A 57,671-nucleotide genomic window follows, 5' to 3' on the forward strand; every position below is an offset into this window, starting at 1 on the left:
TCGAAAAGTTGTTCCAATTTAGAACTTTATTGCTCCTCTTCTAAATTGTCTACGGCAGAAATCTGATCCAGGATATTGGTTTGGTTTGGTGAGATATAGTTTTTTATTTCGCTGGGAGTTTCTTTCTTAAAAAGAATATCTAAGGCATTGTATAGTTTTAATAAAACATCCTTGTCTTCTTTAGCAATTTCTAAAGCCGTATTAAAATTAAAAACATAATTATTCGAATTGCGTACTTCTACTTTTATCGTTTTTGATGTGATTTTAAATTTGACTATATCCATGTTGCTGTAAATTACTTAGTTTTCAAAGCTATTCTAAACGTCTGCTATCTTTCATTTTAATATAAAGAAAATATTGCTCTGTTTGCCAGTACAAAATTAGGATTTAATAGAACTAATTCCAATACAAAAGACAATCAATTGGTTCAAATAAGATTGGATGTCTTGTAGTTGGGTACAAGGTGTAAAATTACTCCATTTATTTTATTTTCGTATTTTAATAAGTGTTTAAGTTTTATAAGGAATCATTAAAATAAAAAAAAATAAATGTGATTAAACCTTTTATCCCTAAATACAGTCTAATTTTTAACATTTAATTATATTAGTTATGAAGTATATCCTGAAAATGATTCTATTTACATTGGTACTAACATCATGTTCCAATGATGCAAACACAGAAAAATCTGATCCCCCGTATGTTGATGATGATCTTGCCGGACCTATCTCACGGCCAGCTTCAGGATATGGAGCAGACGGAACTTTTTCTGTTGCAAAAATTTCTTTTGCAAGTCCAGCCTATGAAGGTAAAAATGTTCAAATCTTTTATCCACAAGGAATTACTTCGCCCAAACCTGTTATTTTTTATTCTCATCCCTATGGAGGAGAAGAAAGTGCTTACAATATTGGACTTTACGAATTTATTGCCAAAAAAGGATATGTAGTAGTATTTGCACCTTATCCAACCACCGGAGTAACGATTGATGAGAGATACAATACTTTATGGCAGAGTTTTAAAAAAGCAGTAACAGATTACCCAGAGATCATTGATACAAAAAAAGTAGGGTTCATGGGGCATTCTTTTGGTGGAGGTGCATCATTTTCACTGGCACACAGAGCATTTATTGATGAAGGCTGGGGTGAAAACGGCAGATTTATTTTTGCAATGGCGCAATGGTATGCATACCAGTTATCAGACAGTCAGTTGCTCGATTTTCCTGCCAATACAAAGTTGATTACAGAAGTTTATGATGATGATACAACAAATGATCACCGTCTTGCTATAGATATTTTTAAAAATATAAACATTGCCAATTCAGAAAAAGATTTTATTTTAATAAAGAAAAGTGTGCTACCTTCTTTTACTTATACTGCAGAGCATAATTTGCCAAATACACAGTCATCTTATGATGCTTACGATTATTACGGTGTTTACCGACTTTTGGACGCTATGATTGATTATAGTTTTAACGGAAATGCGAATGCTAAAAATGTAGCTTTGGGTAATGGGTCAGCAGTACAAGTTACAATGCCAGGATATAACGGGCAGGCATTGTCACCTTTGGTTGTCACTGATAATCCTGTTGCATTATATCCACAATCAAGATACTTATTTCAATGTAGTTCGACTAATAATCCAAGGGTTGCTCATTGCAATTAAGTGTAAAATGAAAATAGCACCGTTTTATAATAAACGGTGCTAAAATAATTTATCTACTTCTGGTCAAAACCAAAATACACAACAGCATTCTCACTGCATATTTTACGGACTAAACCACCAATTAACGCTATGTCGTTTGGTAATTCTGCTTTTTCGACTTCCTCACCCAAAACATTGCATAAAATGCGTCTGAAATATTCATGTCTCGGAAAAGAAAGAAAACTTCTTGAGTCTGTAAGCATACCCACAAAATGGCTTAATAACCCAAAATTAGAAAGAACGTCCAATTGTTTTTGCATTCCATCTTTTTGGTCTAAGAACCACCAGGCTGCTCCGTACTGCATTTTACCGGGAGTTGAGCCATCATTAAAGTTTGCTGCCATTGAAGCAATCATTTCACTGTCGCGAGGATTTAGGTTATAAACAATTGTTTTAGCTAATGCATTTTCTTTAGTTAAACGACCAAAAAAACGACTCATATTTTGAGCCATAATCTGATCGCCAATAGAGTCAAATCCATGATCCGGACCTAATAATTGCATCATTTTGGTGTTGTTGTTTCGAATAGCCCCTACGTGAAATTGTTGTACCCATGATTTCTTTGCGTTCATGACAGCAATTTTATGCAGAACAGCAGATTTATATTGGTAAATTTCCCTTGGTAGTAAGGTTTCATTATTTAGACCTTTTTGAAATATTTGATTAACATCAGACTCAGTATAGTCTGCCGCATAATAGTTTTCATGTCCGTGATCTGATATTCTACAGCCGGCTTCATGAAAAAAGGAATGTCGTTCTTCAAGAGCTTTTAATAAATCAGCAAATGTATTTACAGTATAATGCACAGTTGCTTCTAATTTTTTGATCCAGTCAGTAAATGCCTGGCCTTTTTCAATTTCAGTTGCTTTATCAGGACGGAAAGTAGGTAATACCGCAATTTTAAATCTTTCGTCTTTTAATTGTTTATGATACTGTAAATTATCTGTAGGATCGTCTGTAGTGCCTACCATTTTTACATTCATTTTATGCAATAAATTACGGACGCTAAATTCAGGTTTCTTCAATAATTCATTACAGGTATCATATATTCTTTGCGCAGATGCGCCATTGAGTAATTCATTTATCCCAAAATAGCCCTGCAATTCCAAATGTGTCCAGTGATATAAAGGATTTCTTAATGTATTTGGCAATGTCTGAGCGTATTTTTCAAATTTTTCAAAATCAGAAGCGTCTCCGGTAATATATTTTTCATCGATACCATTGGCACGCATCGCACGCCATTTGTAATGATCTCCCTCTATCCAAAGTTGGGTAATGTTTTCGAACTGACGGTCTTCGACAATATCTTTTGGAGACAAATGTGAATGATAATCATAAATGGGCTGCATTTTAGCAAAGTCATGATAGAGCTTCTTTGCTGTATCATTGTGTAATAGAAAGTCCTCGGTTATAAAGCTTTGTTGCATGCTATGACTGTTGAAAAACTCCACCTTGCACCAATTTGTTTGCAAAAATGTGAAGGTGGAATATCATTATTATAAACTTCTTTTAATCCCTAATTCTAGTCCGCGTAATTCAGCCAGACCTCTTAAGCGGCCTATTCCTGAATATCCGGGATTTGTTTTTTTCTTTAAATCGTCTAACATTTGGTGTCCGTGATCAGGGCGCATTGGAATAATCCTTCCGGTTTGTTTTTCCATTTTTACAATAGATTTCACCACTTCATACATGTCAACATTTCCTTCTAAATGGTTGGCCTCGTAAAAATTACCTTCTTCGTCGCGTTGTGTGCTTCTCAGGTGGATAAAATTCATTTTCTCTCCATTACGATCAATCATTCCTGATAAATCATTTTGGGCAATTACGCCATAAGATCCTGTACACATGCAAAATCCATTAGAAGGCGAATCAATAGCATTTAGTAATTGTACTAAATCAGCTTCTGTACTCACAACTCTTGGTAATCCTAAAATTGGATAAGGAGGATCGTCAGGATGAATAGCCATTTTTACCCCTACACTTTCGGCTACAGGTACAATTTCACGTAGGAAATAATATAGGTTTTCTTTTAATTTAGCAGCATCGATGCCATCGTAACTCTGAAGTACTTTTAGGAAATCTTCAACACTATACGACTCCTCGGCACCAGGCAAACCGGCGATGATATTTTGCTGTAATTTTACTTTATCTGCATCAGATAACTTTTCAAAAGTTGCTTTCGCTTTTACTTGCTGTGCTTCAGTATAAGTGTTTTCTGCACCCGGACGTTTTAAAATAAACAATTCAAAAGCAGCAAATTCATTGATGTCAAAACGTAATGCTTTTGAACCATCCGGCATTTCGTATGACAAATCGGTTCTTGACCAGTCTAATACAGGCATGAAATTATAGCAAACGATATGAACGCCACATGATGCAAGATTTTTGATGCTTTGCTTGTAGTTTTCTATGTATTTTAAATAATCTCCCGATTGTTTTTTGATGTCTTCATGCACAGGAATACTTTCTACAACTGAAAAAGTCATTCCTGCAGCTTCAACTTCATTTTTTCGTTTCATAATTTCTTCGACTTCCCACACCTGTCCATTTTTAATGTGGTGTAAAGCAGTTACAATTCCGGTTGCACCGGCTTGTCTGGCATCAGCTAATTGTACAGGGTCATTTGGACCGTACCATCTCCATGTTTGTTCCATAATTTTATATTTTTTGTTTTAATTTAAAAATTTTTAGATTTAAGATGTAAAGAATTTCGTAAAATCGTCAATATCATCTATTTTATCAACACAAATCTGAAATCACAAATCTGAAATCACAAATCTGAAATCAAAAATCAGCAATCACTTTATTTATTAGTTATTTTACCTTTAGGACTATCAAATTTTCGATTATTTAAATACTTGAAGCTCCAAAACCTCCATCAACTTTAATTATTGTTCCCGTTACAAATTTAGACATATCGCTGCATAAGAAAAGCAATACACCATCCAGGTCTTCAGGAATCCCAAAACGTCCCATTGGAGTATGGTCAATTATTTTAATACCTCTTGGAGTTAGTTCACCTTCCGGAGTCAGTAATAAAGCTCTGTTTTGTTCTCCAATAAAAAATCCCGGAGCAATAGCATTTACCCGAATTCCTTCTCCATATTTAGAAGCTAATTCAACAGACATCCATTTTGTAAAGTTATCAATAGCAGCTTTTGAAGCTGAATAACCAACTACTCTTGTTAAAGGACGCTCTGCAGATGCAGATGAAATATTGATGATTACACCACTTTTTTGTTTTGCAAAAAGTTCTGAAAATACTTGGGTAGGCAAAATTGTTCCAATGATATTAAGGTCAAGTACTTTTTGTAAATGATCTTTCTTTAAATCATAAATCGCCTGATTTGGTCCAATTGTAGCTCCTGGCATATTTCCTCCGGCAGCATTGATTAAAATATCCAAACGGCCATATTTCTCAATAATACGATCTCGTATCGCTTCAAGTTCTTCCTGATTTAAAACATTTCCTTTTACAGCAAATGCTTTTCCTCCATTTTTTTCTATTTCTGCAACAGTAACTTGTGCTTCTTCAATTGATAATCCCAAAATTCCTGTAGTTACCCCCTGGTTAGCTAAAACCTGAGCCATGTTGCTTCCCAATACACCTGCACCGCCTGTAATTAGCGCTATTTTTCCTTCTAGGTTAAATATCGAATTCATTTTAATTATTTTATTTTGATTACTTACTTTTTATTTTTTTGTATACTGTGAACGTTTTTAGTTTTATTTTTTTTGACATATCTTTATTTTTACGTGTGCGTACACGGATTTAATTCTAAAAATGAATTGAAATATTTTTAATTCATTTTGAATAGGCATAAAAACAAATGTTTCCAAAAATGCTTTTATTTCGTAATCATACTGTTATAATTTTCGTGTACGCACACGTGATTTGCAAATGTATATAAAAACTTAAATAAAAAATGCAACTTTTCAATAAAAAAAATTATTTTTGGAACTTTCTTAAATTATTTAACTTAAAGCGTAAGAATATCATAACAATAAAAAAAATAGCAGAACTTGCAAATGTTTCTCCGGGAACAGTTGACAGAATCATTCACAATCGTGGACAGGTATCACAGGAGAATATTGATAAGGTAAATGCCATTATTAAAAAACATGGTTTTAAACGAAATATTTTTGCAAGTAATTTAGCCTCGAATAAAAAATCCAGAATTGCTGTTTTTTTACCAAAGCCTGAGAAATTGGAATATTGGGAGAGTCAGTTAACGGGAGTTAAAAAGGCGGGTGAAGAATTTGGAAAATTTGGTATTGAACTATATTACTTTCTGTACGACTTTGATAGTGAGTCATTTCAGGCAATGTTTTCGAAGGTGTTAGATTTTGAATGTGAAGGATTGCTTTTTTCGCCTATTTTCCATGAAGAATCACTCTTGTTTTTAGAACACTATAAAAATAAAAATACACCGGTTGTAATGATTGATTCGGATATTAATAACGATATATCTCATTTTTATATTGGTCAGGATGCTTTTAAAAGTGGATATTTAGCGGGCCGGCTCATTAGTTTTGCTGTAAAAAATGAACGGAATGTGCTTATTGTTAAAATAGCAAAAGAAATTGATAGTACTTCGGTTTATTTACAGCGTATAAAAGGATTTTATACTTTTTTTGAAGAGCATTCAGAACTGACCAATTTTAATTTTTCTGAAATTACGGTTAAAGATCCTGATGTCAATCAGCTTACTTTGGAAATGTTTAAAAACATCAGCAGTATATTCATACCCAATTCACGTGCCTACATTGTAGCACAGTTTTTAGAACAGCAAAACATAAAAGGGATTAGAATAATAGGTTATGATCTTTTAAAAGAAAATATAACCTATTTGAATTCCGGTATAATTGATTTTTTAATTAATCAAAAACCGGAAGAGCAGGGGTATACAGGAATAAGTTATCTCTACAAAAAAATCATTCTGCATGAAAAAAAATTAAATCCTACTCATTTTATCCCACTGGATATAATTGTAAAAGAAAATTATGCTACAAGTTTAAATAAATAAGTACAACATGGAAAGCAAGGTTATGCTGTTATTTTAATTAGGCTTTATTAAGTCAGAGCATTATGTTCATCTTCAGTTGTTAATATATTGATCATATTTAACTCATTTGTTTCGTAACTGTGGAGGAATATTAGAAAAGATGACTTGGAATATACAATCCGTTTGCGCAGGTCTGTATAACGTTAGTTAAGAATAGCATTCTGTGCCCGTAAAGTAAAGCAAACTAAATATGTAAAATTGCCTCGCTCTAAAAGAGTTATTTATGAAAAGCGACGCTGGCTCTCCGAAGTTTTTCTCACCAAACACTTTACAAATGTGTCCGACTTTGCATAATATTTTTAATGTCCATGTAAATTCCAAACTCCTTAAATGTCTTTCGACTTTAAATAACTCTTTTTATGGAGTTTAGTTTTATTGAATAGGGAAGAAACAACCAATTATTCTTTTGGTCGTTTGTAATCTTTTTTTGTTATTTTTGATAACATTCAAACGAAACAAATTACGCCAGTCTGCCTTAATCGCAGCGGATATATCAATGTTTGTTTTGGCATATACAAGTTGTGTGTCATATTACAAAAACGTCATGAAGAACGTTCTTCTTAAAATAAAAATTAACTTTAAAAACAAATAAAAATGGGATTTTTAGACTCACTAAAAGATTCACTTAAGTATCCAAGATTTTCGGAAAAATATGAAATGGGGTTTCCTGATATTAGTAGGGGTGACAAGCCTGTTATAATTCAATTCAGAGAAAATGAAGTCGAATTTAAAATACTGACAGGGTTTACATCAGTGAAAAAGATTATTAAGCCAGATGACATCATAGAAGTTGGACTAAATCAAGAGTCTTACAGGTCTGCAGGAAAAGCAGCTACTGGAGCAATTATTGGAGGAATTTTGACAGGTGGAATTGGCTTATTAGCTGGTGCTGCTATCGGTGGAAAAAGAAGAAAAGAAAATCATTTGACATTAATAGTAAATAATAACGGAAATGAATGTGATATTTCTATAAAACAAAGTAAAAATATTCCAAATTTATATTCAGAATTAAAAAGATTGTTAAACAAACAAACTACAAAACCAATTTTAAAAGAGTTAGAAAGTTCAGACAATGAAACTAAATCAAATTTAGCAAATGACTTAGAAAAGTTACATAACTTACTTGAAAAAGGAATTTTAACTCAAGAAGAGTTTAATGAACAGAAAAGAAGGATGCTCGAATAAAGATAATGATCGTTCCCGCTCCCAACGTTAGTTTTCATCGAGTGCCTACTTAAATTGTTTCCCAAAAGCAGGCATTACAATGCGGTTAAAAATAATATTGTTCTCTGAAGAAGTGTTTCGGATGAAAATCTGGGCTGTAGATAGAACATGTAGTGCGTTGCATATTCTAATAAGGTAACAGCAAAAGGGCTGGTAAGTTTTTCGCAAGTAATTTTAGCTAGTTCACTTATTAGTATGATGGTTCGTCAGCCTGCCTGAAATGAAGCGGCAAAAGTTAATTATTTTGTTAAGAGGTTGTTTGAAGTTTGTTTTTGGTATTTAGTATTCAATGATTTAGGAGTGAAGTGAAGTAAATTTTATAGAATAGGAGTGTTATTGGATAAAAATTTTAGAAGTTGGAGCCGAAAATTAGTATAAAAAAGCAAATAAAATGTAAAAGGCGGGAATAATTCAAAATAGCAGCTAATAATGTCTCACTTTATAAATACTTCCTTATCGAATAATGCAAAAATCCGGAATAGTTTTGGGAGTAACTTTTAACAACTTTTCCCTATTTAGAAATAAGTTTGAGCTAATTAAAGTCGTAGTTTTTAATACAAAAAGCAATAAAAAACCCTTAAACATTTCTGTTTAAGGGTTTTGCCTTTTGTAGCGAGGACGGGAGTTGAACCCGTGACCTCAGGGTTATGAATCCTGCGCTCTAACCAACTGAGCTACCTCGCCAGAATCGCATGCGAACCGAGTTCCTCATTGCGGGTGCAAATATAAAAATTATATTAAAAATGACAAGCATAAAATGAAGAAAAAAAAATATTTTTAAAAATGCATTGTTTTCGGACATATATTCTTATATTTCGAAAAAATTTAAAGCAACACATGGATTCAAAAATACGTTACGAAATAGAGTTTCCTATCAATTCTTCGCCACAACTATTATATCAATATATATCAACACCGTCAGGTTTGTCTGAATGGTTTGCCGACAATGTAAATTCAAGAGGTGAGTTTTTTACTTTTATCTGGAATGATTCACAGGAAAAAGCACGACTTGCTTCTAAAAAAACCGGCGAAAAAGTAAAATTTAAATGGGTCGATGAGGCAAGTAAAGACACAGAATATTTCTTTGAACTGCATATATTGGTTGATGAATTAACCAAAGATGTGTCATTAATGGTAATTGATTTTGCTGAAAAAGAAGAAGTAGGGGAAGCTAAGCAATTGTGGGAGAATCAAATTTCAGATCTGAAACATCTTATAGGTTCTGTTTAGTAAAAGTCTATTTTATGCCTTATATTTGCCCTGAACAAAATTCAGGGTTTTTTTATGATCAATTTTAACGGAAATGTATTAGAGCAGAAAAATGTGTTAACTCAAAATCGTGCTTTTTTGTATGGTGATGGTGTTTTTGAAACACTAAAAATAGTTAACGGTAAAATCCTGTTTCTTGAAGATCATTATTTTAGGTTAATGGCTTCTATGCGGGTTGTTCGTATGGAAATTCCAATGAATTTCACAATGGAATATTTTGAGGAGCAGATTTTAAATCTGGTAAAACAAAAAGAGATTTCATCATCTGCAAGAGCCAGAATAACTGTTTTTAGAAACGATGGAGGGTTGTATTTGCCAAAAACAAATGAAGTCTCTTATTTAATTCATGCCACACCTTTAGAAAATGCTTTGTATGCATTAAATACCGTTTCATATGAAGTAGATTTGTATAAAGATTTCTATGTAACAAAACAGTTGTTATCGTCTGTAAAAACAACTAATAAGCTGATAAATGTTACCGGAAGTATTTTTGCTCACGAAAATGGCTTAGAAAACTGTATTTTACTTAATGATACGAAGAATGTGGTTGAGGTATTACAAGGGAATTTATTTATGGTTACGGGGAAAAAACTAATTACTCCACCAGTTTCAGAAGGTTGTTTAAATGGTGTTATGCGTAAGCAAATTTTAGCTTTGGCAAAGAGGATGGAAGGGATAGAAGTGTCTGAAGAAATAATTTCACCTTTTGATCTTCAAAAAGCAGATGAATTATTTCTGACAAATGTAATCACAGGAATACAGTCGATAACAAAATACCGAAAAAAGGAATTTACAGCTAATTTGGCTCATTTGTTAGTCCAAAAGCTAAACGAATCCATATCTCAAAATTAATTCAGATATGGATTCTCTGGTGCATTTGACCAAATAAGATAATCACCTCCAAGCTCTATAATTTGCTCTTTCCAAAAATGAGTGGTAGATTTTCCAATAATTTTGTTTTTATAACTGTTATCGGTTATAATCCAGGAGTTTCCCTGCATTTCATTCTCAAGTTGATTTTCATCCCAACCTGTGTATCCTAAGAAAAAACGAATGTTGTTTTTGTGAATAGATCCGTTATTTATTAGGTCTTTAGTCGATTCAAAATCACCTCCCCAATAGATACCATTCGAAATCTCAACACTGTTTGGGATTAATTCAGGAATATTGTGAATGAAATAGAGGTTGTCCTGTTCTACAGGTCCGCCATTGTATATTTTGAAATTGGCATCAATTTCAGGAATTAAGTCATTAATAGTGTATTTTAACGGTTTATTAATGATAAAACCTATTGATCCTTCCTTGTTATGGTCTGCTAATAAAATTACCGATCTATTAAAAGATAAATCCCCAATTATAGAAGGCTCGGCAATAAGCAGGTGTCCTTTTTTTAATTTTTCTGAAATCATACGGCTACAATTTTTATTAAATTTAATCAAAAAATTTTTAAAAACCCAAATAAAATCGATAAACCGTACAAAAAAACCCTCTATAAGGAGGGTTTTAATTATATTATAAGTTTAGAGAACTTTCTTACTTAGTTCACTGCACCTTCTAATTCAGCTCCGGCTTTAAATTTCACTACATTTTTAGCAGCAATCTGAATAGTTTTTCCTGTTTGAGGGTTTCTACCATCTCTAGCAGCTCTGGCAGATACCGACCAAGATCCGAAACCTACCAATGAAACTCTTCCTCCTTTTTTCAAAGTAGTACCTACGTTTCCTAAAAATGATTCTAAAGCTAATTTTGCAGCAGCTTTTGTAATTCCTGCATCAGCAGCGATAGCATCGATTAATTCTGATTTGTTCATAATAATTAGTTATTAATTGTTGGTTAAAAAAAATTGTTAATACACAAATTTAGTAGGAAATCCGTTCCTTGCAAGTGTTTTCTACAAATTTAGCAATAATTGTTAATAACTTATTTTTTTTGTTCATAAAACGACTGGTTTTATCACTAAAAATAGTTATAAACCCTTGTTTTACTGAGCTTAATAGACCTTGGCTGAATCAGAAAAAGCAATCCCGTTAAGTAATTCTGCCACTTGCATTCTCTTTTTTCCGGGTAATTGTAAACTCAAAAGATGTAAAAATCCCCCTTGTACTGCAATTTTAATTTCTTTTTTACTGGAAATAAGTTTTCCTGTTTCATGTGAATGCGATTCTAAAAACAGTTTTGCCTCATATATTTTGATACTTAATTCTTCGTTTTTATCTTTCAAAAAACACCAGGAAGCAGGATATGGGCTTAAACCGCGAATAAGATTATTGATTTCTGTTCCGGATTTTGTCCAGTCGATTTTACAGTTTTCCTTGTTTAGTTTATATGCCGTTTTTATATTGTCGTTATCTTCCTGGATAGTTGTGGTTACATTTCCATTTTTAATGACTTTTAAGGTGTTGATCACAGTTTCGCTTCCTAAAAACATTAATCGGTCATGTAATTGTCCTGCGTTTTCTTCAGGTTCAATAGCAATTTCCGAATTTAAAATCATCGCTCCGGTATCAATTTTATCATCTATGAAAAAAGTAGTAACGCCGGTTGTGTTTTCTCCGTTGATAATAGCCCAGTTAATGGGGGCTGCTCCGCGATAATTTGGCAATAACGAAGCATGCAGGTTAAAGGTTCCTAAATCCGGCATTTCCCAAACAACTTTTGGCAGCATTCTAAAAGCGACTACGATTTGTAAATTAGCGTTCAAAGACTTTAATTCGGCTAAGAAATCTTCATCTTTTAAATTTGTTGGCTGTAGTAAAGTAAGGCTGTTGGCAAGTGCGTATTCTTTTACTGCCGAATATTTTAGTTTTTGTCCACGTCCTGCCGGTTTATCTGCAGCGGTAATCACGCCAACAACATTGTAATTGTTTTTAATAATGGTATCCAAAATGCCGACAGCAAATTCAGGAGTTCCCATAAATATAATTCTCAATTTTTTCATTATGATTTTAAAGTGTATTTGTTGTTCGCTAATATGGTAATATGATTGTTTTCTAATAACTCCTGAAGTACCAAAATAATATCGTTGGCATCCAGTTTTATCTGGCTTTGAATTTCTCGCGAAGTTAAAGCAGCAGATTTTAATAAATACAAAATTTTATCAGCAATCGAATCTGCTTCGGTGATTTTTCCTTTTTGAATAATGCAATAAGAACAAACGCCACAATTCTCTGTCGTTTCTTCTCCAAAATAATCTAAAACTAATCGATTTTTGCAGGTCTTATTCTCTTTTATATAATGCAGAACAGATGAAAGCTGTTCTTTTTTTAATTGATTTTGTTTTTCGAGATATTTTGAAACTCTGTTTATGGTAAGATCATCTTCGCGAACTTCATTAAATAATATAGTCGCGTCGTTATTTTTTGATTTGTATTCGATGATTTCTTTTTCTTTTAGTTTTTCTAAAACTGCAGAAACTTGTTCTTCAGAATGATTTGATTTTTTGGCAATCAACGAAATATTAAAAGATGTTTTCATTTCGTAAATTCCGGGATACGTTCTCAAAATTGCCAAAATGATTTCTTCATCATTTGGATTCAGACTCATATATCGAATGACTTCTTTTGATTCAATTAAAAACTGCATGGTAATTTTTTCTGAAAATTCTTGTGACATTGTTATGATTCCCTGCTGATTCAAAAACTGCAAAGAGTTATACGTTTTTAAAGTAGGGAAGTCGTATTTATTACAAAAATGATTAAGTTTGAACGAAAAAGAATCATCTAAGCCTTCGCCATAAGCAATCTGAAAATAATTGCAAAGTTTCACATACATCGTTTTTAGAAACTTCTTATCAGGCAAAACACTCAAGAATTGCTGTTCTGTTTGGTTTGAATCTGAATTGTTATAAAGTAAAACCGAAAACGCTTTCTCGCCATTTCGTCCCGCTCTTCCGGATTCCTGATAATAATTTTCTAAGTTTTCGGGTAATTGTGTATGAATGACTGTTTTTACATTGTCTTTGTCAATCCCCATTCCAAATGCATTGGTCGCCACAATTACCTGTGCTTGTTCGGACATCCACAATCCCATGTTTTTGTCTTTTTCTTTTGCCGAAAGGCCACCGTGATAATATGTTGCCTTAAATCCTAATGATTGTAATTGGGTTGATATATTTAAGCACGATTTTCTGTTTCGTACATATATAATAGAAGGTTGTGGGTTTTTCTTTAAAATTTGCTCAACACGATAAAGTTTGTCTTCGATTTCAAAAACCATATAGGCAATATTCTTTCTTTCAAATGACTGCTGAAAAAAATTAGGGTCTTTTAATCCTGTCTGTGTCTTAATGTCTTCTACAACTCTTGGTGTTGCAGTCGCAGTCAAAGCCAAAAACGGAATTTTAGGAAAATATTTTTTAAGTTCAGAAATTTTTAAATAAGCCGGACGGAAATCGTGACCCCATTGCGAAACACAATGCGCTTCGTCAATAGCAATTAAATTGATAGGCAGATTTTTAATACGTTCCAAAATCCAGTCAGATTGTAAACGCTCAGGCGATAGATAAAGAAACTTATAATTTCCGTATTGGCAATTATCCAGTAGATCTATAATTTCTTCGGTATGAATTCCTCCTGTTAAGGCAATAGCTTTAATTTCTCTTTTTTGCAGATTTGCCACCTGGTCTTTCATCAAAGCAATCAAAGGCGAAACAACCAGACAAATTCCGTCCTGCATCATGGCCGGAACCTGAAAACAAATCGATTTTCCACCTCCGGTAGGCAACAGTGCAAAAGTGTCATGACCTGCTAAGACCGAATCAATAATTTCTTTTTGCAGTGGTCGGAAACGGGTATGTTTCCAGTATTTTAAAAGAATATCCTGTGCTTCCTGCATGGCCAATGTATTAAAGTTAAAAATTTAGAACTCAGATTCTAGTTTTGCAACTTTAAATCCGTAGGCTAAATTTTGTCTAATATATAAAGAATTCTGTTTTCAACCGTGTCTTTAGGAACCTCAATTAAATCGTATCCGTATTTTTTATAGGTTTCAATAAGATGTTTCTGAATTTCTAATGCCTGTTCAAAATTTTCATAACGCTCCGTGTCGCTCTGATATATTTCTTCCCAGGGAGGTAAAATAAAAGTTTTAGAATATTTATAATCCTCACAGGCTTTCGTGAAAAACTCCGGATACTCGTCGCCAATATAATCCATATAAGCCACAACATCAGGGATTCCCCGGTCAATGAAAACCACGTTATCAGGTTCCTGAAAAGCACTCTTGAATTGCTGAATACGGCCTTCAAGCAGCATTTCGCTAAACAGTAAAGGCTGTTCCAAAAACAATTGCTCGATGCCTCTTTTCTGGGCTTCGAGTGTAACTTCTCTTGAAATTTCAGGGTAGCAGCAATAGCCACGAGCGACTAATTCGTTTATAAGCGTAGATTTTCCTGTTCCAGGACCGCCAAGGAGAACAATAATTTCTTTTTGCACTTTCGTAAAAATAAAGAGCAAATTTACCTAAAGTTATTCGTATTTGAAAAGAATATTTATCAGCAGCGAATGATTTCGCAAATTCAGCCAGCAAAGTTCCTGCTTTCAGCTATATCTTTTTATGGCGAACCCCGCAATTAATAGTGTTTGTTTGAATTTCACCATTTACAGAATAATCTTTTTTGAGTCCGTAAAAAAAATGATTCCAAAGAAGATCTGATTTTTTGACTTTGACTAATTTTAAAATATCGGATTTATTCAATTGCATTTTTAGAATAAAAATAATTCATGCAAATTAGTGAAATTCATCATAAATAAAATACGAGGATTTAATATCTTTTTTCAATATAAAATATCTAAAATCAAAAACGTATATTTGCGTTTATTTTTAATTACGAATGGAGAACGATAAAGAAAAAAACACCGCCGAATTTTACGAAAGATTAAAGGTTGAGCTGGACAATTCAAACACCTGGCCAGCAGAATATTTGTATAAATTTATAGTGCCTTCAGTAGCCGATAATGTAGAGCGCGTTGAAAAAGCTTTTGACAGGATGGGTGCGGTTATCAAAACAACAAAATCTAAAACAGGTAAATTTACCAGTGTTTCTATAGATGTAACAATGGATAGTGCTGACGAAGTAATTGGCAAATACAAAGAAGTTTCTACAATAGAAGGTATAGTTTCATTATAAATTATGGTCGAAAAATATAAAAAAGAAGTCGCGAATGACGTTGTTTTCAACTTAGAATACAATTCTGAAAGACAGCGTTTACTTATTCCGGAATATGGTCGTCATTTGCAGAAACTGATCGATCAGGCTACTCATATTGAAGATGATGAAACTCGCAACAAAGCTGCGAAATATATCATTCAGGTTATGGGAAGTCTGAATCCTCATTTGCGCGATGTGCCGGATTTTCAGCATAAATTATGGGATCAGCTTTTTATCATGTCTGATTTTAAATTAAATGTAGAATCTCCATATCCAATTCCATCACGTGATGTGCTGCAGTTAAAACCGGATGTTTTACAGTATCCGCAAAATTTTCCAAAATACAGATTTTATGGTAACAATATCAAGTACATGATTGATGTTGCGAACAAATGGGAAGATGGCGAAATGAAAAATGCATTGGTTCTGGTAATTGCCAACCATATGAAAAAGTCGTATTTAAGCTGGAACAAAGACACAGTAAAAGACGATGTGATTTTCGAACATTTATTTGAATTGTCAGGAGGAAAAATCAATTTATTGCAGAGTACGGAAGAGCTTTTAAATACTACAGATTTATTGCGCACCAACAAACGTATGTCAAATAAAATTACGCCACCAGGACAACCAAAAATCCAAAGCAACAAAAACAATAAAGGACCAGGGAAACCGAAACCTTTTCAAAAAAATAACAATCAGAAATAAATAAAGTTGCTAAGTAACAGGGGGTTTTAATCTCTAAAGAAAACTTAGAATCTTAGGAACTCAGCAACTCAGAACCTAAAAAAAGAATATGGGAGTATTTAAAATCGAAGGAGGAATTCCTTTAAAAGGAGAAATCACTCCGCAAGGAGCAAAAAATGAGGCATTACAAATTTTATGTGCCGTACTTCTTACGGGAGATAAAGTAACAATTAATAATATTCCCGATATTATTGACATTAATAAATTAATCACTTTGTTGGGTAATTTAGGAGTTAAAATTCAGCGCAATGCACCGGGTTCAATTACGTTTCAGGCGGATGAGGTTAATGTTGGATACTTAGAAACCGAAGCTTTCAAAAAAGAAGGAGGAGCACTTCGTGGTTCTATTATGATTGTTGGGCCTCTTTTGGCTCGTTTCGGAAAAGGATATATTCCAAAACCGGGTGGAGATAAAATTGGCCGCCGCAGATTAGATACACACTTTGAAGGGTTTATTAACCTTGGAGCAAAATTCAGATATAACAGAGAGGATCATTTTTATGGAGTAGAGACTCCTGAAGAAGGCCTTCAGGGAACAGATATGCTTTTAGACGAGGCATCTGTAACCGGAACTGCAAACATTGTAATGGCTGCTGTTTTGGCAAAAGGAAGAACTACAGTTTACAATGCTGCTTGTGAACCTTACTTACAGCAATTGTGTAAAATGCTGAACTCAATGGGAGCTAAAATCACTGGGGTTGGCTCTAATTTATTGACAATCGAAGGTGTTGAAAGTCTCAGAGGATGTGAGCACAGAATTTTGCCGGATATGATCGAAATCGGTTCCTGGATTGGTCTTGCGGCTATGACAAAAAGCGAAATAACAATCAAAAATGTAAGCTGGGATAATTTAGGTTTAATACCGAATACATTTAGAAAACTGGGTATTACAATAGAAAAACGCAACGACGATATTTATATTCCTGCCCACAAAGACGGATATGAAGTAAAAACAGATATTGATGGTTCAATCTTAACTATTGCTGATGCACCCTGGCCAGGATTTACACCTGACTTATTGAGTATTGTTTTGGTTGTAGCAACACAGGCAAAGGGCGATGTTTTGATTCACCAGAAAATGTTCGAAAGTCGTTTATTTTTTGTAGACAAATTAATCGATATGGGGGCAAAAATTATGTTATGTGATCCGCATAGAGCTGTGGTTATGGGGCATAATTTTGAATCTCAGTTAAAAGCAACTACAATGTCGTCTCCTGATATTCGTGCGGGGATTTCGTTATTAATTGCTGCATTATCTGCAAAAGGAACAAGTACAATTCAAAATATAGAACAAATCGACCGTGGATACGAACGTATCGATGAACGTTTGAGAGCAATTGGTGCTAAAATCGTAAGAGAATAAAAAATCTCCAATGACAAATGAACAAAAAGCTATAAAAGCTACTTATTTTAGTATAGCTGGAAACACCTGCTTAGCCGTTATAAAAGGCTTAGCGGGTTTTTTTGGCAATTCTTATGCCCTGATTGCAGATGCGATCGAATCAACTACTGATATATTTTCGTCCTTTTTGGTCTTGTTCGGAATCAAATATTCGAACAAACCGGCTGATGAAAATCATCCTTACGGTCACGGTCGTGCAGAACCTTTAATTACTTTTTTGGTAGTTGGGTTTTTAATTACTTCGGCAACGATCATCGGGTATGAAAGTATATCCAATATTCAGAATCCGCATAATCTTCCAAAATCCTGGACTTTGTATGTTTTAGGTGCAATTATTGTCTGGAAAGAATATTCTTTTAGATTAGTAATAAAACGCAGTAAACAAACCAATAGTTCTTCTTTAGCTGCAGATGCCTGGCATCATCGCAGTGACGCCATTACTTCAGTAGCAGCTTTTGTTGGAATTTCCATTGCACTGTTTATGGGAAAAGGATATGAATCTGCAGATGATTGGGCAGCACTTTTCGCTTCTTTTTTTATCTTATACAACAGTTATAAAATTTTCAGGCCTGCCCTTGGTGAAATCATGGATGAAAATCTTAATGATGATCTTGTAGAAGAAATTCGCATAAAAGCATTAACAGTTCAGGGTATTTTAGGAACCGAGAAATGTTTTATCCGCAAAGCCGGAATGCGTTACCACGTAGATCTTCATGCTATTGTATCAGCTAAAATTTCTGTAAAAGAGGGACATGATTTGGCACATAAATTAAAAGATACCTTAAGAGGAGAGATTCCGGAACTTGGTCATGTTTTGATTCATGTAGAGCCAGATGATTATAATTAGAGAGGTTTCGTAAGGCTAAGCTTTAAGTTGTAAAATCTCTTATAAATTCTTGTTGCTGTAAATAAAGTAAAATTCCTTGCCGAGCGGAATTAAAGGTTACGTGGTCAAATTCTAAAATAATTTAATCTGTTTAAATTGTCAGGGGAAATTTATCTGGCAAATTAAGCGATTTTTTCTGTTAATATCGTAAATATGAATTTAGGCTTGATGCGTTAGGGATGGGAGCGGCATCCTTTTTATTTTTTCTTTAAAAATAAAAAGATACAGCGGACAGCCCGGCCGGAGGTAACGCCAATAAAGAATCTGCTAAAAAATTAATCTAAAACATTCAGAATCTTCAAACCAAAAATAACTCCGTTCTGCTGGATTCCGCTTTGGTACGAATGAACATAATCAACCCGGAACAATTTAAATTTACCAAAACCTAAATTATCTAAACCAACTGTGAACTCAGAATAAGGATTTCTGTCCGGAAGTGCCAATGAATGAAAGCCAATATTCATAGTTGATTTTAAAAGATTGATCAGTGGGATTTTATTAGTCAAAAATCCCATGTCATTGTGCTCGAAATGCATTTCAAGATAGCGGTCATTTGTACTGTTTGAGTAGTAGGGCATTAAGTTGAAAACATTAAGGTAACGATCTGTTGTGCCAATATGAGTCTGGTTTCCGTTAAAATGCCTGTAATCGATAAAAGAAATATTTTTAGCATTAAAGAATTTTCCGGCTCTGAAATTCATCCCCAGAATCCCTTTGTTTCCCAGTGATAAATCATACTGAATGGAAGCACCGATTCTTTCGAATTCATATTTTTTTTCGCTTGCTGCAAAGGCTTTCTCCAGTGCAAGAAAAATGGTTGGATATTTATCGTTTTTAAAGTTATATCTTCCGTCTGGTCTTGAGATATATTTATTTCCAAAGTTAATCCTGGCTGTAAGGTTAGTTTTGAATAAATGGTGCTGATCAAAAGAAGATGTGAAATTTTCCGACGCGAGAGGGTTGTTTGATGAATAAACATCATTTTTACTGAAAAAAGAATAATCTGTTGTGTTAAAAAGTGATTTTCTTTGTTCATAGGCTATTTTACCATTGAGATTGATTCCGTTTGCAATATCCTGAGTATAGTTAAGCTGAGCAAATTCCAAATTATACAATTTCATATAATTGTCTTTAAAAAATAAAGAGCTTACAGAATTGACAATTTTCTTTATGGGGTCAGTGCCATTAAATTGTGCCGTTTTTGTTCCTCCCGAAGCCGAAATTGCAGCATAATTTACCGTGTTAAACCGATGTGTGAATTCGCCAATAATGCGAAGACGTTCATCAGAAAATCCATAATTGAAAATTGTATTTATTGAAGTGCTTTTGCCGTTTTCTTCATTCCATTTTTTAAATGAAAAACCAGAATCTAAATTAAAGCCCTGTACTGTATTGAAACTTAAAGAAGTCAGGTTTAGTAAACCTTCATATTTAAAAGAATACTTTTTGAACGTGTTTTTGTAATCATAGCCCTTCAGGATATCCCAAACTTTAAATTTGTTGTTTTTGGCATCAACTGAATCTGTATATTTTTGGGATTTTCTAATGGTCTGAAGGCTGTCTTTTTTGATATAATCAGTACTTTCTTCAAGTGTTAAAGGAATCGGACGAATTTCATTCCAGAACGAATTGTCTTTTTTATTAGAATTCAGGTCAAAAGCAACTATTTCGTTTCCAAATGTCTTCTTGGTAAAAGAAGACGGAAATTCATAATTAGAGTAAACATAATTAAACTGACCTGAAAATTTTATTCCAAAAGCACCTGCATTAAAAGAAAGTGTCTGTGCGTTTTTTGACCATATTTTATTTTGTGAATTATAACTGAAAGCCTGTTTTAAATTCATTACTTCAGTAAATTCATTTTTCGCCCGGTAGCCTTTTATATCAAAATCAACTGCATAAATTGCAAAACTATCATCGACAATGTAAATGTAACCTTCAAAAACAGGTTCTTTATCCCGCTTTGGAATTACTTTTATTTTATAAATCTGCTGTTTGTTATCGTCATAAAAGCTTCCCTCCAGTTTATAGGTATAATAGCTCAAAGCATTTCCGGCAATAGGAGAGATAAGGTTAACATCAAATTCTAATGTGTTGTCATAAAAATCGTAGGTCGATAATGCAGCAGTATTATAACTGAAGCCGTTGTTGTTTCCGGAGATTTTTGAAGCAACAATTGTTTCTTTTAATTTGTCAGGCTTTTGAAAAGTAATTTTAGAAATGGTTTCTGATAAATATAGAATTCCGGTACCGGTTGAATCCAGATTAGAAGACAAATCAGCGCCAAGGTCTATTTTTTGACCTAGTATTTTTTTAGGCAAATCTTTAACTTTTAAAATTCCTTTTGAATAAAAGTCAGCAGTAAAACGGGCTGTTTTTTCAGAATTTTCTTTTCTGTTTGCAATGGCGTGTTTAATAATAGTAGTTGCAGGATTGTTTTTTGGATCGATTATAACTTCATTTAACGCAAAACTTTCTTCCGACATTTTAACATCAAGTACGGCAGCTTTTGAATCTGAAGAAATAGCTATTTTTTGAGTTTTATAACCCATGTACTGAAAAACGATTTTGTTTTTGCCCGGTTCTTTTACATTCAACTGATACTGTCCAAGTTCATTGGAGGTTGTACCGGAATATGTATTTTCTTCAAAAACAGATACAAAAGCCAGAGGACTTCCTTTTTCATCTGTTATAGTTCCTTTGATTTGGGCAAAAGTTGAAATTGAAAAAAATAAAAAGGCGAGTAAAATATAGTTTTTCATGTAAGTGGGTTCTCTTACAAAATTAAAACAAGTTGAATCTGTACTTATTAATAATTTGTTAAATAATGTGTTATAAAAATGACTGGATAGCCAATTCGTAGCTTTTTAATCCAAATCCTAAAATAACACCTTTTGCATTTCCCGATAAATACGACTGGTGTCTGAAGCTTTCACGTGCATAGGTATTTGAAATATGAACTTCAATAACAGGAGTTGTTACTGCTTTTATAGCATCGCCCAGACCAATTGAAGTGTGAGTGTAAGCGCCTGCATTTAAAATAATTCCGTCGTATGTAAACCCATATTCCTGAATTTTGTCAATTAATTCACCTTCAATATTACTTTGGTAATAGTAAAGTTCAATATTTGAAAATTTTTGTTGAAGGGTTTCAAAATAATCTTCAAAAGTCTGACTTCCGTAAACTTCAGGTTCTCTTTTTCCTAATAGATTCAAATTGGGACCGTTGATTATAGCGATTTTCATAATGGAATTTTTATTTTGATTAAAGTATATAGGATTTCATTTTTGCATTTGACAGAAATCATTTTACGAACAGTGTAAAAATAAAAAAACCGTCCTAATTATTAGAACGGTTTTTATAAAAGTATGTGATATTCTTTTAGAACATAAATCCTGCAGACAATTGTATGGTTGAATTTTTAACATCAGCATTTTTTGACGCTTCTGTTAGCCCTAAGCCGTAACGCCCCTGAACAAAAAGATTTTTTGTGATTTTAAAACCTAACCCCGCATTAACACCAAATTCAAAGGTCTCTGCATCTCCCAACTCTACATTGTCTTTTTCACTTAATAAAAAGGAAGCTTGTGGCCCCACTTCAAGGCTGAAGGAATCGGTTAAATAAAACTTAGCCATTACAGGAATGGACAAATAACCTAATTCGTTTTTAATATCCTCACTCACACCGTCAAATTTATACGATGCTCCAGTTGTAGAATACAAAAGTTCAGGTTGTAGAGCGAGTTTATCCAGTAATTTAATTTCTGCAACAAGTCCTGCATGGTAGCTTGTGATGCCTTCTTTGTTAACTCCAGGTGCATCCGTGTCATCTCCGGTTTGATTTGCAAAGTTAACCCCTGCTTTAACCCCTATTTTTAATAATTGTGCCTGAATGGATGCTGAGGTGGCGATGAACAAAACCACCGCTAAAAAAACTTTTTTCATAATGTTAAAATTTAAGATTTGATTGTACAAAGTAATGCAAATAAAAACTCAAAAGGATTATAATTATTGTTTGTTTGCGTTTCAAAATTTCCATTTTTCACTCACTCAATTGATAAAAAAATTATTCATCCATCTTAAAAAGAAAGAATTTTACTAATAATAAAAATAATTTTTGTCTAACTGTTTTTAGTGATATTTAAAAATGTAATCGTTTGATTTTAAGTTTTTTGTTTGTTTTAATAGGATTTTTTGAACTAAATTAATGAATTATTTAATGTTAATATTTGGTTTGTTGGTCTTTATTAACATAGCTTTGCACCCACTAAATAATCATTAATTTATAAAAAAAAATGAAAAAAATTATTTTATCTGCCATCGCAGTTATGGCTTTTGGATTTGCTAATGCTCAAGGAACTAAATTTGGTGTTAAGGCTGGGGTTAACTTAACAAACTTTACAGGTGATGCTGATACTGATGCAAAAACTAGTTTTTATGTTGGTGGTTTAGCAGACTTTTCAATCTCTGAGAAATTCCACATTCAGCCTGAACTTTTGTATTCTGTTGAAGGAGCTGATGATGATTTGTCAATTAGTTATTTAAGAGTTCCTGTTATGGCTAAATATTATGTGGTTCAAGGATTATCATTACAAGCAGGGCCTCAATTAGCCGTTAAAGTTGGAGCAGATGATGAGGTTGACGAAGTTACTAAGTCTATTGATTTTGCTTTAGGATTTGGTGCTGGTTATGAATTAACTAATGGTCTTTTCTTTGATGCGAGATATAACTTAGGTTTAGCTAACATTTCTGATGCTGACGGATTTGATCTTGGTAACACAGGATTGCAAGTTGGTTTAGGATACAGATTCTAATATCTTCTTTTGATATATTTATGAAAACCTTCCCTAACCGGAAGGTTTTTTTATGCTCAAAAATGTGTTTACTTTGTAAATATGAAATGGAATACCTATATTAAAGATTATAAGTCGTATTTGCGAATAGAAAGAGGTTTGTCAAAAAATACAATCGAAAATTATGGTTTCGATATTGAACGGTTATGTCTTTTTTTAGAATCCAATCAAATAGAAGTGTCTCCAATAAAAATCTCAGATGAAACGGTTCAACAATTTATTTATTCAGTTTCAAGAGAGGTTAATCCGAGATCTCAGGCCCGAATTATTTCAGGCTTAAAAAGTTTTTTTAATTACCTGGTTTTTGAAGATTACAGAACAGATAATCCGCTGGAATTAATAGAAGCTCCCAAAACAGGGCGTAAATTACCGGATACGTTGTCCGTTCAGGAAATAGATAATCTGATTGCGGCTATAGATTTAAGTTCAAACGAAGGGGAAAGAAACAGAGCCATGTTGGAAACGTTGTATGGTTGTGGACTTCGTGTTTCGGAATTGGTGACCTTAAAAATTTCAGACCTCTTTTTTGAAGAAGGATTTATAAAAATTACCGGAAAAGGAAATAAGGAACGTTTTGTTCCTATTGGTAATTTAACCCAAAAATATATTAACATTTATCAAAAAGAAGTTCGGGTAAATTTGAAAATAAAAAAAGGAAATGAAGATACTTTGTTTTTGAATCGTAGAGGAAATCAGCTTACACGTGCGATGATTTTTACCATCATTAAAGACTTAGCTGTAAAAATCGGCCTAAACAAAAATATCAGTCCGCATACTTTTAGACATTCTTTTGCGACACATTTATTAGAAAATGGTGCCGATTTAAGATCTATTCAGCTCATGCTCGGACATGAATCAATAACAACAACTGAGATTTATGTTCATTTAGACAGAAGTTTCTTAAAAGATGTAATGCATGCTTTTCATCCCCGAAGATAATTTTTTAAAGAAAAATTAGTTATTATTAGTGACTTATTTAAAAAGGAATATTTTGAAATATTAAGGTTTCTTTTTTGCGGAAAGTTGTAGCCTCAAATTTAAATTAATTTAAACTTACACAAGTAACTATGGTTTTTGATTTAGATGAAAATACATATTGTAATAATGTTAATGATTTTTATAAAAAATTGTTTGCTGAAATTCCTGATTTGATTTTTCAGTTTATTATCGATGTTGATAATAATTATTCATTTCCATTATTTAGTAAATCAATTGAAGAAATATTTGAGTTAAGTACGAGTGATTTTTTAAATAATATCAAATCTGCTATTTCTGAAAGAATCCATCCCTCAGATCGTGATTTGTTTTTTCAGTCATTTTTAAAAGCTAGAAAACAAGTTTCCAGATGGGAAGTTGAATTTCGTGGAATATTGCCTGAAAAAGGCTTAAGATGGTTTAAGATCTCATCTAAATCCGAATTGTCTTCAGATGGCAAGGTGAGTTTTTTTGGGCATCTTTCGGATATTACAGAGTTAAAAGATAAAGAATTGAAACTGCGTATTTCTGAAGAACGGTTTCAATTTGCTTTAGAAGCTTCTACAACCGGTGTTTGGGATTGGAATATGCTTACTAATAAAGTATTTTATTCCTCTTTGTCTTTGAAGATTTTAGAGCTTGAATCGGCAGATGTACTTGATGATCCTGAACGTTGGGATCAGATTGTGCATCCTGATGATTTGCCGAAATATTATTCGGATATTCAGGATCACTTTGAGAATAAGATTCCTTATTACGAAAATTATCATCGTGTAATGACCTCAAGCGGAAATTATAAATGGATATTAGACAGAGGAAAAGTGATTGAACGAGATGACCAAGGAAAACCTTTGCGTGTTATAGGAACCCACACTGATATTTCTGGGCAAAAAGAAAAAGAGTTGGAGCTTATAAAAACGATGAAATTATATAGTGATCAAAATAGTCGATTGCTAAATTTTTCACACATTGTTTCACATAATTTAAGTACACAGGCTGGTAATATTAAATCTATATTGGATTTTATTGATATTGATGAGAAAAAAGAAACGATAAAAGAGATGTTAATGCATCTTAGAACAGTTTCTAATGATTTGAATGATACTATTTTGAATTTGAATCAAATTGTTCAGATTCAGAGCAATATGAATATAATTATCAAACCATTAAATTTGGTAGAATACATCAATAAAACAATTTCAACTATTAAGAATTTTAATTCCGAAACAAATGCAAATATTATAAACAACGTACCCGAATACGTAACGATAACTTTTAATCCTGCCTATCTTGAAAGTGTGCTTTTAAATTTTGTAACCAATGCGATCAGATATGCTCATCCGGACAGGAGTCCAATAATTATTTTCGATTATACTATAGAAAAAGAGGGGTATAAAGTTCTAAAAATAAAAGATAATGGTCTGGGGATTGATTTAGATGCATATGGTGACTTGTTGTTTGGAATGTATAGAACTTTCCATAAACATAAAGATGCCAGGGGTATAGGCTTGCATATTACCAAAAATCAAATAGAAGCCATGAACGGAAAAGTCTTTGTTGAAAGTGAGGTTGGAGTAGGGACTGTGTTTAAAATTGTTTTTAATGATGAGTTGTGATTTAAGGCTAAATCAGAAATAAAAAAAACTTCTCAGCGATGAGAAGTTTTTTTTATTTTAAATATGTTTTGAATTTATTTAGCAATGTTTACTGCTCGGGTTTCACGAATAACAGTTACTTTTACCTGACCAGGATATGTCATTTCTGTTTGAATTTTCTGTGAAATTTCAAAAGATAAATTAGCTGCATTTTCATCAGATACTTTTTCGCTTTCTACAATTACACGAAGTTCTCTACCGGCTTGAATTGCATAAGCATTTTTAACACCGCTGAATCCGTAAGCTACTTCTTCAAGATCTTTCAGACGTTGAATGTATGAATCTAAAACCTGACGTCTTGCGCCTGGTCTCGCGCCGGAAATAGCATCACAAACCTGAATAATTGGAGAAAGTAATGATTTCATTTCGATTTCGTCGTGGTGAGCTCCAATAGCGTTGCAAACCTCTTCTTTTTCACCGTATTTCTCTGCCCATTGCATACCTAATAAGGCGTGCGGTAAATCGCTTTCAGTATCTGGAACTTTACCAATATCATGAAGTAAACCTGCTCTTTTAGCTAATTTAACATTCAGACCCAGTTCAGCTGCCATTATACCACAAAGTTTAGAGACTTCTCTGGAGTGTTGCAGTAAGTTTTGTCCATAAGAAGAGCGGTATTTCATTCTTCCGACAACTTTAATCAATTCAGGGTGTAAGCCGTGAATTCCTAAGTCGATAACAGTACGTTTACCAACTTCAATAATTTCGTCGTCGATTTGTTTTGCAGTTTTAGCAACAACTTCTTCGATTCTGGCTGGGTGAATACGTCCGTCAGTTACGAGTTTGTGTAATGATAAACGGGCAATTTCTCTACGTACCGGATCAAAACATGAAAGAATAATAGCTTCAGGTGTGTCATCAACAATGATTTCAACGCCGGTTGCGGCTTCAAGCGCTCTAATGTTACGCCCTTCACGACCGATAATTCTACCTTTTACATCATCGGATTCAATGTTGAAAACAGAAACACAGTTTTCAACAGCCTCTTCTGTTCCAACTCTTTGGATAGTATTGATGATGATTTTTTTAGCTTCTTGCTGAGCAGTAAGTTTCGCCTCTTCAATTGTATCCTGAATGTGAGACATTGCTTTGCTTTTAGCTTCAGCTTTTAGACCTTCTACTAATTGCTCTTTTGCTTCTTCGGCAGAAAGCCCCGAAATTACTTCCAATTGTTGTAGCTGACTTTTGTGTAGTTTGTCAACTTCAGTTTGTTTTTTGTCGAGAAGCTCAATTTTGTTATTATATTCTGCTGTTTTAGCTTCAAAATCATCATTTACTTTTTTAGCTTTTGATAATTCATTTGAAACCTGCGATTCTTTATCACGAACTCTTTTTTCAACTTCAGCTACTTTTTTGTCTCTGGTTAAAATTACCTGCTCGTGTTCTGCTTTTAATTCGATAAATTTTTCTTTTGCCTGAAGAATTTTATCTTTTTTAATATTTTCAGCTTCTAAATTAGCGTCTTTTAAAATAGATGCAGCTTCTTTTTTAGCGTTTTTGATTAAGTTAGAAATATTGCTTTTTTCGATAATTTTAGCTATCGCAAAACCAGCTGCAATGCCAACAATACCTGAAATAATGATCGTTATGATGTCCATGTTTGTTAAAATTTATATATAAAAAAGCCTACATTAATTGCTTGAATAAACTCGTAAAGACAAGTTTTGAGCTAACTCACTGTTCAAGTTTCCAAGCCGAAGCATGGCATACTATAGTAGCGACGATTTGCTCATTCTAAATTGTTAGTGTTGAGTTTACCAATTGTGAACTAATGTAGGCAGTATCTTAGTTTCGTGTAAAGAACGTTTAATTTTCGAGATATTGATCTAAAAGCGAATTTAATCTTTTAATTCTTTTGATAGTTTCCTCGCCATCAATAGTATTGTCAATTTGTTTTTGTTCTACTTGTGATGCAAATTGCAGGGCACACATAGCCAATACATCTTGTTTGTCGCGAACTGCGTAATTTTCTTCGAACTGCTTAATCATAGCATCAATTTTTTTAGAAGCACTTCTAAGTCCTTCTTCCTGAGCAGGCTCAACCGTTAACGGGTAAATTCTGTCTGCAACTGATATTTTAATTTTAAGCTTTCCGTCCATATTTACTAATCTGATAGTTGTGCAATACAGTAATCAATTTCGCGAATTAATGAATTTATTTTAAGCTTTGTCTCTCTCTTGTTGTTGTCGCTGCCGAGCAACGAATTGGCTATCTTAAGTGTTTCATATTGCTTATTCAAAGCTTCAATTTCTTCAGATTGTTTCTGGATAATTTGCACAGCTTTGTTTAGTTCTAATCGTAAATCCTGATTGTTCTTCTCTAAAGTTTTTGATTTTGCAAAAAGCTTTTCGACTTTATATTCAAGAGTATCAATTATTTCAGCAATTACACTCATTATAAATCCTTTTCATTACTTAATCCTACAAAGTTAATATTCCTTTTTATTAATGCAATTTTTTATCGATTTTTTTACATTAAAAATAGACAAATTAATGAAATTCAGTTAATTGTGTTTTTGCTGTTTAATCTTTCGGTTTTAGCTCCTTAATTTTTTATCTTAGCAAAAATGTTACCTATGAGATTTTATTTGTTTTTTTTATTTGTTTGTAATTTTATTTTTAGCCAGAACCAGTATCCAAAGGATTATTTTCGTACACCATTAGATATTCCGATGCAGCTTTCCGGGAATTTTGGTGAGTTGAGACCCAATCATTTTCATGCCGGATTCGATTTAAAAACCAATCAAAGGGAAGGACTGAATGTTTATGCTGTTGCTGATGGTTATGTTTCCAGAATAAAAATCTCAACTTTTGGAAACGGAAAATGTATTTATATCACACATCCAAACGGCTATACTACTGTTTACGGACATTTGCAAACAGCTGTTGGACCAATTCAGGAATATATTCATAAAACGCATTATAGCGAAAAATCTTTTGAAATTGAAATGTTTCCAAAGCCGGAAGACCTTCCTGTTACAAAGGGGCAGATAATTGCGCTCTCAGGAAACACAGGCTCTTCAGAAGGGCCGCATTTGCATTTTGAATTTCGTGACACGAAAACAGAATTTGTTATAAATCCTATTTTTTTTGGATTTGATCAATATTTAAAGGATACTAAAAAACCGACGATTTCCAGTTTATTTGTTTATCCGATGGATAATACAACGGTAAACCAGTCGAAACAGCCTCTGTTATTGAATCTTTCCCTCCAAAAAGACGGAACTTATCTGGCTGGTAAAGTGAAAGCTAACGGAAAGATAGGTTTCGGAATTAATGCTGTCGATTTTGATGATGTTTCCAACAATAGAAATGGTGTTTTTAATGTGAGTACTTTTTTAAATGGAAATCAAAATTATAATTACCAGTTCAATACCTATTCTTTTGATGAAATGCGTTTTATAAATGCGTTTATTGATTATCCAAGATATAAAAAAACGGGTCAGCGTGTGCAAAAGCTATTTATGAAAAGCCCTTATGCTCTAAGTATTATAAAAGGAGATTCGCTCAACGGAATAGTTCCTGTTGAACCTAATTTAGCTTCGACTTACAGAATTGAAGTTTCTGATTATTTTGGAAATTTGAATTCGATTACTGTTCCGGTTGAATATGATTCGGAAGCACCAATCATTAACGCAGAACCATTGACATCAAAGTATTTTGTTCGATACAATAAAGATTCGAATTTTGAGAAAGAGAATATGTCTGTTTTTTTTCCTGCAGGTACCTTTTATGAAGATTTTAATTTAAATTTTGATGTAAAAAACAATCGGATTTACATTCATGAAGATGTTGTTCCAGTGCATTCAAATTTTACGGTTACGATAAAAGACAGTACTTATTCTGAAACCTTGCGTGATAAACTTTTTATTGCAAGATTTAGTGGTAATAGTAAAAGTTATAATGCTACCACCAGAAAAAATGATGTCTTTACTATCAAATCAAAAACTTTAGGGCAATATGGTTTGGTTTTAGATACTATTGCTCCTGTTATAAAAATCACTAAAGTGATTCAGGATAAATGGATTACCGGTTTTAAAAATGTTCAGTTTACAATTGGTGATGCCTTATCCGGAATTAGGTTCTATAATGGTTATTTGAATGGGAACTGGGTTTTGTTTGAATATGATAATAAAACGAGAAAAATAACCCACACATTTGATGATGCTATAGTTGCTGAAGGTGCGAATGATTTAAAAATTGAAGTAGTTGATAATGTGGGGAATTCTGCTATCTTTGAAACTCATTTTTTTAGAAGTCAACAAAAATAAAATCTAAGCGTTTGAATAATTTTAAATTAATAATTGTTTTTCTTTTTTTTTGGATTGGTTATGGTTCATCTGCTCAAAGTGCTCGCGTTAAGGGAGTTATTTTAGATAGTGAAAATCGTCCGGTTGCAGATGTAAATGTTACGACAGGAGACAAATCGGCAAAATCTGATGCTAAAGGTTATTTTCAGATTTTTGTACCCTCAAACAAAAAGGTGGTTTTGGTTTTTACGCACATTTCCTTAAAAATGATGACATTAACAGTCAATCTGAAACCTTACGAAACTTTCGTTTTTAATCCTGTGATGAACAATTCAGAAGAACAGATGGGGGAAGTTTTTGTTACTTCAAAAAATAAAAAACGTGTCCAGGGTATTACAGTTATTGATCAGGCTACCATAAAAAAAGTACCCGGAGCGAATGCCGGAATAGAAAATATACTAAAAACATTGCCAGGAGTAAATTCAAACAACGAATTAAGTACTCAATATGCAGTTCGTGGAGGAAATTATGATGAAAATCTGGTTTATGTAAATGAAATTGAAGTGTATCGCCCATTTTTAATTCGTTCCGGACAACAGGAAGGATTAAGTTTTACCAATACCGATTTGGTACAGAACATAGATTTTTCTGCCGGAGGGTTTCAGGCAAAGTATGGAGATAAACTTTCTTCAGTATTAGATATCAGTTACAGAAAACCTACACAATTTGGAGCTTCTTTGGAGGCCAGTTTTCTTGGTGGAAGCATTTCTGTTGATGCTGTTTCTAGAAACAAAAAATGGTCTGCAGTAACCGGAGTCCGTTATCGTAATAATAGTCTGCTGGTAAACAGTCAGGATACACAGACAAATTATACGCCAACATTTGCAGATATTCAAACCAATATTAACTATGATGTTTCTCAAAAATGGCAATTGAGTTTTCTGGGAAATATTTCGCAAAATAAATATTTATACCAGCCTTTAACCCGCGAAACAAAATTTGGAACTATCGATCAGCCTATGGCACTTGCTGTTTTTTATGAGGGTCAGGAAAAAGATCAATATGATACTTATTTTGGAGCATTAAAAACAACTTATAAAGCTTCGCCAACTTTTACTTTAAAATTGATAGGATCCTTGTTTCATACAATAGAGAAGGAGCATTTTGATATTTTGGCACAATACCGATTGGGAAATGTTGATGATAATGGAAACATAAATCCTGATGATGTCGATTTTACCAGAGGAATTGGTACCCAGCTTAATCATGCCAGAAACGATTTGGATGCTTTGATAGCAAATGTTGAAATTAAAGGGTTTAAAGAATGGAATGACAGTCAGCTGGAATTTGGTTTAAAATATACAAGAGAATCGATACGGGACAGAATTGTAGAGTGGGAGATGATTGATTCTGCAGGATTTTCATTAAATCCACGTATTTTAAATCTGCCGAAAAATAATCAGCCATATGAACCTTATACCGGACCTCTTTTGCCGTATCAAAATATCCGTGCGACCAATTTCAATGATATAAACAGGTTTTCCGGTTATGCACAATGGAATAATAAAACAGAGTTGGGTTCTAATCAATTTTGGTATACTATTGGGGCACGTTTTCAAAGCTGGCAAGTTTCAGGAGCAACTGTTGATGGAAAAAATCAAACAGTCTTTAGTCCACGTGTACAATTTGCTTTAAAACCAGATTGGAATAGGGACATGATTTTTAGGATTTCAGGAGGACTATATTATCAGCCGCCATTTTATAGGGAACTTCGTGATGCTGAAGGAGAAGTTAATCCGGATGTGAAAGCACAACAATCGATACATTTTGTTTTAAGTAACGATTATAATTTTAAAATGTGGAACCGCCCTTTTAAATGGGTTACGGAATTGTATTATAAATCACTTTCAGATGTCAATGTGTATTCAATTGACAATGTACGAATTCGCTATGTTGCTGATAATAATGCCAAAGCTTATGCTCAGGGACTGGATTTTAGGTTAAATGGTGAATTTGTTCCGGGAACTGAATCATGGATAAGTTTCGGTTATCTTAAAACGGAAGAAAATTATGATAATAAAGGATTTATAGCCAGACCAACTGACCAAAGATTGAAATTTGCAATGTTATTTCAGGATTATATGCCCAATATTCCAAGTATAAAATTGTACCTGAATTTAGTTTATAATACCGGTTTACCAGGAGGTTCGCCTTCTTATTCTGATCCTTATCTGTACCAAAACAGATTGAATGATTACAGAAGGGCAGATGTTGGTTTTGCTAAGGTTTTTATTGATCAGAGTAGTGCACCAAAGTCTGGCTGGCTGAAAAACTTTAAGGAATTGTCTTTGGGAGTGGAAATATTTAATATTTTTAATAATCAAAATGCCATTACCAATACCTGGGTTAGAGATGCTTATTCAAAAAATCAGTATGCAATTCCAAATTATATGACTTCGAGAGTTTTTAATATAAAACTGAATGCCAGGTTATAATGAAAGAACGGATAAAAAGAAAACGAATTTTATATGTTCCAGGAATGATTTCCTTGGTTTTGATTCCTTTGTTTTGTTTTTACCATTTTTATAAAACGGATGCTTTTAAGGTTCAAAGTTGTATTGCCTTTTTTTACGTTAATGATTCAATTAATAAAGAACAACTAGGAAGGATTAAAAGGAATTACAAGACTTTTTATTTTGAAAAGAAAAAATTCCAAGAGTTTAAAGAATTGAAAAAATTAAGGTTCTTTCTTCGGAATTTAGTAAAAGAATACGATACCATTAATGGTGCAAAAATCCATTTCGGATCAAAAACTGATTAAGATCTTTTTATCAGTGTTCAAAATATTATGATTGAAGAAAAAGTAATGAATTGGTCTTTGTATAAAGATGATATTTATGCCTTTTCAAGTGCAAGACCGCCAAAATCAACTAATTTAAAACCGTTTGATCATATTATTTGTGGAAATGGTGAAGCGAATAAAGATTTTTGGTTAAGCCAAGCCAAAGAAGCAGAAAGAAAACGGTTGTTATCCCTCTATAAAAAAAACTGGATAATATTTTTAGGCTATTTAGGAATTGTATTTATCAACATTTTTGCGTTAGTAAAATTCAATAAAAACAAATATTATCACCAAAAACGCTATATTTGATAATCGAATATAATTGATGCAGATGAAAAAATATTTTAAATATATAGCCTTAGTAATTATTGGATCTTTAGCGAGCTGTAAAGAAGAAGCTCAAAAACCAAAAGTGACTTATGATACATCAAATAAAACAAGTGCTTTAACTAAAACAGATTCAACTCAAATTGAAATAGCTGATTTGCCTATCCAAATGGAAGGTACAGATTATTTGATTCATCCTGTTGGAGATTTAAGAGTCTTTGAAAAAGGAACTAAGGTACGTTACGGATCATCGAGTGTAAATGATGTAAGTTTTACAATTTCTAATTTAGGCGAATTTGAAATCACAGGTTATCTGCAAAATTTGAAATTTCAAAAAATAGATTCAGATTCTATCCGACCATTATCTGATAAGCCGGTTTTAATTTTAACAGCGACTTATTTAAAGGCACTTGCAGATAAAAACCTTAGTCAAATTATGGTTTATACTTTGACAGATTCAGATACGAATAAAGACGGGAAAATTGATACTGGAGATATTAAGACTCTTTACTTAAGTGATATTAGCGGAGAAAATTTCACTAAAGTTTCAACAGACATGCAGGAGTTGGTTGACTGGAGTTTAATTGAATCCAAAAAGCGTTTGTATTTTAGAACAATTGAAGATACTAATCAAAATGGACAGTTTGATAAAAATGATGTTTTACATTATTATTATATTGATTTGACTTCTAAAAAATGGGAGGCTGTAAGTTATAAGCCTATTTAATTTTTTTTTTAATGCGTTTAGTGTTATTTGGGTATCAATTTTTTTGTCTGCGGAGAAAAAATTTAAATTAAAATATCACTTTCTAAATCTGATTTTTCTATTTCTAATCCAAAACCTAAACGTTCTACCAATTCAATTACCAATTTTTTATACCAATTTTCTGATTTGGGATGAATGTAAATCTTTTCAATTAACTCATTGATATCAACATTGATTTTTAATCCTTCATTCAATTTTAAATTGCTTTGAGAAGTGTCTGTAATAATACGAACTTCACGTTCGTATTGAAAACTTTTGCGTTTGAATAAAAATGGAAAGAACAAATCATCAAAAGGAATATATTCTTTTTTGTAGTCTATATAATTTACTTCTCCAATATATTGATCAAAATTATTTTCAGGTTTAACAGCTTTTTGTAATCTTCCTATTGTAGATTGAATAGCTAATCCTTCACTATTTTGGGTAAATATCTGCCACATAGCAAACGATTCATATTCGTTAATATGCCAGCTGCTTACGGCTACTTTTTCGCGATGGATTTTGTAGTAATTTAAAAATTCAGGGTTGTCAATAGCCAGTTTCTTAATCTCTTCAAATGTAGGTTCGCTAAAAGTACCTTCATACTGATCTTCAAACTTATCAGATCGTGACATGAATAATTTCCTGGAAAGCAATAAATCAAGAAATTTTGATAAATCCAGATACTTCCACACAATTGTGTCGGGATCATCAGGTAGTTTTATATTTGGATTATTAAGATACATTTTGAGTAATGAAACGATTTTATCGTTAATAGTATCTAAGTTAAAAAAATAAAAACAGATTAAAGAAATTAAAAACACTTTTAATAATTCTTTAATCTGTGAATATCTATTTAGTTACAAAGTCTGAGAATCTTAAGATTCAAAAGATTGCATGGTTACAAGCTTATTATAAGTTCCGTTGTGAGAAATCAATTCATCGTGAGTTCCTTGTTCTACAATTCTTCCTTTTTGCATCACGACAATTACATCTGCTTTTTGAATTGTGGAAAGGCGGTGAGCGATAACAATCGAAGTTCTGTTCTGCATCATGTTTTCAAGAGCAACCTGAACAAATTTTTCACTTTCTGTATCCAGTGCCGAAGTGGCTTCATCCAAAATCATAATTGGGGGATTTTTCAGTACTGCACGTGCAATCGATAAACGTTGTTTTTGGCCACCGGATAATTTATTTCCACTGTCACCAATGTTAGTATAGATTCCCAAAGGCAATTCTTTTACAAATTCATAAGCGTTGGCAATTTTTAAGGCTTCAATTATCTCATCATCCGTTGCGTCTAATTTTCCTAAGGCAATATTAGCTTTGATAGTGTCATTAAATAAAATACTATCCTGTGTGACCAATCCCATTAATCCGCGTAGAGATTGCAAGTTCATGTCTTTTATGTTTACTCCGTCAATAGAAATTGTTCCGTCATTGACATCATAAAAACGTGTTAGTAAGTTTGCAATCGTGCTTTTTCCACTTCCTGATTGTCCCACAAGTGCAACGGTTTGTCCTTTTTTAATTTCAAGTGAAAAATCTTTTAAAACCGTTTCATTTTCATATTTAAAATTGATGTTTTGAACATTTATGTTATCGTCAAAGGTTGTTTTTTCAAAAGCTTTAGGTTTAGATGTAATAGTGTTTTCCTGATCTAAGATTTCCAATACTCTTTCTGCAGCTGCATTTCCTCTCTTTACAGCATAAGATGCTTTAGATATTGACTTTGCAGGTGTAAGAATGTTATAAGCTAATCCCATATAGGCAATAAATGCTGCTCCCTCTAATGTTTTTTCAATCAAAACCATTTGACCTCCGTACCAAAGTAGGATTGCAATGACTGCAATTCCCATAAATTCACTTGCAGGTGAGGCTAAGTTTTGACGGTTGCCAATACTGTTTGATAATTTAAAAAAACGTTCGGTTGAATTTTGAAAGACACTATTAAAATAGTTTTCAGAATTATAACCTTTAACTACTTTTAAACCTCCAATGGTTTCTTCAATGATAGATAAAAAAGTACCTTGTTCCTGTTGTGCTTTGCTTGATTTCTTTTTGAGCTGTTTGCCGATTAGTGAAATGATATATCCTGAAACCGGAATAAAAACAAAAACAAACAGGGTTAATTTTGCGCTAATTATTAGCATAGCGATTATTGTAAAAATGATGGTCAAAGGTTCTTTTACAATAAGTTCCAATATAGCTAAAAAAGAAGTTTGTACCTCATTTACATCTGCAGAAATTCTTGAAATCACATCTCCTTTTCTTTTCTCTGAAAAAAAAGCTAATGGTAATTCCAACGTTTTTTTATACATCGCATTTCGCATATCTCTCAAAACACCATTTCGTAAAAAGGTAATAAAAAACATAGCCAGATAATCGGCTAAGTTTTTTAATAAAAAGATAGAAATAATAATGGCAACCATAACCGAAAGTACAAGACCTGGATTATTTGCATCTGTATTTGTTGTAATATAGTAACTTAAATAATTTTCGCCATAGTCTTTTAAGTGTGTAATTCCTTCATAAGTAGGCATTACAGTATTTCTTTTCGTTTTATCAAATAAAACCTGAATCATAGGAATTAATGCCATGAAGGAAAGCGTACTAAAAAGTGCATACAAAACATTAAAAAAGATGTTTAGGTAAGCATATTTTTTATAAGGGTATATAAAGGGAAGTATTTTTTTGAAATTACTCATTTACAGATTGTTGTTTTATCATTAAACCCGACAGTTTTTTTTAAACACTGCCGGGTTTATTAAAGGTATTTATGTGTGATTTATTTCAATTGCATATCTGCAATGATATTTTGTATTTTTTGATCTAAGAAAGCTTCTGCAGTATCAAAATTCTCAACAGCATCTAATTCTGCATTAACACTAATGTAGAATTTAATTTTTGGTTCAGTTCCGCTTGGTCTTGCACAAATTTTAGAACCATCTTCAGTATAATAAATCAAAACGTTTGATTTTGGCATCTCCATTACAGATTCTTCACCACTCAATAAATTCAAAGCAACAGATGATTGATAATCTTCAACCATGATTACTCTTTGCCCGTTGATTTCTTTCAATGGATTTTCTCTTAAATTAATCATCATCTGATTAATTTCTTCTAAGCCTTCAATTCCTTTTTTGGTTAAAGAAACCAAATATTCCTTGTAGAATCCATTTTCAACATAAAGCTGTAAAAGTTCTTTATAAACACTACTTCCTGCAGCTTTTGCCTGAGCGGCAACTTCACATATTAATAAAGTAGCTGCAACAGCATCTTTATCCCTAACGGCATCTCCAACCATAAAACCAAAACTTTCTTCTCCGCCACCAATAAATTGAAGTTCGGGAAAGTCTTTAATCATTTTGGCAATCCATTTAAAGCCAGTCAGACCAACTTTACATTCTACGCCATAATTAGTTGCCAGTTCCATAATCATCGGAGTCGAAACAATAGTGGATCCCACAAATTGTTTTCCGTTAATTTTGCCTGCTTTTTTCCATTGTTTCAAAAGGAAAGAAGTCATCAAAACCATAGTCTGGTTTCCGTTAAGCAAAATCATTTTTCCATCGTTATTTCTAACAGCTACACCTAAACGATCACAATCGGGATCTGTTCCGACTACAATATCCGAATTGGTTTTGTCTGCCAATGCCAAAGCCATAGTTAATGCTTCGGGTTCTTCCGGATTTGGAGATTTTACAGTAGGGAAATTTCCATCAGGAATCGCTTGTTCAGGAACAATATGAACATTTGTGTAGCCTGCTTGTGATAAAGTATCAGGTACTGATTTTATAGAAGTTCCGTGCAAAGAGGTAAAAACAATTTGTAAATTCTCTTTGGCAGTAGCCGGAGTATTAAAACTGGCATTTTCGATAGATGATTTTACAAAAGCTTTGTCGATTTCGGTATCGATATACTGAATCAGGCTTTCGTTTGCGTTGAATTTGATTTTGTCATAATCTAAACTTTCAATAACGCTAATGATAGCAGTATCTTCTGGGGGAACAATTTGTCCGCCATCTTCCCAATATACTTTATATCCATTATATTCCGGTGGATTGTGCGAAGCAGTAAGAACGATTCCGCATTGACAGCCTAAATACTTAAGGGCAAAAGACAACTCAGGAGTAGGTCGTAAATCTGAAAACAAATAAACCTGAATTCCGTTTGCAGAAAAAACATCGGCAACAACTTTGGCCAGAGTATTACTGTTATGACGACAGTCATAAGCAATTACTACTTTTATAGGCTGATTTGGAAAAACTGTAAGCAAATAATCTGAAAGTCCCTGCGTGTTTTTTCCAAGAGTATATTTATTGATTCGGTTGTTTCCAACCCCCATAACACCACGCATTCCTCCAGTTCCAAATTCCAGGTTTTTATAAAAACTTTCCTCAAGTTCTTTCGGCGATGTTGTCATTAATTCCTTAACGGAAGCTTGTGTTTCTTTATCAAACGTAGGTGTTAGCCATTCGTTTACAGCATTCAATATGTTAGGAGCTATATTCATGTAATTTTTTTTAATGTTTAAATTAAAGATAATTTTTTTTAGGAGCTAATCCTGCTGCACACTATATTTTTTGTGATCCCGTTACAAACGGAACCACAAAAGGATGCCGTTCCCATCAGGGCTATGACTTCAGGTTAAAAATTAACTTCCCGTGCTATTTTATAACGTGATTCGTTGTTTTTAGTTCGCAAAATAATTTCTCCCAGAAAACCTGCCAAAAATAACTGCGTTCCTAAAATCATTGTTGTCAGCGCAATAAAAAACCAGGGATTACTGGTAATTAAACTATATTTCATTCCATTATACATATGGTATAATTTAGAGATGCCTATATAACCGGCTAATAAAAATCCGATGATAAACATTAAAGAGCCAATTGCGCCAAACAAATGCATAGGTCTTTTTCCGAATCGTGACAAAAACCAAATCGTAATCAAATCAAGGAATCCGTTAACGAAACGCTCCATTCCAAATTTTGTTTCGCCGTATTTTCTGGCTTGGTGAATTACGACTTTTTCGCCAATTTTGTTAAATCCGGCATTTTTCGCCAAAACCGGAATGTATCTGTGCATTTCGCCCGAAACTTCAACGTTTTTTACGACGGCATTTTTATAAGCCTTTAATCCACAGTTAAAATCATTCAATTCAACTCCGGAAGTTTTTCTTGCTGCCCAGTTAAACAATTTAGAGGGAAGGTTTTTGGCTACAACAGAGTCGTATCGTTTCTTTTTCCAGCCAGAAACCAAATCATATTTCTGAGTAGTGATCATTTCGTATAGTCCCGGAATTTCATCAGGACTATCTTGTAAATCGGCATCCATAGTAATAATAACATCACCTTGTGCTTTTGCAAAACCAGCATGTAGTGCCTGAGATTTTCCAAAGTTTTTCATAAAACGAATTCCTTTTACATTCGGATTTTCGTTAGAAAAGCTTTCAATAATGTTCCACGAATCATCTGTACTGCCATCATCCACAAAAATGATTTCATAAGAATAATTGTTAGACTGCATCACTTTAATAATCCATGAGTAGAGTTCTTTCAGTGATTCCTCCTCGTTTAGAAGTGGTATAAGTATAGATAAATTCACTATTGTTGTAATGGTTTAGATTTGATAATTGCTGATATAATCAAGTTAAAAATAGAACTTACAACTATTGAAAAAAGACCTCCTTTAATAAGGTTTCCGATAGAGAAATTGTCGTTTTTTAATAATTCATTTAGTTCTGATGAAGTTTTACCCATAGCTTTAAAAATCTCTAATTGTTTAGAGTTCATGAAATTATTTATTTCAGGTTTAAATTCAGGAGCTATGAAGTTGTATAAAATATAATTAAACGTTATCGATATAAATATTCCAATACTTGTTGATATTAATAAGGTGGTGAAAGAATCTTTAAAAGTAATTATATTACCTAATTTTTTTTTAGTTGTAATTGCCTGAAATATTCTAATTACCCAATATAACAACCAAACGATTATGCCAAAGATGGAACTTTTATAAATAGCTGATCCACCTATATATACAAAAGTTTGCGATAAACAAGCAACAATTCCTATGATTAAACCAAATGTAATTCCATTCTTTTTTATAACTTCATTAATCATATTTATATGTTTTAAAAATAATCCACAAATATAGCAATTCCGAATATAATCAAAGTTAAAAAAAAGCTTTTTGAATTTAACTAAAAAAAAGTGGGCTAAAGATTTGTATATTAAAAAAGAATTGTAAATTTGCAAACTCAAAATAATTAAAAGTTTTAAACAAGAAAGAGTGTCCTTTGTTTACACCTTTTTCTAGCCATGAAAAAGCTTCAAAATAAAAGTGCTCTGAAACAATAAATAAAAAGAAAAGATGAAAAAAGGAATCCACCCGGAAAATTACAGATTAGTTGCATTTAAAGACATGTCAAATGATGACGTTTTTATTACTAAATCTACTGCAGATACAAGAGAAACAATTGAAGTTGACGGAGTTGAGTATCCTGTTGTAAAAATGGAGATTTCAAGAACATCTCACCCTTTTTATACTGGTAAATCTAAACTTATTGATACTGCAGGACGTATTGACAAGTTCAAAACTAAATATGCAAAACACGCTAAAAAATAATAGCTGTTTTAAACTATACAAAAGCCTTCCAGTCCGGGAGGCTTTTTTTATGCGGTGATTTTTTAAATTCCTCAAAAAATTAATCTTTATCTTTGAAAAGAATTCATCTTAATCAAAAAGCAATGGATTTTCTAAAAGATATTTTTATTAATAAACTCGGACTGGAAATACACCATCTTGAAAAGTTCATTAGCTTAACTAAAATTAAAACCTTAAAGAAAAAAGAATTTCTGATTCAGGAAGGAACTGTTTGTGAATTCATAGGATTTGTTGTTTCCGGGAAACTTAGGTCTTATGTTCAAAATGATAGTGTAGAATTCAATAATGATTTTTATCTGCAGAATAGTCTGGTTACGGCCTATACAAGTTATCTAACCCGGAATCCAACAAATTGCAATATTGAAGCTTTGGCTGATACAGGAATCATTTGTATTACTTATAAACAATTTAATGCGTTGATTGAAGAGGATGTCCGTTTTTTGAAATTAGCAAAATATATCTCGGATGTTTTCTTTATTAAAAAATGCAAACGCGAAACTTCATTTTTGAAAAACTCTGCAACAGAAAGGTTTGAGCCCCTTTGTAAAGCCTATCCCGGAATAGAACAGGAAATTTCGCAATACCATATTGCTTCTTATTTAGGAATAAAACCGGAATCGTTAAGCCGCATTAAACTCTTAACATACATCAATAAATAAGTGTATTTTTAGATTGAATTTTGTACTTCAGTAATCAATAAACATTTGAAGTATGCCAGCAATTGATCTTAAAGTCAGCGGTAAAGAAAATCCTGTTTTAGTAAAAGAACTCGTGAAAACGATTAGTAGTCTCACAAATCAAATACTGCATAAAAGCCTGAAGTTACAGTTGTAACCGTATCTTTTATTTCGGATTGTTTATGGTTTGTAAATTCAGAATCTTTAGCTGAATTAAAAAAGAACAGTTTCTTTTTGACGATCAAAATTTTAGACTCAACCAACCTCAAAGATGACAAGGCAAAATATATAGAGGCTTTGCATAATTTGCTGTCAGAGCTACTTGGAAATGTTTATCCTGTAAGTTATTCAGCAATCGAAGAAATGAAAGCTGATGCTTACGGTTATGAAGTGCTTACTATTGAGTATAAAATTATCAGCAATAAAATTTCAAATTTCAAAAAAGAAGATAACCTTTAAATAAAACAGAAATGGAAAAATTTAAAATAACGGCGATTTTGCTTTTGGTAATCTTGCTATTTTATGGGCAGCAAAAAACAGACGATAAAAAAATAATATTTGCCATGATTGACGACTATTCGAAAAGTGTCATTGTAAAAGATTTTGTTGTGTTTTATGGTTTATTTAATGATGGAAATGTAACCTGGTGCGCAGGCTATAAAGATCGGACTCAGGCCAAAGAAATTGAAGCAAAAGGGAAGGTAAAAGCAGGTAGTAATTATTTCTCCGGATCGTATAAAGGTTTTATGAGAAGTTTGTTCAGGCACCAATCTACTGAAGATAAGTTTGATAATATTAAAGTTATCGAATATGGAACTGTAGCTTCTGTAATAATGGATTACAGTTTTTGGGCAGATGGCAAAATGACAAATTGGGGCAGCAAGTATTTAAATCTCATAAAAAGAGATGGAAAATGGTAAATTACAAGTGTAATTTACTCATTAGAATTGATTCAATATTTTAAACAACCCGCTATTGAAGAGCGGCTTAGGAACTAAATTTGGTTCTGAATTTTGAATAGAAAAAGGCTGTTTATTTCGCTGAAAAACATGTTTACTGATACAAATAAAATATTTGTAACTTTGAACCTGATAACCAAATCAAGATTTTAACAAGCGCCAAATTTATTATTTATGAACTACATTCTTTTTGATGGGCCCGTTCGAAATGCTTTATTACCTTTTACTTTTACAAGGCCCGTGGCTGATATTCTAATCGGAATCATGACGATTCGTCAAAAGTGGGAGGCTCGTTTAGGTTCTACTATTACAACAATTACCGAAGATTATTTATCTGCTAAATTTCCGATGGTGGAAATGGAAGAGAATGTTATGATAAATGCTGCGTATTTACCAAATGATACACTTGTCGAAATGGTTTCTGATTTAAAGGAAAATCAGGCCATTTTTAAAGGTGAGGATGTGATTGCTTTTTTTACGACTGAAAATCAGGAAGAAGTTGATTTTGATTTGTATGAAATTATTCAGTACAACGATGATTGTTTAACAGTTGAGCATACCTGGGATATTTTCTCAAAAAATGATGCTGCTATTCGTGCTGATTTTGCATATTTGACAGAAGACAGAAAATCACAACCAATTCCGAAAAGTGTAAATGTTATTGCGCCAGAAAATATTTTTATTGAAGAGGGAGCTAAATTAGAATTTGTTACCCTGAATGCATCGACTGGTCCTATATATATAGGTAAGAATGCTGAAATCATGGAAGGAACCGTAATTCGTGGTCCTTTTGCTTTATGCGAAAATGCCCAGGTGAAACTAAATGCAAAAGTTTACGGGCCTACAACCGTTGGTCCGGGGTCAAGGATAGGCGGAGAGGTGAAGAGTGCTGTTCTTTTTGCTAATTCAAATAAAGGTCATGACGGATTTTTAGGTGATTCTGTTTTGGGTGAATGGTGTAATATTGGTGCAGATAGTAATAATTCGAATCTGAAAAATAACTATGAAGAAGTTAAATTATGGAGCTATGAAACAGAAGGTTTTGCAAAAACAGGGCTTCAGTTTTGCGGTTTGATGATGGGGGATCACAGTAAATGCGGTATCAATACGATGTTTAACACCGGAACGGTAGTAGGAGTGAGTGCTAATATTTTTGGTTCTGGTTTTCCTAGAAATTTCGTCCCGAGCTTTTCATGGGGTGGATCTGCCGGCTTTACGACTTATATTACCAAGAAAGCTTTTGAAACTGCTAAATTGGTAATGGGAAGAAGAAATATCGAATTTGACGAAACAGAAGCTGCCATCTTAGAACATGTTTTTGAGGAAACCAAAAAATGGAGAAAAGATTAATGTGTCAATGAGATAATTAGTCAATTAGATAATTGAAAATATTGCTCCGCAAAGTTTAATGCTTGGTGGAGTTTTTTTTGTTTAAAAGCTTTTCGTTTTAAGTAGAATTATCTAATTATCTAATTGTCAAATTCTCTAATTAAATCTATCTTTGCACCTTTAAAAAAATACTTGCTAAGGCGTCTGATGATCTAAGCAGTCTAAAATCTAAAAATCTAAATGATTACAGTTAACGATATTTCGGTTCAGTTTGGTGGAACTACATTATTTAGCGATGTTTCTTTTGCTATCAATGAAAACGATAAAATTGCCCTTATGGGTAAAAATGGTGCGGGGAAATCGACACTTTTAAAAATAATTGCAGGTCAAAGTAAGCCTTCTACCGGTAGTATTTCTACGCCAAAAGATGCTGTTGTAGCTTATTTGCCTCAGCATTTGCTGACACAGGATGGAGCGACTGTTATGGAAGAAGCATCAAAAGCTTTTGGGGAAGTTTTTAGAATGAAAGCAGAAATTGATGAGATCAACGAACAATTAACTGTTCGTACCGATTATGAAAGTGATGCTTACATGAAGCTGATCGAAAGGGTTTCGGATTTAAGTGAGAAGTATTATGCAATTGAAGAGGTAAATTATGAGGCTGAAGTTGAGAAAATTTTAGTTGGTTTAGGTTTTGAACGTGAGGATTTCGCAAGACAAACTTCTGAGTTTTCAGGAGGATGGCGAATGCGTATTGAATTGGCTAAAATTTTACTACAAAAACCTGATTTGATTTTGCTGGATGAGCCTACCAATCATATGGATATTGAAAGTATTCAGTGGTTAGAAGAGTTTTTAATTAATCAGGCTAAAGCAGTTGTGGTGATTTCCCATGATAGAGCTTTTGTAGATAATATTACAAATCGTACCATTGAAGTGACGATGGGAAGAATTTACGATTATAAAGCCAAATATTCTCATTATTTAGAGTTGAGAAAAGACCGTCGCGTTCATCAGCAAAAAGCATACGACGAACAGCAAAAAATGATTGCGGATAACAGGGCGTTTATTGATCGTTTTAAAGGAACGTTTTCTAAAACAGATGCGGTTCAGTCGCGTGTTAAGATGTTGGAAAAATTAGTTATTGTTCAGGTTGATGAGGTTGATAATTCTGCGCTAAAATTAAAATTTCCGCCGGCTGCACGTTCAGGACAATATCCTGTTGTGGTAAAAGATCTTTCTAAATCTTACGGCGATCATGTCGTTTTTAAAGATGCTAATATTGTAATCGAACGCGGTCAGAAAGTTGCTTTTGTTGGAAAGAATGGTGAAGGAAAATCAACTATGATCAAAGCCATTATGAAGGAAATTGGTATTGATGAAGGAAGTGTAGAAATTGGTCATAACTCGCAAATTGGTTATTTTGCTCAGAATCAGGCTTCTTTGTTAGATGAAAATGCAACAATTTTTGAAACTATTGATGCTATTGCGGTCGGAGATATTCGTACGCAGATTAAAAATATATTAGGGGCGTTTATGTTTCAGGGGGATGACATTACCAAAAAAGTAAAAGTGCTTTCGGGTGGAGAAAAAACCCGTTTGGCAATGATCAAATTATTGCTTGAGCCAGTAAACTTGTTGATTCTGGATGAGCCTTCGAATCACCTGGATATGAAAACCAAAGATATTATAAAGGATGCTTTGCGTGATTTTGACGGAACACTGATTCTGGTTTCTCATGATCGTGATTTCCTTGACGGATTGGCAACTAAAGTTTTTGAATTTGGAAATAAACGTGTGAAAGAACATTTTGAAGATGTGGCAGGTTTTCTGGCACATAAAAAAATGGATTCTATGAGGGAGATTGAGAAATAATTCCTGATTTAGGAGAAGCAAGAAAGAAAAAGAGCTGTTCAATTGAGCAGCTCTTTTTCTTTGAAATGTAATTCTAAATTCGAATTCCAGGTGGAAGTAATTCTTTGTGTTCCGGATTTTTTTTAATGAATAATACAATTTTTGGATGAATTGGCATTACTTTCATTTTTTTTTCAATGACAATCTCCATGATGTTTTTAAATAATGTGTCTATTAGGAGTTGATTTTTAAAATCTTCCGGAGTATTTATTTTTGTTAGGAAAATCTTTTTCTCCTGAAATGAATATTCAACTGAAAGCATTCCTTCCGGAACTATGGTTTCAAATTGTCTTGCAAAAGTGTTGTCTTTGACCGCCATAATAGTTTCAATAGGTTCCATAATTTATCATTTTTTAGCAGGTTTAAAAATATAATATAGATTTAGGGTGATGATTCGGTTTAAAAAAAATCATAGGAAAATAGTAAACACGAATGATTTGGACTGTAAAGTTAATCATTTGATTTTCAATATGAAATTATTTTTTAATGACTGCTCTAAAGTTAACTTAGAAATGATTTTATGTTTTTGTTTATTTTGATATTCAATTTAAAGCGTAAGACTTGCTGTGTATATTGGTAAAAAAAGTAATTTTAGCTTTTGTAATTAAATTCCTTTTCTAGCGATGAGTAAAATTCCTGTTTATTTTATGCCCGGTTTGGCTGCTAGTCCGGCCATTTTTGAAAGAATCCAATTAGATGAAGCTATTTTTGAAGTTTGTTTGCTGGAATGGGAAATTCCTCAGTTAAAAGAATCGTTATCTGATTATGCGCTTCGAATTACAAAAAAAATTAAACATGAAAATCCTGTTTTAATTGGTGTTTCTTTTGGTGGAATTCTGGTTCAGGAAATGGCAAAACATATCGAAGTCCGAAAAGTGATTATTATTTCGAGTGTGAGAAGCAGTTTGGAGTTTCCAAGGAGAATGAAAATTGGTAAGGCCACAAAAGCGTACAAGCTGATTCCGATGAAGTTGATTTTGAATATAGAGAATCTGGCTAAGTTTTCTTTTGGTGAAAAAATCAATAAGCGCATTAAGTTGTATGAAAAGTTTCTTGCTGTTAGAGATTTGAATTACCTGCAATGGGCTGTAGAATCTGTTATATGTTGGAACCGGAATGAGATTGATGAAAAAGTAATTCATATTCACGGCGATCAGGATGATGTTTTTCCTATAAAATATATCAATAGTTGTATTGTTGTAAAAGGAGGGACTCATATTATGATTCTGAATAAATACAAATGGCTGAATGAGAATTTGCCGTCTATTATATTGGAGGGATAAAATAGCGGTTATTACTATTGTCACCCTGAGCGAAGTCGAAGGCTTTCGTGCTCAAAAAGGGCTTCGACTTCGCTCAGGCTGGCACTACAGATAAACGTAAACTTCTTATGAAAATGATTGCCTAGCCCTGATGGGAGGTAAAATCCTTTTGTGCCGGGGTTCGGCACAAAAGATTGGAAGGACAGCAGGAAATAGCTTCAAATTAAATTCCTGACTGAAATTCTAAAACAAAAAAAATCCCAAATACCTGAATTGAATTTGGGATTTTAAATATTGTGATTTTAAAGAATCTAGATTTTCTTCATTTGCTCTTTCATCATTGTGATTTGCTCTTTTAGCATTCCCTGTTTGTCTAGTTTCTTAGCTTCATTTAATAAATTGGTAGCTTCAAGTTTTCTACGGCGTGACATGGCAACTCCGGCTAGGTTTAATTTTGCTACGGCTAAATCCATATCCATAGACAAGCCTAATTCGATTGCTTTTTTAAAGTGTTTCTCAGCCTGATTAATATTTGTCTGCGACAACATGATTCCGTGAAGATAATTAAAGTATCCCTGCTGCTTTCTTACTAAAGCCGTTTCAGGATTTTTAATGTATGCTAACCATTTTTTAGCGCCCTCGAAGTCTTGTTTTCTCAATTTAAGGAAAGCCAATAGGATAAATTCGTTTTTGAAGTAAAGGAAAACAGGAATTGCAGTCAGTAAAATAAGGAAGATTCCATTTCCGATATTACTTTCTGTAAATTGCCAAACGCCAGCGACTACAAGAAGTCCGGCTAAAATAAGTTTAATATTTTTATGAAACATAATAGGTGTATATTTGTGATTGCAAATATAGTAAAATGAATTAAAAATATTTTTATTAAAGTACTTGCCAGAAAAAAAAGTCTTTGTATATTTGCACTCGGTTTTGGAATAAGGATATTCAAAAACAAAAAAGAGATATTAGATACTATTTTAAAGATACAAAGCAATGAGCAAAAGAACGTTTCAACCATCGAAAAGAAAAAGAAGAAATAAGCACGGATTTATGGACAGAATGGCTTCTGCGAATGGAAGAAAAGTTCTAGCGCGCAGAAGAGCTAAAGGAAGACATAAATTAACTGTTTCTAGCGAGCCTAGACACAAAAAATAATGTTTCTGTAAACATAAATAAGGCGTTACTTTTTTTAGTACCGCCTTTTTTTATACCTTGTCAGTAAATAAAGAGGTTAAAATTCTGGTTTTTAACAAACTACTGCAGATTTAAATAAAATATAACTACACAATACAAATAAAATGCCTAAAGACACATCAATAAAATCAGTTTTAATAATAGGTTCAGGACCTATTGTTATTGGTCAAGCTTGCGAATTCGATTATGCAGGATCTCAATCTGCACGTTCTATTCGTGAAGAAGGAATTGAAGTTATCTTGATAAACTCAAATCCAGCGACTATTATGACCGACCCATCTATGGCCGATCATATTTATTTGAAACCATTAACTACAAAATCGATTATTGAAATTCTGAAGGAACATCCACAAATTGACGCTGTTTTACCTACAATGGGTGGACAAACGGCTCTAAACTTGTGTCTTGAAGCTGATGAAAAAGGAATCTGGCAGGATTTTGGAGTAAAATTAATTGGTGTTGACGTAAACGCCATCAATATTACCGAAGACAGAGAGCAATTCAAGCAACTGCTTCAAAAAATAAATGTACCTACTGCACCTGCTAAAACCGCTACTTCTTTCCTTGAAGGAAAAGAAATTGCTCAGGAGTTTGGGTTTCCATTAGTAATTCGTCCTTCGTTTACATTGGGTGGAACAGGAGCAGCTTTTGTACACAGCAAAGAAGAGTTTGACGAAAAACTAACCTACGGATTAGAAATGTCACCAATTCATGAAGTGTTAATTGACAAAGCTTTATTAGGATGGAAAGAGTATGAGTTAGAACTATTGAGAGATAAAAATGACAACGTTGTAATTATCTGTTCGATTGAAAATATGGACCCAATGGGAATCCATACCGGAGATTCGATTACCGTTGCTCCTGCAATGACTTTATCTGATACCACTTTCCAAAAATTACGTGATTACGCTATCTTAATGATGCGTAGTATCGGAAATTTTGCCGGAGGATGTAATGTGCAATTTGCAGTTTCTCCTGATGATAAAGAAGATATTGTAGCGATTGAAATTAATCCTCGTGTTTCTCGTTCTTCTGCTTTAGCATCAAAAGCAACCGGATATCCGATTGCTAAAATTGCTTCTAAACTGGCCTTAGGTTACAATTTAGATGAACTACAAAATCAAATTACAAAATCAACTTCAGCTTTATTCGAGCCGACTTTAGATTATGTAATTGTAAAAATACCTCGTTGGAACTTCGATAAATTTGAAGGCGCAGACAGAACTCTGGGACTTCAAATGAAATCCGTTGGGGAAGTAATGGGAATTGGGCGTTCATTTCAGGAAGCATTACACAAAGCTACTCAATCATTAGAAATCAAAAGAAATGGGTTAGGAGCTGACGGAAAAGGCTACACCAATTACGAACAAATTATCGAGAAACTGACTTTTGCAAGCTGGGATCGTGTTTTTGTAATTTATGATGCGATTGCAATGGGAATTCCGTTGAGCCGTATTCATGAAATCACAAAAATTGATATGTGGTTCTTAAAACAATATGAAGAGCTTTATACTTTAGAGAAAGAAATTTCAAACTATAAAGTTTCAAATCTTCCAAAAGAACTGTTGCTTGAAGCGAAACAAAAAGGTTTTGCCGACAGACAAATTGCTCACATGGTAAATTGCTTAGAAAGTGAAGTACATACTTTGCGTATGGATCAGAATATCAACCGTGTGTTTAAACTGGTTGATACTTGTGCGGCTGAGTTTAAAGCACAAACACCTTACTACTACTCGACTTTTGAGGCTGAGATCGAAAAAGCAAACGGGGAGCGTTATGTAGATAACGAAAGTATTGTTACCGATAAAAAGAAAATCATCGTTCTTGGTTCAGGGCCAAACAGAATTGGACAAGGAATTGAGTTTGATTATTCTTGTGTACACGGCGTTTTAGCAGCAAAAGAATGTGGATACGAAACCATTATGATTAACTGTAATCCGGAAACAGTTTCGACTGATTTTGATACAGCGGATAAATTATACTTTGAACCTGTTTTCTGGGAACATATTTACGACATCATTCAGCATGAAAAACCGGAAGGTGTTATTGTTCAGTTAGGCGGACAAACAGCTTTAAAATTAGCTGAAAAATTATCTAAATACGGAGTGAAAATCATCGGAACCAGTTTTGATGCACTTGATTTAGCTGAAGATAGGGGGCGTTTCTCAGACTTATTGAGGGAATTACATATTCCTTTCCCACAATTCGGAATTGCTGAAACGGCTGATGAAGCTTCTGCTCTTGCAGATACTCTTGATTTTCCATTATTGATTCGTCCTTCTTATGTATTAGGAGGTCAGGGAATGAAAATCGTTATCAATAAAAAAGAACTCGAAGAGCACGTTATCAACTTATTGAAAACAATTCCAGGAAATAAATTGCTTTTAGATCATTATTTAGCCGGAGCAATTGAAGCAGAAGCTGATGCAATTTGTGATGCTGATGGTAATGTGTATATCATCGGAATTATGGAGCATATTGAACCTTGCGGAGTTCACTCTGGAGATAGTAACGCTACATTACCTCCTTTCAACTTAGGAGAGTTCGTGATGCAGCAGATAAAAGATCATACTTATAAAATTGCGATAGCTTTAAAAACAGTTGGTTTGATCAATATTCAGTTTGCAATAAAAGACGATACAGTTTATATTATTGAAGCAAATCCGAGAGCATCCAGAACAGTACCGTTTATTGCAAAAGCCTACGGAGAGCCTTATGTAAACTACGCAACAAAAGTAATGTTAGGTCACAATAAAGTAACTGATTTTGATTTTAATCCACAATTAAAAGGATATGCTATCAAACAGCCGGTATTCTCTTTCAGTAAATTCCAAAATGTAAATAAAGCATTAGGGCCTGAGATGAAATCAACAGGAGAGAGCATCTTGTTTATTGATGATTTAAAAGATGATCAATTCTATGAATTGTATTCAAGAAGAAAAATGTATTTGAGTAAATAATAGATTCAATAAAAAAAGCCTCAAAATCTAAAATTTTGAGGCTTTTTTGCATTTAATAAAAATATTAATTTTTTATTCGTTTTGGCTAAATGACATATTATCTCTTGTGTTTTTTTGAACAGAAATAGCGCCAAACAACGCTAGTAAAAAAGCAAAAGCATAAAATCCTTTTTCACTTGGTAAAATAGTTGCATTCCAAAGTCCAACAACTAAAAGTACAATTGATAAAAGTGTTCCAAACCAGCAAATCCCATAATAAATATCAGTTACAGGAAGATTTTCAAGTCGGTCCCTAACACTTTTCTGCAATGAAACTACTGCAAATAATCCGAACATTAGAACGGTGAAATAATATCCTTTTTCATTTAACAGCATTTCGGCTCTTGCTAATCCAACTATAAATCCAATTGTTCCAGCCCCAAGAGCTACCCAAGATGCCGCTATAAAGGCATTTGATGTTTTTTGTACCATGTTTAATAATCTAGTTTTGGTTATTAACAAATATAATTAAATTCAGCACACATTAAAATAAAAACCGAACTAAATTACAACGTATAATCTTTCAAATATATGTAACAAAAAAAGCTCCAATTCTGGAGCTTTTTGTTGAAACCTAAGCTGGATTATTTAACCAATTCCTGTAATGGTTTTAATTGTTCCATATCAATTTTTGATTCTTTCAAAACCGATATTAAAGTTATAATGTTATTTGGATTCATATTCTTTCCTAAAACACGAACAACAGCAAAACCATTTTCTTTTCTGTTGGCAAAAATTATAAATTCTTCGATGTTTTCATCAGTGCCAACATAGCTTATTGAGGCGCCATCTTTACCGGAACCAACTTTCATTAACTCCTGATATTTGGTATTTTTTAAAATCGCTTTGACTTTTGCCCGCTCTGTTTCAAATTGTGCCTGATTTTTATCATTGGCTTTGAAAGCGAGAATATTCATCTTGTCGAAGGACTTTAAGGCTTCGTTTTGCTCTGGTGATAATTTAGTTTTTTCTAGGTTTAGAATGCTTGGAGAAACATCCAATGCAATAAAATCCTTATTCTCTGTATTTTCTACAAAGTATTTTTGTAATGAAGGTTCGGAATTACAACTTATTAAAGTTAGCAATGCTAAAAGTGCCGGGATAAAAATACCAACTTTCATCTTATTTTTTGCCTTTAGAGGCTTTTTTTAAGTCTGTACCGCCCGGTAATTTCATTTTGTCTGTCAGGACAGCAATTTCATTTAAATCAAAGTTTCCTGTCAAGGATAATAAAACGGTGTCTTCATTTTTTGCACCATCGATAAACATGAATAATTCTTTGATTTTAGTATCAGTAGCGCCTGATTTAACATATATTTTCACGTTTTTCCCGTTATCATTTATGCGCATCAATTCTTCTAAATTTGCTGTTTTGATATATTTATCAGCAGAAAGCTTCATATCGGCTTCAATTTTTGAGTTTTTTGTAGTAAACACTTTTAAATTGTCAAGCTTTTTAATAAGATTCATGTATTGTTGAGTTTCTTTATCAGATGGATCTACTTTTACCTTACTCATTATGTCAAACATTTTTTTATTGACAATTACTGATGTTACGTCGTCCTGCCCGTCAAATTTATCAAATGCATTTTGTGCATAAAAAGCATGTGTAAAAAAGGCCAAAATTACTGTTATGATGAAATTTTTCATATCTGTTTAATTAATTATTGTTTAAAAATTTTATTTTTTGATTGTTCGTATTCTTTAATGTATTGTACACTTTCAATACCTACATTAACATTATTTGACAATAGAGCCAAAGCTTTTTGTGTTTCGGCAAAGGCTTTTTCAGGATTGTCATAGGTTCCTAATTCTGATTGCGCAACAACCGGAGTTGTGGTTTTTTCGCTTGTATAAAAATAGGTTCCAATTCCTAGTAAAACAATAACAGAAGCTGCAATTGATAACCACCCCACATTTTGTTTTTTAGTTTGTAGCGGAATTGCTTTGTCTGTTTGATCGAGGTTCTCGAGTTCATGCGTCGATTTTTGTTGTTTTACCTGGGAGAAATAACTGAAAATTGGTTGGTATTGCTCCAAATGCTGCGCAACATTTGATGAGGAAAAATAGTCTCGTAATTCATTTTCTTCAGCAATACTTGTTTCTCCCTGAAAGTATTTTTCTAATATATTTTCTATTTTATTTAATTCCATAACGGTGTGTGTTAATCATTGATTCTCTTATTTTTTTTCTCGCTCTTGAAAGTGCTACTCTTATAGCTGTTTCATTCATGTTAACAATTTTTGCGATTTCATCGAATTCATATTGTTCAACATCGCGGAGCTGAATTAGTATTTGAAGCTGTTCAGGCAACTGGCTTATTATTTTTTCTACCCATTCTAAACTATCCGAGTCTTCTAATTTTTTGTCTAATTGAGGTTCGCGATCCGTAAAATTATTATGTACAATTTTAAGATTATCTGCTCTTTTAGATTTTAATTGATCCAGACAATAATTTTTAGTCATTGTCATCGCTACAGCCTCGACATTATTATACGCGTTTAAATTGTCTTTTTTGTTCCATAATTTTACCATAACTTCCTGAGTTGCATCTTCAGCCTCTTCAGTGCTTGTCAATAATCTTTTTGCCAGACGAAAAACTTTGTCTTTAAAAGGATTTATTAATTCTATAAATACAACTTGGTTCATTTGTGGTTTTTTATTGATTTTTGGCCGGTAATATAGAGTAACATATTTCAATTTGTCTTTGATCTGTTTATGATCATATTCATTTCATAAATCAAAGATTTGGTTAGCTTATATATTCAAGACGAGACAGTATTATTTTTGTTACAAGACAAGTTAAAAAAATGTTGTAAAAAAAACCTGTACATTTATATAGTTAAAACTAAAGGTACTATTTTTACGTTTATACTATATTGAAACCCCTATTTTATGAAAAAAACATTAAGAAGTCTCGTTTACTTTCTTTTGATTGCATTTAGCCTTCAATCTTGTGACGATAAAGATGATGTTGCTACTCCAAAAGATCTGCAAATAAATAATTTTATATGGAGAGGATTGAATAAAGTTTATTTATGGCAAGCCGATGTTCCTAATTTGGCCGACAATCGTTTTACGGGTCAGGAGGATTTAAATTCGTTTTTGGAAGGCTATTCAACGCCAGAAGACTTATTTCAAGATTTGCTAAATAAACCTAAAAGCAAGTACCCTAATGGAGGTGCTATCGATCGTTTTAGCTGGATTGTAGATGACTATACCGTTTTAGAACAAGAATTAAATGGTATTACAAAAAATAGTGGTATTGATTTTGGATTAGGAAGGCAAGCAGAAGGATCAAATGATTTAGTAGGCTATATACGTTATATTATTCCTAACTCTGATGCTTCAAAGAAAGATATTAAACGAGGTGATTTATTTACCAGTGTGAATGGAATACCACTTACAGAATCAAATTATAGATCATTACTTTTAAATTCTGAGTCTGATAGTTATACCTTAAATTTAGCCAATTATAATGGTAGTACTTTTGAGTTAAACGGTAAATCTGTAGTGTTAACAAAAACGGTTTTAGAAGAAAATCCAATTTTAATCAATAAAATAATAACTTCGGGAAGCCATAAAATAGGATATTTAATGTATAATGGTTTTTATGCTGAATATGATAATGAACTAAATCAGGCTTTTGGCAAACTGAAAACTGAAGGAGTTACTGATTTAGTTCTGGATTTAAGATATAACCCAGGAGGTTCAGTTCGTTCTGCGATTAGATTAGCAAGTATGATTACAGGACAATTCCCAGATGATATTTTTGCAAAAACACAATATAATGCCAAACAGATGAATGGTTTAAGCAGTTCACAATTAGAGTCATTAAATAACAGATTTGTATCATCGTTTGACGGAAAGGCAATAAATAGTTTAAAATTGAACACACTGTATGTTATAACAACAGGAAGTACAGCTTCTGCAAGTGAGTTAGTTATTAACGGTTTAAAACCATATATCAATGTAATTCAGGTTGGAGAAACAACTGTAGGTAAAAATGTTGGATCTTATACAGTTTATGATTCCAAAACTTTATCTAAAACAAGAGTAAATCCGATACACAAATATGCGATGCAGCCTTTGGTTTTTAAAATTTCGAATTCTGCTAACTTTGGTGATTATACAGGAGGATTACCGCCCACTTTTGCACAAGATGAACGTGTGAGCAGTTACGGGGTTTTAGGTGACGCGTCTGAACCTTTATTGAATCTTGCCATTTCTAAAATCACAGGTTCAACGTCAAAAAGAATTCAAACTGATAAAGGCCTTGTTCTTCCTTATTTTACAGATTCAAAATCAATGCGTCGTTTTGGAAAAGAAATGTATTTTGAAAGTATTCCAAAAGAGTTTCTAAAATTGTAAAAATATAAAAAAGGCTTTCATTTCTGAAAGCCTTTTTTTTCCAAAACAATTTTAAAAAAAAAAACAAAATTAACTAATTGATAATTATTTTTTTAACCGCTTTTCTATCCTGAGCAGTTATCTCAAACAGGTATGTTCCGGGAATTATATCAGTAAGTATAATATCGTTGTAATTTGCTGTAGGGAGATTTTTTACAATTTTTCCGGTTATATCAAAAATGATAATACTGGTTTTTTCGTTGGTATTTAAATAAACAATATCTGAAGCAGGATTTGGATATAACATCACAGAATCAATATTAAAGTCTTTACCCCCTAAAGTTGCTGATTTCTGATTAATCACGCCCACGCCATTCAAATCAAAACCTCCTGCTGCAAAACCAGTCGAGTAAGGATCATTGATTATATTTCCTTTACTGTCATAAGAGGCATACAAAGGATTAATTGTACCAATTACATCGATTATTTTAACATATGTAATATTGTTTTTATCTAACAGAGTATTATCCTGAATGTCTGATAAATCAAATGGAGTTCCAAAACCGGTACGGTATTTTCCGGCGAGGTTATTAATGTATCTGCAATCAACTGCTCCAAAACCTCCAATTTGAGTTGTGGTTTGTGTTTCGCTATGTGAAGGAAACCTGAAAAAATTAATACCATCTGAGCTGACTTCTACAAAGGCCAATTCTAAAAAAGTATCAGAAAAACCATTTTCAAAAACGGCAAAATCAAATCCTGAACCATTAGCGATTGGAGTGTCGAAAGTTAAGGTTGCGCTTCCTCCATCACCCAGACACACAACACCTGATCCTGATGTACCACCTTTCATTCCGTCTGCTGGTGTTCCGGAAGAAGCCAAAGGGCTGTTTGCTATAGCAATATCCTGGGGACCTCTTACAACTGTAATCCCTGTTGCCCAGCCTACAAAAACGGAACTACTTTTTGCTATGGCAGTACTGCCGGTCTGACCTGCTGCCGGGGCATATGATTGTGCAGAAATTAGCGATGATGTAAGTAATAAGGTAAAAAGTAATTTTTTTATCATAATGGTTGTTTAAAAATGCCCTTATAATTTTGTTATAAGGGCATTTTGTTTTTTAATTGTTTGAATAAAAACCATTTGGTCCTATGCCAACAGTCAAAGTTTTTAATGCTGTTCCTGTAGTAGAATATACTGTAACAATTCCGTCTGCAGTAAATCCATTTGCATCTCCGGAATATATTTTACCATCAATTACCCCAAATCCATAAAAGGTAGACCAGCTGTTATCTGTAACTGAAAATAAAGGTGTGTTTGAAAAAGCTGTAGCATTTGTATTTATTGCATATATGCCAGTTCCTTGGGTATAATATATTTTATTTCCGTCAATGTCCATGTTTAAAGCGTCTTTCAATGTAGTGGACTCGATTGATGTTACAGCGTCATTTGCAGCATTAATTTTAAAAAGTTTAGTCCTGTCTTTGTTTCCGCATAATACATATACGGTACCATCATACACCTCAATAGAGTTTACTCCTTCTTCAACAGTGATAGTTGTAGAAACTGTATTAGTTGATTCATTTATTACGGTAACTTCATTTCCTTTTCCAAATGCACCGTTTGTTACGTATAATTTTCCATTTGCAGCTACGATTTTTTCAGCAGTTTTGTTTAATGAAATCGAGGTAATATAAGCATATGTTGTAGCGTTATAAACTGTTACGGCATTTGAGATAGCATTAGTTACATATAATTTATTGTTTAAAACGACACTGTAACGCGGGTTTTCTAGTTTTTCAGTAATGGTTCCAAGGCTTGCAAAAGTATATCTGTTAACAACCTCTACTTCATTAGAATTGTTTATAACAATAAACGCTTTGTCATCACTGAAGCTTAATGATTGTGCTACATCTCCTAATACTTTTGTAGGGTTTACAACAGAAAATATGTTGTTTTGTGAAGTCATTAAGTCGTTAGATATATAAGATACCGATGCATTTGGATTTCCAAAATTTCCTTCGTTTAAAATCAATACACCATTGTCATATGCTCCTAATGGGGTGTCAATTATAGTATTATCATCACTGCTGCAGGAAGCAAATAAAAAAGCAGATGCAATAAGTCCTAAATAAAGATTTTTAAATTTCATTTTTAATAATTTAAGTTTAAATAAATGGTTGCGTTTCTTCCAGGCATATAGCGGCTTGGTTGCGCTTCATATTTTTCGTT

The 57,671-nt window shown here is 33.0% G+C and carries 56 protein-coding genes and 1 tRNA gene (1 of these 57 running past the window's edge); 26 read left to right on the top strand and 31 right to left on the bottom strand.

The annotated features are described in order from the left end of the window. Nucleotides 1-26: 26 nt before the first annotated feature. The gene (locus BXU10_RS02010; RefSeq protein WP_078225894.1) at nucleotides 27-284 is read right to left on the bottom strand and encodes a hypothetical protein; all 258 of its coding nucleotides are present in this window, start codon (nucleotides 282-284) and stop codon (nucleotides 27-29) included. Between the two features lie 325 nt (nucleotides 285-609). Between BXU10_RS02010 and BXU10_RS02015 the strand changes: the two genes are divergently transcribed. Further along, nucleotides 610-1,659, top strand: coding sequence for an alpha/beta hydrolase (locus BXU10_RS02015; RefSeq protein ID WP_078225895.1), 1,050 nt, complete (start codon nucleotides 610-612; stop codon nucleotides 1,657-1,659). A gap of 53 nt (nucleotides 1,660-1,712) precedes the next feature. Here the strand turns inward: BXU10_RS02015 and uxaC are convergent, their stop codons facing one another. The 3 genes from uxaC to BXU10_RS02030 form a co-directional block, all read right to left on the bottom strand. Next, nucleotides 1,713-3,125, bottom strand: coding sequence for a glucuronate isomerase (gene uxaC / locus BXU10_RS02020; protein ID WP_078225896.1), 1,413 nt, complete (start codon nucleotides 3,123-3,125; stop codon nucleotides 1,713-1,715). 69 nt (nucleotides 3,126-3,194) lie between these two features. Further along, on the bottom strand, nucleotides 3,195-4,352 hold the full coding sequence (gene uxuA, locus BXU10_RS02025; RefSeq protein ID WP_078225897.1) for a mannonate dehydratase: 1,158 nt from the start codon (nucleotides 4,350-4,352) through the stop codon (nucleotides 3,195-3,197). A gap of 196 nt (nucleotides 4,353-4,548) precedes the next feature. After that, nucleotides 4,549-5,361, bottom strand: coding sequence for an SDR family oxidoreductase (locus BXU10_RS02030; RefSeq protein WP_078225898.1), 813 nt, complete (start codon nucleotides 5,359-5,361; stop codon nucleotides 4,549-4,551). A 263-nt stretch (nucleotides 5,362-5,624) separates the two neighbouring features. Here BXU10_RS02030 and BXU10_RS02035 point away from each other — a divergent pair, with 263 nt between their 5' ends. Continuing rightward, the gene (locus tag BXU10_RS02035) at nucleotides 5,625-6,725 is read left to right on the top strand and encodes a substrate-binding domain-containing protein (protein ID WP_078225899.1); all 1,101 of its coding nucleotides are present in this window, start codon (nucleotides 5,625-5,627) and stop codon (nucleotides 6,723-6,725) included. A gap of 633 nt (nucleotides 6,726-7,358) precedes the next feature. Next, nucleotides 7,359-7,949, top strand: a complete 591-nt coding sequence (locus BXU10_RS02040; RefSeq protein WP_078225900.1) for an SHOCT domain-containing protein — start codon at nucleotides 7,359-7,361, stop codon at nucleotides 7,947-7,949. A gap of 649 nt (nucleotides 7,950-8,598) precedes the next feature. Here the strand turns inward: BXU10_RS02040 and BXU10_RS02045 are convergent. Then, nucleotides 8,599-8,672 (bottom strand) — tRNA-Met (locus BXU10_RS02045). Between the two features lie 153 nt (nucleotides 8,673-8,825). Here BXU10_RS02045 and BXU10_RS02050 point away from each other — a divergent pair. Both BXU10_RS02050 and BXU10_RS02055 read left to right on the top strand, forming a co-directional pair. Continuing rightward, nucleotides 8,826-9,218 (top strand): START-like domain-containing protein, encoded by a 393-nt coding sequence (locus BXU10_RS02050; RefSeq protein WP_007804463.1) that lies wholly within the window; start codon nucleotides 8,826-8,828, stop codon nucleotides 9,216-9,218. Nucleotides 9,219-9,272: 54 nt separating this feature from the next. Continuing rightward, nucleotides 9,273-10,109 carry an aminotransferase class IV gene (locus BXU10_RS02055; RefSeq protein ID WP_078225901.1) on the top strand — a complete coding sequence of 279 codons (837 nt, stop codon included), beginning with the start codon at nucleotides 9,273-9,275 and terminating at the stop codon, nucleotides 10,107-10,109. On the opposite strand, the gene BXU10_RS02060 is transcribed toward BXU10_RS02055, so the two are convergent. From BXU10_RS02060 to BXU10_RS02080, 5 genes are all read right to left on the bottom strand, one after another. Further along, complete coding sequence (locus tag BXU10_RS02060; RefSeq protein ID WP_031456995.1) at nucleotides 10,106-10,666, bottom strand: YqgE/AlgH family protein; 561 nt, start codon at nucleotides 10,664-10,666, stop codon at nucleotides 10,106-10,108. The genes BXU10_RS02055 and BXU10_RS02060 overlap by 4 nt on opposite strands. A 128-nt stretch (nucleotides 10,667-10,794) precedes the next feature. Then, nucleotides 10,795-11,067 (bottom strand): HU family DNA-binding protein, encoded by a 273-nt coding sequence (locus BXU10_RS02065; RefSeq protein WP_031456994.1) that lies wholly within the window; start codon nucleotides 11,065-11,067, stop codon nucleotides 10,795-10,797. A 180-nt stretch (nucleotides 11,068-11,247) separates the two neighbouring features. Further along, entirely contained in the window at nucleotides 11,248-12,195 is a 948-nt protein-coding gene (gene fmt, locus BXU10_RS02070) for a methionyl-tRNA formyltransferase (RefSeq protein ID WP_078225902.1), read from the bottom strand. Next, nucleotides 12,195-14,090, bottom strand: coding sequence for an ATP-dependent DNA helicase RecQ (locus tag BXU10_RS02075; protein WP_078225903.1), 1,896 nt, complete (start codon nucleotides 14,088-14,090; stop codon nucleotides 12,195-12,197). Before BXU10_RS02075 ends, fmt begins: the two co-directional genes overlap by 1 nt. Nucleotides 14,091-14,155: 65 nt before the next feature. Beyond that, on the bottom strand, nucleotides 14,156-14,689 hold the full coding sequence (locus BXU10_RS02080; protein ID WP_078225904.1) for an AAA family ATPase: 534 nt from the start codon (nucleotides 14,687-14,689) through the stop codon (nucleotides 14,156-14,158). 398 nt (nucleotides 14,690-15,087) lie between these two features. Here BXU10_RS02080 and BXU10_RS02085 point away from each other — a divergent pair, with 398 nt between their 5' ends. From BXU10_RS02085 to BXU10_RS02100, 4 genes are all read left to right on the top strand, one after another. Further along, nucleotides 15,088-15,384 (top strand): DUF493 family protein, encoded by a 297-nt coding sequence (locus tag BXU10_RS02085; protein WP_078225905.1) that lies wholly within the window; start codon nucleotides 15,088-15,090, stop codon nucleotides 15,382-15,384. A 3-nt stretch (nucleotides 15,385-15,387) separates the two neighbouring features. Beyond that, on the top strand, nucleotides 15,388-16,110 hold the full coding sequence (locus BXU10_RS02090) for a DUF4290 domain-containing protein (protein ID WP_078225906.1): 723 nt from the start codon (nucleotides 15,388-15,390) through the stop codon (nucleotides 16,108-16,110). Between the two features lie 88 nt (nucleotides 16,111-16,198). Continuing rightward, nucleotides 16,199-17,512 (top strand): UDP-N-acetylglucosamine 1-carboxyvinyltransferase, encoded by a 1,314-nt coding sequence (murA, locus tag BXU10_RS02095; protein ID WP_078225907.1) that lies wholly within the window; start codon nucleotides 16,199-16,201, stop codon nucleotides 17,510-17,512. A gap of 10 nt (nucleotides 17,513-17,522) precedes the next feature. After that, nucleotides 17,523-18,398, top strand: a complete 876-nt coding sequence (locus BXU10_RS02100; protein ID WP_078225908.1) for a cation diffusion facilitator family transporter — start codon at nucleotides 17,523-17,525, stop codon at nucleotides 18,396-18,398. Between the two features lie 314 nt (nucleotides 18,399-18,712). On the opposite strand, the gene BXU10_RS02105 is transcribed toward BXU10_RS02100, so the two are convergent. The 3 genes from BXU10_RS02105 to BXU10_RS02115 all read right to left on the bottom strand — a co-directional run bounded on the left by BXU10_RS02105 (nucleotide 18,713) and on the right by BXU10_RS02115 (nucleotide 22,383). Next, nucleotides 18,713-21,199 (bottom strand): DUF5686 and carboxypeptidase regulatory-like domain-containing protein, encoded by a 2,487-nt coding sequence (locus BXU10_RS02105; protein ID WP_078225909.1) that lies wholly within the window; start codon nucleotides 21,197-21,199, stop codon nucleotides 18,713-18,715. 70 nt (nucleotides 21,200-21,269) lie between these two features. Then, nucleotides 21,270-21,683 carry a type II 3-dehydroquinate dehydratase gene (gene aroQ / locus BXU10_RS02110; RefSeq protein WP_078225910.1) on the bottom strand — a complete coding sequence of 138 codons (414 nt, stop codon included), beginning with the start codon at nucleotides 21,681-21,683 and terminating at the stop codon, nucleotides 21,270-21,272. 136 nt (nucleotides 21,684-21,819) lie between these two features. After that, nucleotides 21,820-22,383: a porin family protein gene (locus tag BXU10_RS02115; RefSeq protein ID WP_078225911.1), complete on the bottom strand. Its 564-nt coding sequence runs from the start codon at nucleotides 22,381-22,383 to the stop codon at nucleotides 21,820-21,822. Nucleotides 22,384-22,733: 350 nt separating this feature from the next. On the opposite strand from BXU10_RS02115, the gene BXU10_RS02120 reads away from it, so the two are divergent. The 3 genes from BXU10_RS02120 to BXU10_RS02130 all read left to right on the top strand — a co-directional run bounded on the left by BXU10_RS02120 (nucleotide 22,734) and on the right by BXU10_RS02130 (nucleotide 25,882). Beyond that, on the top strand, nucleotides 22,734-23,252 hold the full coding sequence (locus BXU10_RS02120; RefSeq protein ID WP_078225912.1) for a porin family protein: 519 nt from the start codon (nucleotides 22,734-22,736) through the stop codon (nucleotides 23,250-23,252). An 81-nt stretch (nucleotides 23,253-23,333) separates the two neighbouring features. Further along, complete coding sequence (xerD, locus tag BXU10_RS02125; protein ID WP_078225913.1) at nucleotides 23,334-24,230, top strand: site-specific tyrosine recombinase XerD; 897 nt, start codon at nucleotides 23,334-23,336, stop codon at nucleotides 24,228-24,230. A 128-nt stretch (nucleotides 24,231-24,358) separates the two neighbouring features. Continuing rightward, nucleotides 24,359-25,882 carry a PAS domain-containing protein gene (locus BXU10_RS02130; RefSeq protein WP_078225914.1) on the top strand — a complete coding sequence of 508 codons (1,524 nt, stop codon included), beginning with the start codon at nucleotides 24,359-24,361 and terminating at the stop codon, nucleotides 25,880-25,882. 74 nt (nucleotides 25,883-25,956) lie between these two features. Here the strand turns inward: BXU10_RS02130 and rny are convergent, their stop codons facing one another. From rny to BXU10_RS02145, 3 genes are all read right to left on the bottom strand, one after another. After that, nucleotides 25,957-27,519, bottom strand: a complete 1,563-nt coding sequence (gene rny, locus BXU10_RS02135) for a ribonuclease Y (protein ID WP_078225915.1) — start codon at nucleotides 27,517-27,519, stop codon at nucleotides 25,957-25,959. 208 nt (nucleotides 27,520-27,727) lie between these two features. Next, nucleotides 27,728-28,021 (bottom strand): cell division protein ZapA, encoded by a 294-nt coding sequence (locus BXU10_RS02140; protein WP_031456979.1) that lies wholly within the window; start codon nucleotides 28,019-28,021, stop codon nucleotides 27,728-27,730. Between the two features lie 5 nt (nucleotides 28,022-28,026). Further along, nucleotides 28,027-28,317 (bottom strand): hypothetical protein, encoded by a 291-nt coding sequence (locus tag BXU10_RS02145; protein ID WP_031456978.1) that lies wholly within the window; start codon nucleotides 28,315-28,317, stop codon nucleotides 28,027-28,029. Between the two features lie 180 nt (nucleotides 28,318-28,497). Between BXU10_RS02145 and BXU10_RS02150 the strand changes: the two genes are divergently transcribed. The 4 genes from BXU10_RS02150 to BXU10_RS02165 all read left to right on the top strand — a co-directional run bounded on the left by BXU10_RS02150 (nucleotide 28,498) and on the right by BXU10_RS02165 (nucleotide 34,067). Next, nucleotides 28,498-30,192: a M23 family metallopeptidase gene (locus tag BXU10_RS02150; RefSeq protein ID WP_078227883.1), complete on the top strand. Its 1,695-nt coding sequence runs from the start codon at nucleotides 28,498-28,500 to the stop codon at nucleotides 30,190-30,192. An 11-nt stretch (nucleotides 30,193-30,203) separates the two neighbouring features. Beyond that, on the top strand, nucleotides 30,204-32,666 hold the full coding sequence (locus BXU10_RS02155; RefSeq protein WP_078225916.1) for a TonB-dependent receptor: 2,463 nt from the start codon (nucleotides 30,204-30,206) through the stop codon (nucleotides 32,664-32,666). A gap of 353 nt (nucleotides 32,667-33,019) precedes the next feature. Beyond that, complete coding sequence (locus BXU10_RS25120; protein WP_223255373.1) at nucleotides 33,020-33,322, top strand: hypothetical protein; 303 nt, start codon at nucleotides 33,020-33,022, stop codon at nucleotides 33,320-33,322. Nucleotides 33,323-33,344: 22 nt separating this feature from the next. Beyond that, nucleotides 33,345-34,067, top strand: a complete 723-nt coding sequence (locus tag BXU10_RS02165) for a hypothetical protein (protein ID WP_078227884.1) — start codon at nucleotides 33,345-33,347, stop codon at nucleotides 34,065-34,067. 62 nt (nucleotides 34,068-34,129) lie between these two features. On the opposite strand, the gene BXU10_RS02170 is transcribed toward BXU10_RS02165, so the two are convergent. The 5 genes from BXU10_RS02170 to BXU10_RS02190 form a co-directional block, all read right to left on the bottom strand. Beyond that, nucleotides 34,130-34,831 (bottom strand): DUF2971 domain-containing protein, encoded by a 702-nt coding sequence (locus BXU10_RS02170; RefSeq protein WP_078225917.1) that lies wholly within the window; start codon nucleotides 34,829-34,831, stop codon nucleotides 34,130-34,132. A gap of 132 nt (nucleotides 34,832-34,963) precedes the next feature. Next, nucleotides 34,964-36,793 (bottom strand): ABC transporter ATP-binding protein, encoded by a 1,830-nt coding sequence (locus BXU10_RS02175; protein ID WP_078225918.1) that lies wholly within the window; start codon nucleotides 36,791-36,793, stop codon nucleotides 34,964-34,966. Between the two features lie 80 nt (nucleotides 36,794-36,873). Beyond that, nucleotides 36,874-38,601, bottom strand: coding sequence for a phospho-sugar mutase (locus tag BXU10_RS02180; protein WP_078225919.1), 1,728 nt, complete (start codon nucleotides 38,599-38,601; stop codon nucleotides 36,874-36,876). 134 nt (nucleotides 38,602-38,735) lie between these two features. Further along, entirely contained in the window at nucleotides 38,736-39,692 is a 957-nt protein-coding gene (locus tag BXU10_RS02185) for a glycosyltransferase family 2 protein (RefSeq protein WP_078225920.1), read from the bottom strand. Continuing rightward, nucleotides 39,692-40,210 (bottom strand): DUF4199 domain-containing protein, encoded by a 519-nt coding sequence (locus tag BXU10_RS02190; RefSeq protein ID WP_078225921.1) that lies wholly within the window; start codon nucleotides 40,208-40,210, stop codon nucleotides 39,692-39,694. The genes BXU10_RS02185 and BXU10_RS02190 overlap by 1 nt, the downstream gene beginning before the upstream one ends. A 250-nt stretch (nucleotides 40,211-40,460) precedes the next feature. Here BXU10_RS02190 and BXU10_RS02195 point away from each other — a divergent pair, with 250 nt between their 5' ends. From BXU10_RS02195 to BXU10_RS02220, 6 genes are all read left to right on the top strand, one after another. Further along, complete coding sequence (locus tag BXU10_RS02195; RefSeq protein WP_031456968.1) at nucleotides 40,461-40,715, top strand: type B 50S ribosomal protein L31; 255 nt, start codon at nucleotides 40,461-40,463, stop codon at nucleotides 40,713-40,715. 92 nt (nucleotides 40,716-40,807) lie between these two features. Then, the gene (locus BXU10_RS02200) at nucleotides 40,808-41,413 is read left to right on the top strand and encodes a Crp/Fnr family transcriptional regulator (protein ID WP_223255374.1); all 606 of its coding nucleotides are present in this window, start codon (nucleotides 40,808-40,810) and stop codon (nucleotides 41,411-41,413) included. 252 nt (nucleotides 41,414-41,665) lie between these two features. Beyond that, entirely contained in the window at nucleotides 41,666-41,890 is a 225-nt protein-coding gene (locus BXU10_RS25125) for a hypothetical protein (RefSeq protein ID WP_223255375.1), read from the top strand. An 11-nt stretch (nucleotides 41,891-41,901) separates the two neighbouring features. Next, nucleotides 41,902-42,351 (top strand): hypothetical protein, encoded by a 450-nt coding sequence (locus BXU10_RS02210; RefSeq protein WP_078225923.1) that lies wholly within the window; start codon nucleotides 41,902-41,904, stop codon nucleotides 42,349-42,351. A gap of 213 nt (nucleotides 42,352-42,564) precedes the next feature. After that, the gene (locus BXU10_RS02215; RefSeq protein ID WP_078225924.1) at nucleotides 42,565-43,740 is read left to right on the top strand and encodes a GlmU family protein; all 1,176 of its coding nucleotides are present in this window, start codon (nucleotides 42,565-42,567) and stop codon (nucleotides 43,738-43,740) included. 219 nt (nucleotides 43,741-43,959) lie between these two features. Next, complete coding sequence (locus BXU10_RS02220) at nucleotides 43,960-45,594, top strand: ABC-F family ATP-binding cassette domain-containing protein (RefSeq protein WP_078225925.1); 1,635 nt, start codon at nucleotides 43,960-43,962, stop codon at nucleotides 45,592-45,594. A gap of 73 nt (nucleotides 45,595-45,667) precedes the next feature. On the opposite strand, the gene BXU10_RS02225 is transcribed toward BXU10_RS02220, so the two are convergent. After that, nucleotides 45,668-45,973 (bottom strand): N-acetyltransferase, encoded by a 306-nt coding sequence (locus tag BXU10_RS02225; RefSeq protein WP_223255376.1) that lies wholly within the window; start codon nucleotides 45,971-45,973, stop codon nucleotides 45,668-45,670. 283 nt (nucleotides 45,974-46,256) lie between these two features. Between BXU10_RS02225 and BXU10_RS02230 the strand changes: the two genes are divergently transcribed. Further along, complete coding sequence (locus tag BXU10_RS02230) at nucleotides 46,257-46,916, top strand: YqiA/YcfP family alpha/beta fold hydrolase (RefSeq protein WP_078225926.1); 660 nt, start codon at nucleotides 46,257-46,259, stop codon at nucleotides 46,914-46,916. Between the two features lie 290 nt (nucleotides 46,917-47,206). Here the strand turns inward: BXU10_RS02230 and BXU10_RS02235 are convergent, their stop codons facing one another. Further along, on the bottom strand, nucleotides 47,207-47,722 hold the full coding sequence (locus tag BXU10_RS02235; RefSeq protein ID WP_031457582.1) for a hypothetical protein: 516 nt from the start codon (nucleotides 47,720-47,722) through the stop codon (nucleotides 47,207-47,209). 166 nt (nucleotides 47,723-47,888) lie between these two features. Between BXU10_RS02235 and rpmH the strand changes: the two genes are divergently transcribed. Together rpmH and carB are read left to right on the top strand one after the other, a co-directional pair. Next, entirely contained in the window at nucleotides 47,889-48,050 is a 162-nt protein-coding gene (rpmH, locus tag BXU10_RS02240; RefSeq protein WP_008464848.1) for a 50S ribosomal protein L34, read from the top strand. Nucleotides 48,051-48,193: 143 nt separating this feature from the next. Further along, on the top strand, nucleotides 48,194-51,049 hold the full coding sequence (gene carB, locus BXU10_RS02245; RefSeq protein WP_078225927.1) for a carbamoyl-phosphate synthase large subunit: 2,856 nt from the start codon (nucleotides 48,194-48,196) through the stop codon (nucleotides 51,047-51,049). A 72-nt stretch (nucleotides 51,050-51,121) separates the two neighbouring features. Here carB and yiaA read toward each other — a convergent pair whose 3' ends face one another. The 5 genes from yiaA to BXU10_RS02270 form a co-directional block, all read right to left on the bottom strand. Then, entirely contained in the window at nucleotides 51,122-51,520 is a 399-nt protein-coding gene (gene yiaA, locus BXU10_RS02250) for an inner membrane protein YiaA (protein ID WP_031457584.1), read from the bottom strand. Nucleotides 51,521-51,672: 152 nt separating this feature from the next. After that, nucleotides 51,673-52,209: a DUF4252 domain-containing protein gene (locus tag BXU10_RS02255; protein ID WP_078225928.1), complete on the bottom strand. Its 537-nt coding sequence runs from the start codon at nucleotides 52,207-52,209 to the stop codon at nucleotides 51,673-51,675. A gap of 1 nt (nucleotide 52,210) precedes the next feature. Then, on the bottom strand, nucleotides 52,211-52,738 hold the full coding sequence (locus tag BXU10_RS02260) for a DUF4252 domain-containing protein (RefSeq protein ID WP_078225929.1): 528 nt from the start codon (nucleotides 52,736-52,738) through the stop codon (nucleotides 52,211-52,213). Between the two features lie 14 nt (nucleotides 52,739-52,752). After that, nucleotides 52,753-53,241 carry a hypothetical protein gene (locus tag BXU10_RS02265; protein ID WP_078225930.1) on the bottom strand — a complete coding sequence of 163 codons (489 nt, stop codon included), beginning with the start codon at nucleotides 53,239-53,241 and terminating at the stop codon, nucleotides 52,753-52,755. Beyond that, nucleotides 53,228-53,737, bottom strand: a complete 510-nt coding sequence (locus tag BXU10_RS02270) for an RNA polymerase sigma factor (protein ID WP_078225931.1) — start codon at nucleotides 53,735-53,737, stop codon at nucleotides 53,228-53,230. The genes BXU10_RS02265 and BXU10_RS02270 overlap by 14 nt, the downstream gene beginning before the upstream one ends. Nucleotides 53,738-53,983: 246 nt before the next feature. Between BXU10_RS02270 and BXU10_RS02275 the strand changes: the two genes are divergently transcribed. Continuing rightward, the gene (locus BXU10_RS02275) at nucleotides 53,984-55,459 is read left to right on the top strand and encodes a S41 family peptidase (RefSeq protein ID WP_078225932.1); all 1,476 of its coding nucleotides are present in this window, start codon (nucleotides 53,984-53,986) and stop codon (nucleotides 55,457-55,459) included. Nucleotides 55,460-55,532: 73 nt separating this feature from the next. Here BXU10_RS02275 and BXU10_RS02280 read toward each other — a convergent pair whose 3' ends face one another. The 3 genes in view from BXU10_RS02280 to BXU10_RS02290 are tightly spaced (at most 52 nt apart) and all read right to left on the bottom strand, a layout consistent with a single transcriptional unit that may run on beyond the window. Beyond that, entirely contained in the window at nucleotides 55,533-56,507 is a 975-nt protein-coding gene (locus BXU10_RS02280) for a T9SS type A sorting domain-containing protein (RefSeq protein ID WP_078225933.1), read from the bottom strand. Between the two features lie 52 nt (nucleotides 56,508-56,559). Next, entirely contained in the window at nucleotides 56,560-57,591 is a 1,032-nt protein-coding gene (locus BXU10_RS02285) for a YncE family protein (protein WP_078225934.1), read from the bottom strand. A gap of 2 nt (nucleotides 57,592-57,593) precedes the next feature. Then, nucleotides 57,594-57,671: the 3' portion of a TonB-dependent siderophore receptor gene (locus BXU10_RS02290; RefSeq protein ID WP_078227886.1), read on the bottom strand. It continues 1,758 nt past the right edge of the window; 78 of the gene's 1,836 nt are visible here — the last part of the coding sequence; its start codon lies beyond the right edge, outside the window — the gene reads right to left on this strand; its stop codon occupies nucleotides 57,594-57,596.

It is taken from the genome of Flavobacterium sp. LM4 (genome assembly GCF_002017935.1).
Lineage (GTDB): Bacteria > Bacteroidota > Bacteroidia > Flavobacteriales > Flavobacteriaceae > Flavobacterium > Flavobacterium chungangense.

Excerpts from the sequence above, each read along its gene's own strand:
- BXU10_RS02010 (WP_078225894.1), bottom strand. The coding sequence starts at position 284 with ATGGATATAGTCAAATTTAAAATCACATCAAAAACGATAAAAGTAGAA.
- BXU10_RS02015 (WP_078225895.1), top strand. The coding sequence starts at position 610 with ATGAAGTATATCCTGAAAATGATTCTATTTACATTGGTACTAACATCA.
- uxaC (WP_078225896.1), bottom strand. The coding sequence starts at position 3,125 with ATGCAACAAAGCTTTATAACCGAGGACTTTCTATTACACAATGATACA.
- uxuA (WP_078225897.1), bottom strand. The coding sequence starts at position 4,352 with ATGGAACAAACATGGAGATGGTACGGTCCAAATGACCCTGTACAATTA.
- BXU10_RS02030 (WP_078225898.1), bottom strand. The coding sequence starts at position 5,361 with ATGAATTCGATATTTAACCTAGAAGGAAAAATAGCGCTAATTACAGGC.
- BXU10_RS02035 (WP_078225899.1), top strand. The coding sequence starts at position 5,625 with ATGCAACTTTTCAATAAAAAAAATTATTTTTGGAACTTTCTTAAATTA.
- BXU10_RS02040 (WP_078225900.1), top strand. The coding sequence starts at position 7,359 with ATGGGATTTTTAGACTCACTAAAAGATTCACTTAAGTATCCAAGATTT.
- BXU10_RS02050 (WP_007804463.1), top strand. The coding sequence starts at position 8,826 with ATGGATTCAAAAATACGTTACGAAATAGAGTTTCCTATCAATTCTTCG.
- BXU10_RS02055 (WP_078225901.1), top strand. The coding sequence starts at position 9,273 with ATGATCAATTTTAACGGAAATGTATTAGAGCAGAAAAATGTGTTAACT.
- BXU10_RS02060 (WP_031456995.1), bottom strand. The coding sequence starts at position 10,666 with ATGATTTCAGAAAAATTAAAAAAAGGACACCTGCTTATTGCCGAGCCT.
- BXU10_RS02065 (WP_031456994.1), bottom strand. The coding sequence starts at position 11,067 with ATGAACAAATCAGAATTAATCGATGCTATCGCTGCTGATGCAGGAATT.
- fmt (WP_078225902.1), bottom strand. The coding sequence starts at position 12,195 with ATGAAAAAATTGAGAATTATATTTATGGGAACTCCTGAATTTGCTGTC.
- BXU10_RS02075 (WP_078225903.1), bottom strand. The coding sequence starts at position 14,090 with ATGCAGGAAGCACAGGATATTCTTTTAAAATACTGGAAACATACCCGT.
- BXU10_RS02085 (WP_078225905.1), top strand. The coding sequence starts at position 15,088 with ATGGAGAACGATAAAGAAAAAAACACCGCCGAATTTTACGAAAGATTA.
- BXU10_RS02090 (WP_078225906.1), top strand. The coding sequence starts at position 15,388 with ATGGTCGAAAAATATAAAAAAGAAGTCGCGAATGACGTTGTTTTCAAC.
- murA (WP_078225907.1), top strand. The coding sequence starts at position 16,199 with ATGGGAGTATTTAAAATCGAAGGAGGAATTCCTTTAAAAGGAGAAATC.
- BXU10_RS02100 (WP_078225908.1), top strand. The coding sequence starts at position 17,523 with ATGACAAATGAACAAAAAGCTATAAAAGCTACTTATTTTAGTATAGCT.
- BXU10_RS02105 (WP_078225909.1), bottom strand. The coding sequence starts at position 21,199 with ATGAAAAACTATATTTTACTCGCCTTTTTATTTTTTTCAATTTCAACT.
- aroQ (WP_078225910.1), bottom strand. The coding sequence starts at position 21,683 with ATGAAAATCGCTATAATCAACGGTCCCAATTTGAATCTATTAGGAAAA.
- BXU10_RS02115 (WP_078225911.1), bottom strand. The coding sequence starts at position 22,383 with ATGAAAAAAGTTTTTTTAGCGGTGGTTTTGTTCATCGCCACCTCAGCA.
- BXU10_RS02120 (WP_078225912.1), top strand. The coding sequence starts at position 22,734 with ATGAAAAAAATTATTTTATCTGCCATCGCAGTTATGGCTTTTGGATTT.
- xerD (WP_078225913.1), top strand. The coding sequence starts at position 23,334 with ATGAAATGGAATACCTATATTAAAGATTATAAGTCGTATTTGCGAATA.
- BXU10_RS02130 (WP_078225914.1), top strand. The coding sequence starts at position 24,359 with ATGGTTTTTGATTTAGATGAAAATACATATTGTAATAATGTTAATGAT.
- rny (WP_078225915.1), bottom strand. The coding sequence starts at position 27,519 with ATGGACATCATAACGATCATTATTTCAGGTATTGTTGGCATTGCAGCT.
- BXU10_RS02140 (WP_031456979.1), bottom strand. The coding sequence starts at position 28,021 with ATGGACGGAAAGCTTAAAATTAAAATATCAGTTGCAGACAGAATTTAC.
- BXU10_RS02145 (WP_031456978.1), bottom strand. The coding sequence starts at position 28,317 with ATGAGTGTAATTGCTGAAATAATTGATACTCTTGAATATAAAGTCGAA.
- BXU10_RS02150 (WP_078227883.1), top strand. The coding sequence starts at position 28,498 with ATGAGATTTTATTTGTTTTTTTTATTTGTTTGTAATTTTATTTTTAGC.
- BXU10_RS25120 (WP_223255373.1), top strand. The coding sequence starts at position 33,020 with ATGATTGAAGAAAAAGTAATGAATTGGTCTTTGTATAAAGATGATATT.
- BXU10_RS02165 (WP_078227884.1), top strand. The coding sequence starts at position 33,345 with ATGAAAAAATATTTTAAATATATAGCCTTAGTAATTATTGGATCTTTA.
- BXU10_RS02170 (WP_078225917.1), bottom strand. The coding sequence starts at position 34,831 with ATGTATCTTAATAATCCAAATATAAAACTACCTGATGATCCCGACACA.
- BXU10_RS02175 (WP_078225918.1), bottom strand. The coding sequence starts at position 36,793 with ATGAGTAATTTCAAAAAAATACTTCCCTTTATATACCCTTATAAAAAA.
- BXU10_RS02180 (WP_078225919.1), bottom strand. The coding sequence starts at position 38,601 with ATGAATATAGCTCCTAACATATTGAATGCTGTAAACGAATGGCTAACA.
- BXU10_RS02190 (WP_078225921.1), bottom strand. The coding sequence starts at position 40,210 with ATGATTAATGAAGTTATAAAAAAGAATGGAATTACATTTGGTTTAATC.
- BXU10_RS02195 (WP_031456968.1), top strand. The coding sequence starts at position 40,461 with ATGAAAAAAGGAATCCACCCGGAAAATTACAGATTAGTTGCATTTAAA.
- BXU10_RS02210 (WP_078225923.1), top strand. The coding sequence starts at position 41,902 with ATGGAAAAATTTAAAATAACGGCGATTTTGCTTTTGGTAATCTTGCTA.
- BXU10_RS02215 (WP_078225924.1), top strand. The coding sequence starts at position 42,565 with ATGAACTACATTCTTTTTGATGGGCCCGTTCGAAATGCTTTATTACCT.
- BXU10_RS02220 (WP_078225925.1), top strand. The coding sequence starts at position 43,960 with ATGATTACAGTTAACGATATTTCGGTTCAGTTTGGTGGAACTACATTA.
- BXU10_RS02225 (WP_223255376.1), bottom strand. The coding sequence starts at position 45,973 with ATGGAACCTATTGAAACTATTATGGCGGTCAAAGACAACACTTTTGCA.
- BXU10_RS02230 (WP_078225926.1), top strand. The coding sequence starts at position 46,257 with ATGAGTAAAATTCCTGTTTATTTTATGCCCGGTTTGGCTGCTAGTCCG.
- BXU10_RS02235 (WP_031457582.1), bottom strand. The coding sequence starts at position 47,722 with ATGTTTCATAAAAATATTAAACTTATTTTAGCCGGACTTCTTGTAGTC.
- rpmH (WP_008464848.1), top strand. The coding sequence starts at position 47,889 with ATGAGCAAAAGAACGTTTCAACCATCGAAAAGAAAAAGAAGAAATAAG.
- carB (WP_078225927.1), top strand. The coding sequence starts at position 48,194 with ATGCCTAAAGACACATCAATAAAATCAGTTTTAATAATAGGTTCAGGA.
- yiaA (WP_031457584.1), bottom strand. The coding sequence starts at position 51,520 with ATGGTACAAAAAACATCAAATGCCTTTATAGCGGCATCTTGGGTAGCT.
- BXU10_RS02255 (WP_078225928.1), bottom strand. The coding sequence starts at position 52,209 with ATGAAAGTTGGTATTTTTATCCCGGCACTTTTAGCATTGCTAACTTTA.
- BXU10_RS02260 (WP_078225929.1), bottom strand. The coding sequence starts at position 52,738 with ATGAAAAATTTCATCATAACAGTAATTTTGGCCTTTTTTACACATGCT.
- BXU10_RS02265 (WP_078225930.1), bottom strand. The coding sequence starts at position 53,241 with ATGGAATTAAATAAAATAGAAAATATATTAGAAAAATACTTTCAGGGA.
- BXU10_RS02270 (WP_078225931.1), bottom strand. The coding sequence starts at position 53,737 with ATGAACCAAGTTGTATTTATAGAATTAATAAATCCTTTTAAAGACAAA.
- BXU10_RS02275 (WP_078225932.1), top strand. The coding sequence starts at position 53,984 with ATGAAAAAAACATTAAGAAGTCTCGTTTACTTTCTTTTGATTGCATTT.
- BXU10_RS02280 (WP_078225933.1), bottom strand. The coding sequence starts at position 56,507 with ATGATAAAAAAATTACTTTTTACCTTATTACTTACATCATCGCTAATT.
- BXU10_RS02285 (WP_078225934.1), bottom strand. The coding sequence starts at position 57,591 with ATGAAATTTAAAAATCTTTATTTAGGACTTATTGCATCTGCTTTTTTA.